Origin of the sequence: Azoarcus sp. L1K30 (assembly GCF_018122735.1) — a bacterium.
In the GTDB taxonomy this organism is placed as follows: Bacteria; Pseudomonadota; Gammaproteobacteria; order Burkholderiales; family Rhodocyclaceae; genus Parazoarcus.
On record NZ_JAGRRD010000001.1, the window covers coordinates 4,264,615 to 4,320,697 of the forward strand.

The 56,083-nt window shown below is 61.3% G+C and carries 61 protein-coding genes (1 of these 61 cut by a window edge); 25 read left to right on the top strand and 36 right to left on the bottom strand.

Annotation, left to right across the window (positions count from 1 at the left end; translation table 11 throughout):
- The coding region (locus tag J5J83_RS19630; RefSeq protein ID WP_212351615.1) for a hypothetical protein at positions 1–988 on the bottom strand (988 nt) is incomplete at its 3' end.
- Positions 989–1,188: 200 nt separating this feature from the next.
- Here J5J83_RS19630 and J5J83_RS19635 point away from each other — a divergent pair.
- The 11 genes from J5J83_RS19635 to J5J83_RS19685 all read left to right on the top strand — a co-directional run bounded on the left by J5J83_RS19635 (position 1,189) and on the right by J5J83_RS19685 (position 13,650).
- Complete coding sequence (locus J5J83_RS19635) at positions 1,189–1,743, top strand: DUF2889 domain-containing protein (protein WP_212353463.1); 555 nt, start codon at positions 1,189–1,191, stop codon at positions 1,741–1,743.
- A gap of 235 nt (positions 1,744–1,978) precedes the next feature.
- Positions 1,979–3,139, top strand: a complete 1,161-nt coding sequence (gene sucC, locus J5J83_RS19640) for an ADP-forming succinate--CoA ligase subunit beta (protein ID WP_212351616.1) — start codon at positions 1,979–1,981, stop codon at positions 3,137–3,139.
- Between the two features lie 11 nt (positions 3,140–3,150).
- Complete coding sequence (gene sucD / locus J5J83_RS19645; protein WP_212351617.1) at positions 3,151–4,044, top strand: succinate--CoA ligase subunit alpha; 894 nt, start codon at positions 3,151–3,153, stop codon at positions 4,042–4,044.
- Between the two features lie 169 nt (positions 4,045–4,213).
- Positions 4,214–4,990, top strand: coding sequence for a protein phosphatase 2C domain-containing protein (locus tag J5J83_RS19650; protein WP_249115794.1), 777 nt, complete (start codon positions 4,214–4,216; stop codon positions 4,988–4,990).
- A 60-nt stretch (positions 4,991–5,050) separates the two neighbouring features.
- Positions 5,051–5,788: an FHA domain-containing protein gene (locus tag J5J83_RS19655; protein WP_212351618.1), complete on the top strand. Its 738-nt coding sequence runs from the start codon at positions 5,051–5,053 to the stop codon at positions 5,786–5,788.
- 124 nt (positions 5,789–5,912) lie between these two features.
- The gene (locus J5J83_RS19660) at positions 5,913–6,680 is read left to right on the top strand and encodes a 3',5'-cyclic-nucleotide phosphodiesterase (protein ID WP_212351619.1); all 768 of its coding nucleotides are present in this window, start codon (positions 5,913–5,915) and stop codon (positions 6,678–6,680) included.
- A 66-nt stretch (positions 6,681–6,746) separates the two neighbouring features.
- A complete protein-coding gene (locus tag J5J83_RS19665; protein WP_212351620.1) occupies positions 6,747–9,098 on the top strand; it encodes an ATPase, T2SS/T4P/T4SS family in 2,352 nt (783 codons plus the stop codon).
- Between the two features lie 79 nt (positions 9,099–9,177).
- Positions 9,178–9,873: a ribulose-phosphate 3-epimerase gene (gene rpe, locus J5J83_RS19670; RefSeq protein WP_212351621.1), complete on the top strand. Its 696-nt coding sequence runs from the start codon at positions 9,178–9,180 to the stop codon at positions 9,871–9,873.
- Positions 9,870–10,547: a phosphoglycolate phosphatase gene (locus J5J83_RS19675; protein ID WP_212351622.1), complete on the top strand. Its 678-nt coding sequence runs from the start codon at positions 9,870–9,872 to the stop codon at positions 10,545–10,547. Before rpe ends, J5J83_RS19675 begins: the two co-directional genes overlap by 4 nt.
- A 245-nt stretch (positions 10,548–10,792) precedes the next feature.
- On the top strand, positions 10,793–12,265 hold the full coding sequence (trpE, locus tag J5J83_RS19680; RefSeq protein WP_212351623.1) for an anthranilate synthase component I: 1,473 nt from the start codon (positions 10,793–10,795) through the stop codon (positions 12,263–12,265).
- A gap of 194 nt (positions 12,266–12,459) precedes the next feature.
- On the top strand, positions 12,460–13,650 hold the full coding sequence (locus J5J83_RS19685; protein WP_212351624.1) for an integrase arm-type DNA-binding domain-containing protein: 1,191 nt from the start codon (positions 12,460–12,462) through the stop codon (positions 13,648–13,650).
- On the opposite strand, the gene J5J83_RS19690 is transcribed toward J5J83_RS19685, so the two are convergent.
- The 35 genes from J5J83_RS19690 to J5J83_RS19855 all read right to left on the bottom strand — a co-directional run bounded on the left by J5J83_RS19690 (position 13,634) and on the right by J5J83_RS19855 (position 44,853).
- Positions 13,634–14,047 (bottom strand): holin family protein, encoded by a 414-nt coding sequence (locus J5J83_RS19690; protein ID WP_212351625.1) that lies wholly within the window; start codon positions 14,045–14,047, stop codon positions 13,634–13,636. The genes J5J83_RS19685 and J5J83_RS19690 overlap by 17 nt on opposite strands.
- Before the next feature lies 1 nt (position 14,048).
- The gene (locus J5J83_RS19695) at positions 14,049–14,246 is read right to left on the bottom strand and encodes a hypothetical protein (protein WP_212351626.1); all 198 of its coding nucleotides are present in this window, start codon (positions 14,244–14,246) and stop codon (positions 14,049–14,051) included.
- Between the two features lie 2 nt (positions 14,247–14,248).
- Complete coding sequence (locus J5J83_RS19700) at positions 14,249–14,728, bottom strand: glycoside hydrolase family 108 protein (RefSeq protein ID WP_212351627.1); 480 nt, start codon at positions 14,726–14,728, stop codon at positions 14,249–14,251.
- Positions 14,725–15,009, bottom strand: a complete 285-nt coding sequence (locus J5J83_RS19705) for a hypothetical protein (protein WP_212351628.1) — start codon at positions 15,007–15,009, stop codon at positions 14,725–14,727. The genes J5J83_RS19700 and J5J83_RS19705 overlap by 4 nt, the downstream gene beginning before the upstream one ends.
- A 26-nt stretch (positions 15,010–15,035) precedes the next feature.
- The gene (locus J5J83_RS19710) at positions 15,036–15,362 is read right to left on the bottom strand and encodes a phage holin, lambda family (protein WP_212351629.1); all 327 of its coding nucleotides are present in this window, start codon (positions 15,360–15,362) and stop codon (positions 15,036–15,038) included.
- Positions 15,363–15,365: 3 nt separating this feature from the next.
- Complete coding sequence (locus J5J83_RS19715; RefSeq protein WP_212351630.1) at positions 15,366–16,070, bottom strand: hypothetical protein; 705 nt, start codon at positions 16,068–16,070, stop codon at positions 15,366–15,368.
- A gap of 10 nt (positions 16,071–16,080) precedes the next feature.
- The gene (locus J5J83_RS19720; protein ID WP_212351631.1) at positions 16,081–16,491 is read right to left on the bottom strand and encodes a hypothetical protein; all 411 of its coding nucleotides are present in this window, start codon (positions 16,489–16,491) and stop codon (positions 16,081–16,083) included.
- Positions 16,491–16,841, bottom strand: coding sequence for a hypothetical protein (locus tag J5J83_RS19725; protein WP_212351632.1), 351 nt, complete (start codon positions 16,839–16,841; stop codon positions 16,491–16,493). The genes J5J83_RS19720 and J5J83_RS19725 overlap by 1 nt, the downstream gene beginning before the upstream one ends.
- Before the next feature lies 1 nt (position 16,842).
- Positions 16,843–17,862 carry a hypothetical protein gene (locus J5J83_RS19730; protein WP_212351633.1) on the bottom strand — a complete coding sequence of 340 codons (1,020 nt, stop codon included), beginning with the start codon at positions 17,860–17,862 and terminating at the stop codon, positions 16,843–16,845.
- A 69-nt stretch (positions 17,863–17,931) separates the two neighbouring features.
- On the bottom strand, positions 17,932–18,693 hold the full coding sequence (locus J5J83_RS19735) for a hypothetical protein (protein ID WP_212351634.1): 762 nt from the start codon (positions 18,691–18,693) through the stop codon (positions 17,932–17,934).
- 104 nt (positions 18,694–18,797) lie between these two features.
- Complete coding sequence (locus tag J5J83_RS19740) at positions 18,798–25,325, bottom strand: hypothetical protein (protein ID WP_212351635.1); 6,528 nt, start codon at positions 25,323–25,325, stop codon at positions 18,798–18,800.
- A 12-nt stretch (positions 25,326–25,337) separates the two neighbouring features.
- Positions 25,338–27,458, bottom strand: coding sequence for a transglycosylase SLT domain-containing protein (locus J5J83_RS23270; RefSeq protein WP_212351636.1), 2,121 nt, complete (start codon positions 27,456–27,458; stop codon positions 25,338–25,340).
- 173 nt (positions 27,459–27,631) lie between these two features.
- A complete protein-coding gene (locus J5J83_RS19750) occupies positions 27,632–28,582 on the bottom strand; it encodes a hypothetical protein (RefSeq protein WP_212351637.1) in 951 nt (316 codons plus the stop codon).
- Between the two features lie 154 nt (positions 28,583–28,736).
- Positions 28,737–30,782, bottom strand: a complete 2,046-nt coding sequence (locus J5J83_RS19755) for a hypothetical protein (protein ID WP_212351638.1) — start codon at positions 30,780–30,782, stop codon at positions 28,737–28,739.
- Between the two features lies 1 nt (position 30,783).
- Positions 30,784–31,392: a hypothetical protein gene (locus tag J5J83_RS19760; protein WP_212351639.1), complete on the bottom strand. Its 609-nt coding sequence runs from the start codon at positions 31,390–31,392 to the stop codon at positions 30,784–30,786.
- 76 nt (positions 31,393–31,468) lie between these two features.
- Entirely contained in the window at positions 31,469–31,669 is a 201-nt protein-coding gene (locus tag J5J83_RS19765; RefSeq protein WP_212351640.1) for a hypothetical protein, read from the bottom strand.
- A 12-nt stretch (positions 31,670–31,681) separates the two neighbouring features.
- Positions 31,682–32,095: a Bbp16 family capsid cement protein gene (locus tag J5J83_RS19770; RefSeq protein ID WP_212351641.1), complete on the bottom strand. Its 414-nt coding sequence runs from the start codon at positions 32,093–32,095 to the stop codon at positions 31,682–31,684.
- A gap of 51 nt (positions 32,096–32,146) precedes the next feature.
- Positions 32,147–33,259, bottom strand: a complete 1,113-nt coding sequence (locus J5J83_RS19775; RefSeq protein ID WP_212351642.1) for a major capsid protein — start codon at positions 33,257–33,259, stop codon at positions 32,147–32,149.
- A gap of 12 nt (positions 33,260–33,271) precedes the next feature.
- Complete coding sequence (locus J5J83_RS19780; protein ID WP_212351643.1) at positions 33,272–33,898, bottom strand: hypothetical protein; 627 nt, start codon at positions 33,896–33,898, stop codon at positions 33,272–33,274.
- Positions 33,852–34,199: a hypothetical protein gene (locus tag J5J83_RS19785; protein ID WP_212351644.1), complete on the bottom strand. Its 348-nt coding sequence runs from the start codon at positions 34,197–34,199 to the stop codon at positions 33,852–33,854. Before J5J83_RS19785 ends, J5J83_RS19780 begins: the two co-directional genes overlap by 47 nt.
- 96 nt (positions 34,200–34,295) lie before the next feature.
- Complete coding sequence (locus tag J5J83_RS19790; protein WP_212351645.1) at positions 34,296–35,681, bottom strand: SGNH/GDSL hydrolase family protein; 1,386 nt, start codon at positions 35,679–35,681, stop codon at positions 34,296–34,298.
- An 11-nt stretch (positions 35,682–35,692) separates the two neighbouring features.
- Entirely contained in the window at positions 35,693–37,360 is a 1,668-nt protein-coding gene (locus J5J83_RS19795; protein ID WP_212351646.1) for a portal protein, read from the bottom strand.
- A 3-nt stretch (positions 37,361–37,363) separates the two neighbouring features.
- Positions 37,364–37,870: a hypothetical protein gene (locus J5J83_RS19800; RefSeq protein WP_212351647.1), complete on the bottom strand. Its 507-nt coding sequence runs from the start codon at positions 37,868–37,870 to the stop codon at positions 37,364–37,366.
- A complete protein-coding gene (locus J5J83_RS19805) occupies positions 37,863–38,312 on the bottom strand; it encodes a hypothetical protein (RefSeq protein WP_212351648.1) in 450 nt (149 codons plus the stop codon). Before J5J83_RS19805 ends, J5J83_RS19800 begins: the two co-directional genes overlap by 8 nt.
- Positions 38,313–38,349: 37 nt before the next feature.
- Complete coding sequence (locus J5J83_RS19810; RefSeq protein ID WP_249115795.1) at positions 38,350–39,669, bottom strand: terminase; 1,320 nt, start codon at positions 39,667–39,669, stop codon at positions 38,350–38,352.
- A 134-nt stretch (positions 39,670–39,803) separates the two neighbouring features.
- Complete coding sequence (locus tag J5J83_RS19815; protein WP_212351649.1) at positions 39,804–40,334, bottom strand: terminase small subunit; 531 nt, start codon at positions 40,332–40,334, stop codon at positions 39,804–39,806.
- Positions 40,331–40,669, bottom strand: coding sequence for a hypothetical protein (locus tag J5J83_RS19820; protein ID WP_212351650.1), 339 nt, complete (start codon positions 40,667–40,669; stop codon positions 40,331–40,333). The genes J5J83_RS19815 and J5J83_RS19820 overlap by 4 nt, the downstream gene beginning before the upstream one ends.
- Positions 40,666–40,875 (bottom strand): hypothetical protein, encoded by a 210-nt coding sequence (locus tag J5J83_RS19825; protein ID WP_212351651.1) that lies wholly within the window; start codon positions 40,873–40,875, stop codon positions 40,666–40,668. The genes J5J83_RS19820 and J5J83_RS19825 overlap by 4 nt, the downstream gene beginning before the upstream one ends.
- 4 nt (positions 40,876–40,879) lie before the next feature.
- Positions 40,880–41,461: a RusA family crossover junction endodeoxyribonuclease gene (locus J5J83_RS19830; RefSeq protein WP_212351652.1), complete on the bottom strand. Its 582-nt coding sequence runs from the start codon at positions 41,459–41,461 to the stop codon at positions 40,880–40,882.
- A gap of 175 nt (positions 41,462–41,636) precedes the next feature.
- On the bottom strand, positions 41,637–42,236 hold the full coding sequence (locus tag J5J83_RS19835) for a hypothetical protein (RefSeq protein WP_212351653.1): 600 nt from the start codon (positions 42,234–42,236) through the stop codon (positions 41,637–41,639).
- Positions 42,160–43,152: a hypothetical protein gene (locus J5J83_RS19840; RefSeq protein WP_212351654.1), complete on the bottom strand. Its 993-nt coding sequence runs from the start codon at positions 43,150–43,152 to the stop codon at positions 42,160–42,162. The genes J5J83_RS19835 and J5J83_RS19840 overlap by 77 nt, the downstream gene beginning before the upstream one ends.
- A complete protein-coding gene (locus J5J83_RS19845; RefSeq protein ID WP_212351655.1) occupies positions 43,152–43,985 on the bottom strand; it encodes a DNA adenine methylase in 834 nt (277 codons plus the stop codon). Before J5J83_RS19845 ends, J5J83_RS19840 begins: the two co-directional genes overlap by 1 nt.
- Before the next feature lie 20 nt (positions 43,986–44,005).
- Positions 44,006–44,137 (bottom strand): hypothetical protein, encoded by a 132-nt coding sequence (locus J5J83_RS23195; RefSeq protein ID WP_282959137.1) that lies wholly within the window; start codon positions 44,135–44,137, stop codon positions 44,006–44,008.
- Positions 44,134–44,547, bottom strand: a complete 414-nt coding sequence (locus tag J5J83_RS19850; RefSeq protein ID WP_212351656.1) for a hypothetical protein — start codon at positions 44,545–44,547, stop codon at positions 44,134–44,136. The genes J5J83_RS23195 and J5J83_RS19850 overlap by 4 nt, the downstream gene beginning before the upstream one ends.
- Before the next feature lie 60 nt (positions 44,548–44,607).
- Entirely contained in the window at positions 44,608–44,853 is a 246-nt protein-coding gene (locus J5J83_RS19855) for a helix-turn-helix domain-containing protein (protein WP_212351657.1), read from the bottom strand.
- On the opposite strand from J5J83_RS19855, the gene J5J83_RS19860 reads away from it, so the two are divergent.
- The 14 genes from J5J83_RS19860 to trpD all read left to right on the top strand — a co-directional run.
- Positions 44,767–45,630, top strand: coding sequence for a LexA family transcriptional regulator (locus J5J83_RS19860; protein ID WP_249115797.1), 864 nt, complete (start codon positions 44,767–44,769; stop codon positions 45,628–45,630). The genes J5J83_RS19855 and J5J83_RS19860 overlap by 87 nt on opposite strands.
- 116 nt (positions 45,631–45,746) lie before the next feature.
- Entirely contained in the window at positions 45,747–46,340 is a 594-nt protein-coding gene (locus tag J5J83_RS19865) for a hypothetical protein (protein ID WP_212351659.1), read from the top strand.
- Between the two features lie 165 nt (positions 46,341–46,505).
- Positions 46,506–46,844, top strand: coding sequence for a hypothetical protein (locus J5J83_RS19870; protein WP_212351660.1), 339 nt, complete (start codon positions 46,506–46,508; stop codon positions 46,842–46,844).
- 12 nt (positions 46,845–46,856) lie between these two features.
- Entirely contained in the window at positions 46,857–47,048 is a 192-nt protein-coding gene (locus J5J83_RS19875; protein WP_212351661.1) for a hypothetical protein, read from the top strand.
- Positions 47,045–48,076: a YqaJ viral recombinase family protein gene (locus tag J5J83_RS19880; protein ID WP_212351662.1), complete on the top strand. Its 1,032-nt coding sequence runs from the start codon at positions 47,045–47,047 to the stop codon at positions 48,074–48,076. The genes J5J83_RS19875 and J5J83_RS19880 overlap by 4 nt, the downstream gene beginning before the upstream one ends.
- A gap of 11 nt (positions 48,077–48,087) precedes the next feature.
- Positions 48,088–49,284 (top strand): RecT family recombinase, encoded by a 1,197-nt coding sequence (locus J5J83_RS23200; RefSeq protein ID WP_212351663.1) that lies wholly within the window; start codon positions 48,088–48,090, stop codon positions 49,282–49,284.
- Positions 49,285–49,434: 150 nt separating this feature from the next.
- A complete protein-coding gene (locus tag J5J83_RS19890; RefSeq protein ID WP_212351664.1) occupies positions 49,435–49,971 on the top strand; it encodes a hypothetical protein in 537 nt (178 codons plus the stop codon).
- Positions 49,968–50,174 (top strand): AlpA family transcriptional regulator, encoded by a 207-nt coding sequence (locus J5J83_RS19895; RefSeq protein ID WP_212351665.1) that lies wholly within the window; start codon positions 49,968–49,970, stop codon positions 50,172–50,174. Before J5J83_RS19890 ends, J5J83_RS19895 begins: the two co-directional genes overlap by 4 nt.
- Positions 50,171–51,292, top strand: a complete 1,122-nt coding sequence (locus J5J83_RS19900; RefSeq protein ID WP_212351666.1) for a hypothetical protein — start codon at positions 50,171–50,173, stop codon at positions 51,290–51,292. The genes J5J83_RS19895 and J5J83_RS19900 overlap by 4 nt, the downstream gene beginning before the upstream one ends.
- Positions 51,292–51,717, top strand: a complete 426-nt coding sequence (locus tag J5J83_RS19905; protein WP_212351667.1) for a hypothetical protein — start codon at positions 51,292–51,294, stop codon at positions 51,715–51,717. The genes J5J83_RS19900 and J5J83_RS19905 overlap by 1 nt, the downstream gene beginning before the upstream one ends.
- On the top strand, positions 51,714–53,576 hold the full coding sequence (locus J5J83_RS19910) for a DNA cytosine methyltransferase (protein ID WP_212351668.1): 1,863 nt from the start codon (positions 51,714–51,716) through the stop codon (positions 53,574–53,576). The genes J5J83_RS19905 and J5J83_RS19910 overlap by 4 nt, the downstream gene beginning before the upstream one ends.
- A gap of 375 nt (positions 53,577–53,951) precedes the next feature.
- On the top strand, positions 53,952–54,281 hold the full coding sequence (locus J5J83_RS19915) for a hypothetical protein (RefSeq protein ID WP_212351669.1): 330 nt from the start codon (positions 53,952–53,954) through the stop codon (positions 54,279–54,281).
- A 434-nt stretch (positions 54,282–54,715) separates the two neighbouring features.
- On the top strand, positions 54,716–55,303 hold the full coding sequence (locus J5J83_RS19920; protein WP_212351670.1) for an aminodeoxychorismate/anthranilate synthase component II: 588 nt from the start codon (positions 54,716–54,718) through the stop codon (positions 55,301–55,303).
- 20 nt (positions 55,304–55,323) lie between these two features.
- Positions 55,324–56,083, top strand: the 5' portion of a protein-coding gene (trpD, locus tag J5J83_RS19925; RefSeq protein ID WP_212351671.1) for an anthranilate phosphoribosyltransferase. Its footprint extends 275 nt past the window's final position; only the first 760 of its 1,035 coding nucleotides appear in the window; its start codon is at positions 55,324–55,326; its stop codon lies beyond the right edge, outside the window.

The following is a 56,083-nucleotide window of genomic DNA, read 5'->3' on the forward strand; positions in this document are numbered from 1 at the left end:
GTGCGACGCCGATCTGGGCGGCCCGTTCCATGAGTCGGGACTGGATCTGCTCCAGCTCCTTGATGCGGGCCAGCAGCTCCATCTGGGTGACAATGCTGCGATCGATCGCAGCGGAGATTTCCTCTTCCCTTGAGCTTGCCCCGGTCAGTTGGCGGTCAATGCCGGCGCTGATGTCGCCAGATCTGGCGTCGGTTCCGGAAGATCGCACATCCGGGGCGACAACCAGTCGGTCTCCTGTTTGTACCGAAGGCATGGGCATTCGACGTTGTGTCGAGCTTGCGGCGGCACCGCTTGGCGCCGAGGTGGATCTTCTCGTTGATGCAGGCGCGCTCGAACGCGAAATGTCGGCCAGATTCGGGATGGAAAGGCGTGTGCCAGGTGGCAGCAGGGCTGTTCTCGAGCGGGTGTTCGGGAACCGGCCCGGATTGGCCTGCACCGTCTTGCGGATGAACGTCCGGCGCGCCCCCGGATTGTCTGGATAGAGCGCACGTGCGATCCCGCTCAGCGACTCGCCGGGCGCCGTTGTCCACTGCCGTCCGTCCGCAGGTTTGGCAGCGGGCCCGCGCGGTGCGTCTGCCTTGCTTGCGGCACTTGCCTGTGTCGGCGCCGAAGGGTAAGGGAAGAGCAGTGTGTAAGTGCGCCGCAAGCGCGATTCGCAGGTGTTCTCGATGGTCAGCTGTGCGATGGGGTGCTGCATTGCGTCGGGCGACGAAACGACGATGGTCGCATTGACACCGGAACCGACCGCGCTGATTCGCCCGCGCCTGATCGTGGGCAGATCGTTGTTGCCGTTCGGCGGGGTGACGACCCTGAGGCAGGCGCCGACCTCGCTGGCGCGTCCGCCCTGCGTGCTGATCTCGATGCGCAGGGGTGCGCCGATGGGTGACAGCGAACTGATCTCGCCCAGCACCGCCGCTTCGGCGAGAATCGGGGAGGCCAGCAATATTGTGGCGATGAGTGAGGCGATCAGGGTCCGTCTTATTGTCATATTCCGCTGGCCCGGCGGTAGATAAATTCGTGTTCCTGTTTTTATCAGACTATCGGACGCTATTCCAGCGAAGTTATGGGAATGTACGGAATAATTTCCCTGGGAGGCGCTTTTTTCCTGGAATGTGCGGTGTTCGCGCTGCTGCGGGGCGTGCCCGATTCGGTATACACTCTGTCATCCATACCTTGCCGTACGTGAAAATGCCGCTTTCTTCCCCACTTGTGGCGCGCGAACGCGTTCATACCCGCCGCCTTGAGATCGAGGGCTTTCGTCGTGACGACGGTTTGCTCGAACTCGATGCAAGCCTGGTCGATGTGAAGGATTGCGATTATCCGATTGCCTCGGGTGTACGGCCAGCCGGCGTGCCCGTGCACTTGATGAGGGTCAGGATAACGCTTGATGCGCAGTTCAATATCATTGCAGCGGAGGCGTGCTCCGACTTTGTGCCCTACCCGGGGGACTGCGACACCATCGGCCCTGCATACGGTCGCTTGGTCGGGCTCAATCTCGTGCGCGGTTTTCGAAAGACGATAAGCGAAATGTACGCCGACGTGCGTGGCTGCACGCACATCACGGAGTTGCTCAATGCGCTGCCCACGGCAGCAATACAGACCTTTGCGACCTTTCGCCGTGACAACGAGGACGACGGTGAGAAGCCGTTTCAGCTCGATCGATGCCATGCGCTCGAAACCTCGTCTGCTGCGGTGCAGCGCTACTACCCCAAGTGGTTCCGAAAGGATGATACGGTCCCATGAGGCACAGGCCGATGCACGGCTGTGCATTGCGCAAAAACGGTTATAATTTGTTGTTCTTGTGGTTACCCTGCACTGTTGCGGGCGTGCCGCAGGATGAGTCAGGCCCGGTCTGGCTGGCTGGTAGCGGTGAGCGTCGGTCGAGGGAGACGGCGTTCGTCGCGGAGCGAAGCTCCGAAGCGTCCCATCAACCTGCTCGCGGCGACCCATACGCCACGACTTCGATCGAAGGGCAATCATGAAGATTCATGAGTATCAGGCAAAAGAAGTTCTAAGAAAGTTCGGCGTTGTGACGCCGCGCGGCATCCACTGCACCAGCGTCGACGACGCAGTGAAGGCAGCGGAGACGCTCGGTGGCAAGATCTGGGTGGTAAAGGCCCAGATTCATGCCGGAGGTCGTGGCAAGGGCGGCGGCGTGAAGCTGGCCAAGTCGCTCGACGAGGTTCGTCAGTATGCGTCCGAGATCCTCGGCATGCAGCTGATCACCCACCAGACCGGTCCGGAAGGTCAGAAGGTGCGTAACCTGCTGATCGAGGAAGGCGCCGACATTCAGCACGAGTACTATGTTGCCGCGCTGACCGATCGCGCTTCGCAGCGAGTCGCCATCATGGCGTCGTCCGAAGGTGGCATGGATATCGAGGAAGTGGCTCACAGCACGCCCGAGAAGATCCTCAAGGTGTTCGTTGATCCCGCCACCGGTCTGACCGATGCGCAAGCCACCGAGCTGGCCAAGGGTATCGGCATGCCCGAGAGCGCAATCGCCAACGCCGTTGATGCGCTGAAGAAACTCTATACCTGCTACATGGAAACCGATGCTTCGCTGGCGGAAATCAACCCGCTGATCCACGAAAGCAACGGCACCGTGAAGGCGCTTGACGCCAAGTTCAACTTTGATTCCAACGCGCTCTACCGTCATCCGGAAATCGTGGCCTACCGCGACCTGGACGAAGAAGATGCCGACGAGATCGAAGCGTCCAAGTTCGACCTGGCGTATATCTCGCTCGATGGCAACATCGGCTGCCTGGTGAACGGTGCCGGTCTGGCGATGGCGACCATGGACACGATCAAGCTGTTCGGTGCCGAGCCGGCCAACTTCCTCGACGTCGGTGGTGGTGCCACGGCCGAGAAAGTGACCGAAGCGTTCAAGATCATGCTCAAGAACCCCAAGGTCAAGGGCATTCTGGTCAATATCTTCGGCGGCATCATGAAGTGCGACACCATTGCCAACGGCGTGGTGACGGCTGCCCGCGAAGTGAACCTCTCCGTCCCGCTCGTGGTGCGCATGAAGGGCACCAACGAAGATCTCGGCAAGAAGATTCTTGCCGAGTCGGGCCTGCCGATCATCACCGCCGACACGATGGCGGATGCTGCCACCAAGATCGTGGCTGCGGTCAAGTAAGGAGAGTCTGAATGTCCATCCTGATCAACAAAGACACCAAGGTCATCACCCAGGGCATCACCGGGAAGACGGGCCAGTTCCATACCGAGAAGTGCCAGGAGTACGCCAACGGCAAGAACTGTTTCGTCGCCGGCGTCAACCCGAAGAAAGCGGGCGAGAAGATTTTCGACATTCCCATTTTCGGCTCGGTGAAGGACGCAGCGGCTGAAACCGGCGCCACCGTGTCGGTGATCTATGTGCCGCCCGCAGGCGCTGCTGCCGCGATCTGGGAAGCGGTCGAAGCCGATCTCGATCTGGCCATCTGCATTACCGAAGGCATTCCTGTGCGCGACATGCTGGAAGTGCGCAACAAGATGAAGGCCAAAGTGGCTGCCGGCGGCAAGGAAACCCTGCTGCTGGGTCCGAACTGTCCGGGTCTGATCACGCCTGACGAAATCAAGATCGGCATCATGCCGGGCCACATCCACCGCAAGGGGCGTATCGGCGTGGTGTCCCGCTCCGGCACGCTGACCTATGAAGCTGTTGCCCAGCTCACCGAAATCGGTCTGGGTCAGTCTTCTGCCGTCGGTATCGGTGGTGATCCGATCAACGGCCTGAAGCACATCGACGTGATGCGCATGTTCAACGACGATCCCGATACCGATGCGGTCATCATGATCGGCGAGATTGGCGGTCCGGACGAAGCTGAAGCGGCGCAGTGGTGCAAGGCCAACATGAAGAAGCCGATCGTCGGCTTCATCGCGGGCGTTACCGCGCCTGCCGGCAAGCGCATGGGCCACGCCGGCGCGCTGATTTCGGGCGGCGCCGACACCGCTGATGCCAAGCTCGCGATCATGGAAGAATGCGGCTTCAAGGTCACGCGCGATCCGTCCGAAATGGCCAAGCTGCTCAAGGCCATGCTGTGATCGACTGATTCTGCTCGACTGCTGTCGATGGAATACGAGGCGCCGGACATGTCCGGCGCCTTTTTTTGTGCTGTCGGATCGTCTTGATGCGGGGCTACAATGCAGCTCTGGCCTCGGCAATCATCAAGCTCCGGTGCGGTGCTTGGGAGGGGAGGAGGGTGTCGCAGCAATGAGGGATTCCAACCAGGCAATTTCGGCGATGCATCCTTCTGGTTTTGATTTTGCCGGTCGCTCCGATATCGGCCTCGTGCGGTCGCGCAACGAGGACTCGATCTGGATCGATGCTGACAACGGCTGGTTGTTGCTTGCCGACGGCATGGGGGGCTATCAGGGCGGTGATGTCGCTGCCACGCTTGCCATTGCCACCGTGCTCGAGCGACTGCAGCGTCATGAGCTCGGGCATGATGGGTCGGCTGAGGATCGCATGCGGGTCCTCGGTGAGGGCATGACACTGGCGAACGATGCCATCCGCCTTGCGGGCGCGTCCAACGCCACGCTGGCCGGCATGGGGGCCACGATGGTGGGTGCCTGGGTCGATGGGCAGCAAGTGGCTTTTGCGCATGTCGGGGATTCCCGCCTTTACCGCTATCGGGCTGGTGTGCTGGAACGTCTCACCAACGACCATACGGTTCTGCAGGCGCAGGTCGATGCCGGCCTGATCGGGGCGCTTGAGGCCCAGCAGCTGCCGTATCGCGGTTTGCTGACACGAGGCCTCGGCGTCGCACCGCAGGTGGAGGTGGACGTCGGCCTCGACAGCATCTGCCCGGATGACCGTTACCTCCTGTGCTCCGACGGATTGACCGACATGCTCGGCGATGACGAGATCGGCCAGCTGCTGGGGCTTCCGCAGTCTTCGGCCCGGATTGCCGGCGATCTGGTTGATCGTGCGATTGCCCGAGGTGGCCGGGATAATGTTTCGGTCATCGTTGCGCGCCGTGCCGGGTGAGGTCATCATTGCGATGTATTCACGCGCCGCGATGCGCCAACCGATAGATGGGTGCTGGCAATGCCGAAGTTGATTCTTAGCATGGATGGTCTGGTCCTCAAGGAGATTCCGCTGAACAAGGAGCGGATTTCCATCGGACGCAAGCAAAACAATGACGTCCAGATTGACAACCTGGCAATCAGTGGTCAGCACGCGGTGATCACCTGCATCCTCGACGATGCGTTTCTGGAAGACCAGAACAGCACGAACGGGACCTATGTGAACGGGCAGCCGATCAAGAAACATGTGCTGCAGAACAACGATGTCATCGAGCTGGGCAAGTACCGGCTGAAGTTCCTGACCGATACGTCGCAACCCGGTTTGTCGGCGTCGGAACTGGTGGATACCGCGGCGTTGAAGCCGTTCGACATGTCTTCAGCGGCGGTCGAGACAAGCACGTCTACTGCGGGCACAGGCGAACGCAGCCCCGTCAGTACCCAGGTGCTGCCGCAGGCGGCACTGGAACAGCCCGCGCAGGCAGAGCCGCTTCTCGACCGCCTGGGTGTGATCCAGGTGCTGACGGGGGCAAATGCAGGGCGCGAGCTTGAACTCAACAAGACGCTGACGACGCTTGGCAAGCCCGGGCGCCAGGTAGCCGTTATCACGCGCCGTCCTCACGGCTATTTCATCACCCATGTCGAGGGGGCGAGCTTTCCGACGGTCAATGGCCGCACGCTGGATGCGCAGGCGCATCGTCTGGGTGATCATGACATCATCGAAATCGCCGGTGTGAAGATGGAGTTCTTCCTGCGTGCCTGATAGCGCAGACGGGGCGTGATTTTTGCCATAGGTGCGCGTTTTGACCGCTGTTAAGCTCCGACGGTATCGATAGAGAGGCAAGGGCGGTCGGTGCGATGCTTGGTAGCCCGGACAAGAACTATTCATGAAGCTCACGGTGCTTGGTTGCAGTGGCGGAATCGGCGGTGAGACTGCGCGTACAACCGCCTTTCTCCTGGACGACGACGTCCTCATCGATTGTGGTACCGGCGTGGGCGATCTTGAACTGGACGCATTGTGTCGTATCGATCACATCTTCATCACGCATTCTCATCTCGATCACATCGCGTCGATTCCGCTGCTTGTTGATTCGGTGGGCGACGAGCGCGGATATCCGGTCACCGTCTATGCGACGCCCGAAACCTTGCGCATCCTGCGTTCGCATATCTTCAATTGGCTGGTGTGGCCCGACTTCACCTCGATTCCGGATCGACACCATCCCTTTTTGCGTTTTCAGCCGCTCAAGGTCGGGGAGTCCGTGCAGCTCGGCGGGCGCACGGTGTCGGCACTGCCTGCCCATCACACGGTACCTGCGGTGGCGTACAGCATCGACAGTGGACAGGGGCAGCTGATTTACTCGGGCGATACGGCTTACTGCCCGGAACTGATTGCGGCGATAAACCAGTCCCCGAGATTGAAGCACCTGATTGTCGAAACGGCCTTTTCCGATGAGCAGCGTGGTCTGGCGATGGCTTCCCGGCACTTGTGCCCGAGCATGCTGGTCGCAATGCTCGAAGAGTTGTCGGTATCTCCCGAAGTTCATATCAGCCACCTGAAGCCGGGCCAGGGCGAGCGCATCATGGGGCAGATCGCCGCCGGTGCCAGCCGTCTCAAACCCGAGGCGCTTGTGGGTGGGCAGGTCATCGAGTTTTGATGCAACACTTTAGCCATAGCTCGGTAGAATGACACTGCATCCACACTTAGGCGCAGATGTCTGACTATGAGTACAAAGCCCTCGGCTCCCGGAGAGGTTGCGCGACGCCTGGCCTTTTTCAAGGGTCTGCAGGCGATCACGACGCGCATCCATGCAACCAACGATATCGACGAGATCATTTTCGAGTTGTCGGGTGAGTTATGCGTACTGTTCGACGCCGCGCGCCTGTCCATTTACGTCGTGGACGAATCCGGTGATTCGATCTCGACCAAAGTCAAGACCGGTCTGCACGGGGTACGCAATATCCGCCTGCCGATTTCCGAAAGCAGCGTTGCCGGCTTCGTCGCCTTGACCGGGCAGGCGCTGAACATCGTCGATGTCTATGACGCCGAGGAGCTCAAGGCCATTTCCCCGGATCTGCAGTTCCGTCACGAGGTGGATGACAGCACCGGTTTTCGCGCGCGCGAAATGCTTGCCGCGCCCATAAACGACCCCGAGAGCGGCGTCAGGCGTGGCGTTATACAGTTGATCAACCACAAATCCGGCGGCGCATTTTCCTCGGTTGCCGAAGAGGGGCTGCTCGGTCTGGCGCAAACACTTGGCGTTGCATTTTCGCGTCGCGCCAAGGTCGCCCCGGCGCAACTTCGTTCGCGTTTTGACGCACTGGTTGCGGATGGGCTCATCACAGCGGAAGAGTTGTCCGAGGTTACACGTGAGGCGCGTGACAGTGGTGCTGCGGTCGAACCGTTGCTGATTGGCTTGTTGGGGCTTTCACCGGCCGATATTGGTGGTGCTGCCTCGCGTTTCTATGGTGTCCCTTACGAGCCCTTCAATCCGGACCGGGTCAAGCCGATCGATCTGCTGCGTTACCTGAAACGCGAGTATGTGCAGCAGAACCATTGGTTGCCGCTGGAGGAGACGACCGAAGGGTTGGTGATCATGGCGATCGACCCAGAGCAGATTCGGGCGTCGCGCGTCGCTCACAACGTGTTTCCGAAAAAGCGGCTGGTTTTCCGGGTGACCACGCGAGACGAGTTCGAGCGTACGGTGAATCAGTTCTTTGAGGCCTCGCTTGATTCCAGCTCGGTGGATGATCTGCTGTCCGACCTTGATGAAGATGCCGACGAGGTCCTGTTGGGCGACGATGCCAACGCGGCGGCGGATAATGAGCTGGTCAAGCTCGTCAATAAGATCATCATCGATGCCTACAAGCAGGGGGCGTCGGATATTCACGTCGAGCCGAGACCGGGCAAGGAAAAGACGCTGATCCGCTTCCGCAAGGACGGAACGCTGGTGCCTTATATCGAAGTACCGGCCAGCTACCGCAATCCGCTCGTCACCCGTATCAAGATCATGTGCGACCTCGATATTTCGGAGCGTCGCAAGCCGCAGGACGGCAAGATCAAGTTCCGCAAGTACGCGCCGCTCGATATCGAGCTGCGGGTCGCCACCGTTCCCACCGCGGGCGGGCTCGAGGACGTGGTGATGCGGGTGCTGGCCAACAGCGAGCCGATCCCGCTCGAGGAGCTCGGGCTGACGGAGGCGAATCTCGAGATGCTCAAGGGGGCGGTAGCCAAGCCCTATGGTATTTTCTTCGTGTGTGGCCCGACCGGTTCGGGCAAGACCACTACGCTCCACTCCATCCTTGGCTATATCAATACCCCGGATACCAAGATCTGGACAGCAGAAGACCCGGTTGAGATTACTCAGAAAGGCTTGCGCCAGGTGCAGGTCAATCGTAAGGCCGGGCTCGATTTCGCCACCATGATGCGGGCCTTTCTGCGTGCGGATCCGGACGTGATCATGGTGGGTGAAATGCGCGACGGGGAGACGGTATCGGTCGGTATCGAGGCCTCGTTGACCGGGCATCTGGTGTTTTCCACGCTGCATACGAACAGCGCGCCCGAATCGGTCGTGCGACTGTTGGACATGGGCATGGATCCGTTCAACTTCTCCGATGCGCTGCTCGGGGTGTTGGCGCAGCGCCTGACAAAGCGCCTGTGCAAGCATTGCAAGGCGGCCTACGAGCCGGACGAGGCTGAAATCGATCATCTTCTCGACGAGTACTGCCTCGACATGCACTCCACCCCCGCTTTCAAGGCGGATCCGCTTGCGGCGAGAAAGCAGGTTCTGGCGCACTGGCGTTCGGCCTATGGCAGTGCCCAGGGCAAGTTCACCCTTTACCGTGCGACGGGCTGCGTGGAGTGCACCCAGGGTTACAAGGGCCGCGTCGGTCTGCACGAACTGATGCTCGGGTCGGATCAGGTCAAGCAGATGATTCAGGAGCGTGCGCGGGTTGCCGAGCTGCTCGGTGTCGCCTTGACCGAAGGCATGCGCACCTTGCGCCAGGACGGCATCGAGAAGGTGCTGGCCGGCATCACCGACCTCAAGCAGGTGCGCAAGGTCTGCGTGCGCTGATTTTTCTGGGGGGCGGTACGGTCACGATCGTGCCGCGGCCGGTTAGAATTCCGGCTTCGATCCCCTCCGGAGTCCGCCCATGTTCCGTATTGCCCCCAGTCTGCTGTCCGCCAACTTCGCCAAACTGGGCGAGGAGGTAAGCAATGTGGTGGCCGCCGGCGCCGACTGGATTCATTTCGACGTCATGGACAATCACTATGTGCCCAATCTCACCATCGGGCCGCTGGTGTGCGAGGCGATCCGTCCGGTGACGACGGCGCCGATCGACGTGCACCTGATGGTGAAACCGGTCGACAGGATCATTCCGGACTTCGCCAAGGCCGGGGCCAACATCATCACCTTTCACCCCGAGGCCTCGGAACATATCGACCGCAGCCTGGGGCTGATTCGCGATGCAGGGTGCCAGGCCGGGCTGGTGTTCAATCCCGCCACGCCATTGCACTATCTCGATCACGTGATGGACAAGATCGACGTTGTCTTGCTGATGAGCGTCAATCCGGGCTTTGGTGGGCAGAAGTTCATTCCGGAAACGCTCAACAAGTTGCGGGCGGCGCGTGCTCGACTCGATGCCTACGAGGCCGAGACGGGGCGTCACATCCTGCTCGAGATCGACGGTGGCGTGAAGGCCGACAACATTGCGGAGATCGCGCGGGCGGGTGCAGACACCTTCGTCGCCGGTTCGGCGGTGTTCGGTGCGGCAAAGGAGAGCGATCCCCATCGCTATGACTCCGTCATTGGCGGTCTGCGCGCCGAATTGGCCACGGTGGCGGCATGAGTGGCCGCCGGTTTGCGCCGCGCGCAGTCCTGTTCGATCTCGATGGCACCTTGCTCGATACGGTGGGGGATCTGGCTGAGGCATCCAACCGCATGCTGGCCGAGCTGTCGCGGCCCTTGCGCAGCCTGGACGAAATCCACAGCTTCGTCGGCAAGGGCTTGCCCAATCTCGTCAGGCGCTGCCTGACCGAAGGTGGTGATGCGACCGAGGCCGAGATCGAGCGCGCCATTACCGTGTTCAGGCGGCACTATGCCGAAGTGAATGGGCAGACGACGCGGATCTATCCGGGCGTGACCGAGGTTCTGGAGGACTTGCGGCAGCGCCGTATCAAGCTTGCCGTCGTCACCAACAAGGCCGGCGACTTTACCCTTCCGCTACTTGCGCGCATGGGGCTCTCCTCCTTTTTCGACGCGGTCGTCAGTGGCGACACGCTGGCGGTAAAGAAGCCCGATCCCGCGGTGCTGCATCACGCCTGCGAATTGTTGCAGGTCGAGGCAGGTGACGCGCTAATGATCGGCGATTCGCAGAACGACGCCCTTGCCGCGCGCGGTGCGGGGATACCGGTGCTTCTGGTGACCTATGGATATAGTGAAGGCATGCCGGTGGACAGCATCGAATGCGATGGGCTACTATCGAACGCAATTCATGTGCTGGACCATATCGACCGCCCATGAACTTCATTGCCCCGTCAGTCATCTCCACTACAGATCGAATCGTGACGCACGCAAACAGGGTTTCGCCCTTCGCTCCGGCCTTTGCTCTCAGCCTCCAGCCTTCGTGGCGGACCGGCTGGCGTTGGCCTGTGGGCCACAGATAAAGCGATCCCCCTGCGGGTCGCCGGTTGCTCCGGATACCGGAAAGACCCGCCACCCGCCTGCAGTGCCCAGTCCGAATCAAACCCGTTCCAAGTGGAGCTCCCATGCTCGAACAAGAATTCAATGCCCTGGCCGCCGAGGGCTATAACCGCATTCCGGTCACGCTCGAGACCTTTGCCGATCTCGATACGCCGCTGTCGATCTACTTGAAGCTCGCCAATGAGTCCTACACTTACCTGCTGGAGTCGGTGCAGGGCGGTGAGCGTTTCGGACGCTACTCGTTCATCGGGCTGTCGTCGCCCACCCGTATCGAGGTCTACGGCCGATCGGCGCTGCTGCTGACCGGAAACCGCCTGGTCGAGCGTCGCGACTACGGTGATCCGCTCAATTTCGTCGCCGAGTTCATGAACCGCATCAAGGTGCCGCCGCGCGAACATCTGCCGCGCTTCGCCGGCGGCCTCGTGGGCTGCTTCGGTTACGATACCGTGCGCTACATCGAGCCGAAGCTGGCGAAGACCGAGAAAAAGGATACCCTCGGCACGCCCGACATCCTGCTCCTGCTCTCGGAAGAGATCGCGATCGTCGATAACCTCACCGGCAAGCTGACGCTGGTCGTGTATGCTGAACCCGAGGTGCCGGGCGCTTACAAGCGCGCGCAGAAGCGTCTGCAGGATCTGCTTGGCCGACTGCGGGCGCCGGTGCAGATTCCGACCGAAACCCGTGCCGCCTCGGCGCCTGCACAGTCGAGTTTTGGCGAGGACGCGTTCAAGGACGCGGTGCGCCGTGCCAAGCAGTACATCGTCGACGGCGACATCATGCAGGTCGTGCTGTCGCAGCGCATGAGCAAGCCGTTTGCCGCGCACCCGATGGCGCTGTACCGGGCGATCCGTTCGCTCAATCCATCGCCCTACATGTTCTACTTCAATCTCGAGGATTTCCATGTCGTCGGGTCTTCGCCCGAGATCCTGGTCCGACTCGAGGACGAAAACGTCACCGTTCGTCCGATCGCAGGCACACGCAAGCGGGGGGGCACTGTGGCCGAAGACCTCGCGCTCGAGAAGGATTTGCTGTCCGACGAAAAGGAGTGCGCGGAGCACTTGCAACTGTTGGATCTGGGGCGCAACGATGCTGGCCGCGTGTCGGAAACCGGCTCGGTGCGGGTGACGGAGCAGTTCACCGTTGAGCGTTATTCACATGTGATGCACATCGTGTCCAACGTCGAGAGCAAACTCAAGGAAGGGCTCAACGCACTGGCCGTGCTGCGCGCGACCTTTCCCGCCGGGACCGTGTCCGGCGCGCCGAAGGTAAGAGCGATGGAGATCATCGACGAGCTCGAACCGGTCAAGCGGGGTATCTACGCGGGTGCGGTGGGCTATGTCGGCTTCCATGGTGACATGGATCTGGCGATCGCGATCCGCACCGCGGTGATCAAGGATGGTCAGATCCATGTGCAGGCAGGTGCGGGCATCGTTGCCGATTCCGACCCCGAAGCCGAATGGCAGGAAACCCACAGCAAGGCCCGTGCGATGCTGCGGGCGGCAGAGATGGCCGAAGGCGGCCTGGATACCCAAGGCTGACAAGGACGACCGACATGCTGCTGATGATCGAGAAGCAGCATGCAATTCCGGCAGTGTTCGCAGGGTAACGCGGTGACATCAGAAGACCGTGAAAACACGGTCTATGTGTTACGCTACTTTCCGCAAAGTAACGCTTACATCCGACAAAAAAGCGGGTACATTCTCGGGTACTGATCTCCTGTACCCGCTTTTTTATGCCGCTAACCGACGTTAAGATCCGACAGGCAAAGGCCGTCGATAAGCCAATCAAGCTCACTGACGGCGCCGGCCTCTATCTGGAGGTCAGACCGAACGGGTCAAAGCTCTGGCGGTACCGGTACAAGATCGCCGGAAAAGAGAACCTCTTTGCGCTTGGCGACTATCCAACCGTTTCGCTCCAGGATGCACGCAGGGCGCGCGAGGATGCGCGTGAGCTGGTGAAGCATGGCCTTCACCCATCTCATGCACGACAAGCAGAGAAAGCACGCCAGGTGAGCGAAAACGAGCAGACTTTCCGTGCGGTTTCTGAGGAGTGGATCGAAAAGAAGCGAGCCGGATGGTCTGGCTACTACCTAAAGCAAGTCATGCGCGGGATGGAATCCGACGTGTGGCCATACATCGGTCGTCTTCCGCTGCGCTCGATCAGCGCAAGCCACGTTCTCGAGGTGCTGAATCGCGTCACTGGGCGTGGGGCAGAAACTGTGGCGATCAACCTGAGGCAGTGGTGCTCATCGGTGTTCCGCTATGGTGTGTCCACGCTGCGAGCAGACGTCGATCCGGTGGCCGCACTCAAGGGCGCGATCATTCGTCCAGTGGTGAAGAATGCGCAGCCGATGAGCCGCGACCAGCTGAAAACCTTCATGACGAAGCTTGACCAGTATGGTGGGCTAAGAACCACCGCTCTGGCGATCCGCCTGCTTCTGTACACGTTTGTTCGAACGGTAGAGATGCGCCGCGGAGAGTGGTCTGAGATCCATGATGGAACCCACCTGTGGGTCATTCACGGCGACAAGATGAAGATGGGGCGCACGCACATCGTCCCACTCTCTCGCCAGGCGCTGGAGGTACTCACAGAGTTGCGCCGCATTACTGGTGGAGGGGTAAACATGTTCCCGAACTCTCGCCGGCCGAACGACATCATGAGTGCAACGACGATCAATCGTGCAATGGAATACCTTGGTGTTCCGTTCAGCGGTCATGACTTCCGGGCAACAGCATCAACGCACCTCTATGAGATGGGGTGGAGTAGCCATGTCGTTGAAATGCAGCTGGCCCACGCAGAGCGGAACAAGGCGAAGGCAGCATACAACCACGCCCAATATCTGGCAGAGAGGCGTGACATGATGCAGGCGTGGGCGGACTGGCTGGACGCGATCAGGGAAGATCCCGTCACGCCTTCCCTTTGACCCGCTCGACCGTGCGCAGGCCACCAAGGCCGAGCATGCCTGTGAGCAGCACGAACAAGGTGTCGTTGTCGATCGGCGGCAGAGGCGGGACGCTTCCGCCGGCGATGCTCACCACCCACGGAAGGATGGGCTGAAGGAAGAACTGATAGACGAGCCCGCCGACGCAGGCCCAGCCAGTTGCCGGGCGCCATCCGCCGCGAAACATGTCGGTCTGTGCAGCCTCGACCTTGTTGGTCTCGATCTGTCCAAGCGCGATCTGCATCTCGGCGTCCAGCGCTGCAAGCTCCCCCTTCTGCGCAAGCTCGAGCATCTTCAGCTTTGCGTCTGCTGCCTGCGCAGGGTCAGGGATGAGCTTGTCCAGGATGTTTCCGATCATCGGCGCGAGAATTTGCCACATTTCAGTGCCCCCAAATGGTTCGGATCATGCTGCGCTGTAGTGCGAAATTCACGGCGAGCAGCGCGCGGATGTTGGCGTCGACGATCAAGGCGTTCGACAGCAGGATTGACTCGGTAGTTCTGTGCCAGTCCATCGACTTCGTGACGGCTGGACGTGTGGCCATTCGGTAGGCGGTGAGGTTGGTGACGGTTGCAAGCACGGTCAGACCTCCATCAGGTTGGCAGCCATCCGACGAGCCCAGCCCTTTCCGAACGCATCCCAGGTTGGGAGATCGGTCATGAACTGCAGGCGCAGGCCGCAATACACGCCGGCCAGCCTCGCCGGGTCAGCTGCGCGAACCGCCGCCAGCGTGCGCGGCCCGATGATGCCGTCTGCGGTAGCCCCTGCTGCCCGCTGCAGCCACAGTGTTGCCTGCTTCACCCCGCTATTCACGGCCGCGTCAAACACGTGAAAGCGCAGCGTGTCAGGAAGGTCGTCTGCGCGCACTGAATCCCAATACTGTCGGCGGTAGATCAGCTTAGCGGTGTCTCGAGGAAGATCTCGCATTGCCCCGCTGTACCCGAATGCGCGGGCCACCGCAGCTGTAACGCCCCACATCGTTTCCCGGCCAGGGTCGCGCGGGTGGTTCGAATACCCGCCTTCGTGTCCGATCAGCCGGTCGAACGCCATATCGAAATTCATCTGTTGCTCCTTTCGCGCATCCAGTCTTGTGCTGCACCCGCCGTGCGGAAGCGCTTTACCCGCACCGCCCTGAACTCCCAGACGCGGTATGCCCCGGAAAAGAAGAGCAGCATGTTCCGCGGCGTCCACAAGTCCCTTTTCGGCGGGATGTACTCGAGCGCGAACAGCTGCCGAAGGCCGCCCTGGTGGGCGGTGCCGAAGTGGGGAACCATCCCAGCGAAATGCAGCGACCTTCTCGTCCATGCGTAGCCCTTGAACCAGCCGATCGCCCAGAACCACATGGCCACGATCCAGCAGTTCAAGAGCTTCACAGGCGGTCAGCTTTCCGCTGCGCGATCGAGTACCCGAGGTCGCGAACCTTGTCGGCACCGAACAGGCCGATGACGGCGCCGACGAACGTTCCGAGCCCACTCGGCAGGCCAATGGCCTCCGCCCCGGACGAGATCGCCAGCGCGATGGCCCCGCAGAAAAGGCCCTCAAGGAACCGGCGCATACCGCGCGGCTCCCTGTCGTCGTACAGGATGCGCAGCCAAGCAATGAGCGTTCCGAATATCGCGGCTTTCATGGGTTCGGGGAGTGCTTCCCAAAATGAGTTCCAGATGGCGGTGAGCAGGCCGATGTCTTTTTCTGGCATCTACTATTTCCAGGCATGAACCGGAACGGCGAAATCGTGGCCGTCGATCCGGATCTTCAGCTTTCCGATGTAGCGTCCGGGCTTACTGCTCGAAAAGACCGGGTTTGCGCTGCTTAGCTCGAGCACTGCGCCAATTGGGCCGGCTTCCGCGATGTCGAGAATGGCAGGGGTCTGCGCTCCGTTGGCCATCTTGACGAGCGCATCGTCGCAATCGATGTTGCAGTTCATCCCGACACCCAGCGCTGCGGCGCCGCGGTCGCCCATGCTGGGGGACATGTCGATCCCGAAATCAATCGTTGGGCGAGCTCCACCGGTCGCGTTGCCGAAGTTGAAGCCGATCCCGAAGCGGTTCCGCGTTCCAGGCCCATTCGCCCACACGTCGATTTCCACTCCGTAGAGCGCGCCGATGTTCCCGCCGGTCAAGTCCTTCGCCTCGAAGCACGCCGCCCAGGTCGGCCCCCGACCGTACTTGAACCCTTTCCCGTAGCACGCAACGTTCTCGCCCTGGTTGGCGAAGTTGTTCATCGCGAATAGGGAGGCCCACTCGAATGCCTGTCCTGTTGCCTGTGTCGTGATATCCACGACGAAGCCGCATTTCAGTTCTCGCACGCCGCCCGGCGGGGCGGTGTAGGTGACCGCCAGGCTGCGCGGCTCGCGAGCGAACTTTCCAGATGGCGGAAGACCGCCGGTGAACTTCGGATCAGACATGGCTCGCCCCTTATGCGGTGATTACCGACGCAGCGATGAACAGGGCATCGACGTCTGCATCGGTCAGGCCGAGCACCTGCTGCATGCCGGCGATGGTGGGACTGGCGCGGACGAACTCGCTGGCGTCCTGCCAGGCGAGTCGGGCAATGTCCGTCGTTGGAAGGCCAGACATGTAGGCCTCGACACCACCAAGCAGGCCCGCCTGAGCAAGCGCAGCGCGGGCCTGAAACCGCGTGACCGCTCGAGGAACAAGGCTGATCGGATCGACGGGAATGGATTCCCAAGCGCCGCTGACATACCGCTTTCCGAGCACGTCGCTGTCGGCAGCTACTTCGACCATGTTCGGTGCGGAAACCGCTGAGTGCAGATGCGACACAGCGACTGCGACGTTGTTTTCATCAATCTGGGCATAGGTTTTCATCAGTAGAACTCCTCCACCTTCCATTGGCCGTGAACATAGGTCCCATAGGAGGCGTCGAGGTGAATCCTCAAGTTGGTGGAAGACGTCAGCCTGCAAAAAGCCTCGTAGGCAGAAAATCCGCTGCCCGCCTTGTACATGGCATTTTGAGCAGCGTCCCCGATCCCACCGACAAACCGGACGATGCATTTCGCCGGATCGACCGCAGAAATCGTGACGTCGAGGTATTTTGTGTCCTGCCCAGCGCCGGACGACATCGCCGCACTGACGATGCCTGTTTGCACAGACTTGATCGAACCAACAGGAAGCGCAGAGACCTTGTTCAGAATCACCGGGCTCAATGGATCAGACATATCAGCTCTCCACGGTTGACGTGCTCGTCAGCACGCCGGAGGTGTAGGTGTAGGTAGTGGTGCGAGTCACGCCGGCATAGATGACTACCATGGTCGTGAGCACGCCGCTCGAGTAGGTCAGGGTGGTCGTTCTGGTTCCGCCGGGTAGCGTCTCGCTGATGCCTGTCAGCACACCGGAGGTGTAGGTGTAGGTGGTCGCGCTGCTCCGCCCGATTTCTGCCGCTACCTTCTGGCTTGACCAAGCCTTCACGGCCGATGGCGCACCATCGTCGATAACGCCGGCGGCAACATAGGCGGCGGCCTGCTGAGCCCAATGCTTGGCGCTGTACTCGCCGCCGGATACCGGGCTCCCGAGTTGCGTCGCCCACGACATCGAAAGCGTTGCGGATCCGGATGCAGAGGACGCTGACGATGCTGAAGCAGAGGCGGATGATGCCGAGTTACCGGCCTGAACTGTTGCGAGTGAAACCTGCGCGGCGGCAAGTGCTACCTGATCTTCCGCCAGCCCTACCTGAACGGCGGCCTCTGCGGCAGACGCAGCGGCATTGCCGGCTTGCGTCGCGGCATCTGCAGCGGCCTGCAGGAGTTCGTCGCGGTATTCGTCTGCGGTCTTGGTGTCGGTGATCTTCGTCTTGAACGACCGGCTCACCTGGTCTGCGACCTGCTGGATCTGGATGGCTTGGCGGTCGAGCGCATCCTCGATCACCTGCGGGTAGAAGCCCCCGGCATTTGTGATGTCGGTCGGCTGGGTGTTGAGCAGCGCGCTCGTTGCGGCCAGTGTTTCACCCGTTGCCGGCGCAACCAGCATCGTGATGGTGCCGCCCGGGTTTGCATTCTGGTCCGCGTTGAGTGCGACGGTGTAGTCTGCGAGTAGGGTTTTCGTCGCCTCGAATCCGTCCGAGTCGGCAACGACAACCCTGACGTCAGATGCCGAGAAGACTTTGAACTCGAACGGAAAATCGACTGTTGCGCCGTTTCCGTCAAACGGCCCGGCTTTGCGCGTTTCGGAACTGACGGTCATGGATCCTCTCCGGAGAATGCCGCAAGGCTATCCCCGGATCAGCGAACCACGCGCACCGATGCAGAGGCTCTACTTCACTCCACCGAGTCGGCCTGTCGTTTTGCAGGTTTCACCTACCGTCATCCGCGCCGAGTAATCGACCGTGACAAAGCCGTCGACCGTTCTGAGCTTGTTGATCGTGATCGACCCGGCCACGCCGTTCGAACAGGAATATGTGCCGGATCCGGAGAACACCGATCCGGCCTGCGGCATCGTGACCGCATAGGAGCAGCTTCCCCCGTTGTCTCCATACATGGTCATCCGATACCCGTTGCTTCCAGTTGAGGTGATCTGCGCAACGCCGCTTTCGCTGCCGGATTCGTTGTTCTGTCCGATCGTGCATCCGGTCCTGGAGTAGGTCCCAGCGTACTGCCACCGACCAGCGATAGACGGTGTTGCATAGGAAAACCGCTGCAGCGGGATGGTCCCAGTCTTTCCGTCATAGCTGTAGGTGAATGTCGCGCTGTTCTCCGACGAGAAGGAAATCCGTGCGGTTCCAGGGTATTCGCGCTGCACCACGCCATTCACGAGGGTTGCGCGCTCGAGCTTCCCGTCGAGGGCGCCGTTGACCAGCTTGCCCGCCAGGAGCATGTAGGTCGATTTCCCGGTGTCGTCAAAGTAGTACCAGGCAACGGCGAGCGTGTCGCCCTGGTGTCCAATGTTGAACCCAGACCCGATCTGTCCCGGATTGGACCACCAGTCCTGATAGTTTGACGTCGCAAGAGCGGATGAACTGCAGATCGCCGCGGCAACAGACAGCACCGCAGCAAGCGAGCGCTTTGACTTCATCATGATTTCCCCCTGTGTTATGGATTCGCGATGTTCAATAGAACATGAGCGTAACCAAATGTCACTCTGGTGGATGTGGAAAAGACCATGATGAAGCAACAATCGCCTTACTTCGGCGGCCCCACCACCAGTGACATCGGGTTCGAGGTATCACCCTCGATCATCGAAACAGCGCCCTCTACGGTGCGATTCACCTGCCCGGCGGGATAGTGGAACAGCACGCCCGCCGTGTTGTTCGCAGCCTTGAACAGCGCCATATCGAGATTTCCCTGATCGATCTGCTGCGCGAGCTTCTGCACCTCGCTGAAGAATCGCACCCCGGCCGGCCCTTGGTAGCCGAAGGGCATGCCCACGCCCGCCACCGCTTGCGCCGCGCTGGTGAGCTCCCGCACCCCAACGAACATGCCCATCAAGAAACTGATCTGCCCGGCGATCAGCGCGCGGACGATCTCGTCTTCGTCGTCCTCGCCCTTCATGAATGCCCTGAGCAGTTCGCCGGCAATGGCCGGCACAACCATCAGCAGCGCGTAGTCGCTTGCCAGTCGCATGACTTCTCTCGGGCGCCTGAAGTTCGTCGCTCGCGTGCGCTCGACTGCAAGGTTCAGCGTGGTCGAGAAGTAGCTGTAGAAGTTGGTGAAGAGCTTCCAGGCTGCGCTGCCGCGCTGGATCTGCGCCAAGTCCTTGATCTGCCCGCCGCCTTGCGCATCAATCACAGCCTGGTCGGCCATCGCCACCGCTCGCACTTCGTCAATGGTTCCGTCCTCGCGCATGCTCGCCGGGTCAGCAATCGCCTTCTCGTATGCCCCGAACCACGTCGGGTAATCGACGGTGGCCTGCAGCTTCTGGATCATGATGAAGAAGCTGGCATCGACTGCTTGCCGCCATTCGCTCTTGTCGCTTTCCAGACGGTTCTGGACGTCGTTGATCTCGCGGTTCATCGTGCGCATGCGATTGCGCAGGAATTCAGACTTGGCCTGTGCCTCTTCGACCTTAGCGGCCATGTGACTGGGCGATCCATAGAATTCGCGCAGGCCTCGAGCGATCCAGGCAGGGCCGACGCGCACGATCGAGTTGGAGAGGCCCAGCGGTTGGAGCAGGGCTGTCGTCAGGTTCCATCCGAGGCCCGTCACGGTGGCACCGGTGCGCAGGTGGTTCAGGATGCGCTCGCCCTGGTGCTGTGCCGGCATGTCACCGCGGGCGATGTCCTCGATGGCCTTCTTGATCGCGGTGACCTTTTCCGCGCCGAATCCGGTCCGCATGGCCGGGTCGAGACGCTTGAGAAGGCGGTTTGCGTCGATCAGGAACTCGTGCCACGCGAGGTCATGGATCACCTCGTTCGCACCCTGATAGATGCCGTCGAACGACAGCAGAATGGGGCGATTTACGACCTTCTCGGCGCGGCCCTTCGTGAAGCTGCGACGCGTGGTCGCTGCGGTGTAGGCTGCGCGCATCATCTGCTTTGCGCTCTCGGCATCCGCGTGTGCCTCTGCTTCTCCGGATTGCGCCGGGTCGTACTTGACCGGATAGTATCCGCCTCGCACGGTCATCGGCTGGCCGTCTGGCATTCGGACGGTGAAGGGTGCAGGTTCGATCCAGTCTGGCTCCTTCCCGGCGACACGGCGCTCCTTCGCCGCGATCTGCGGGCGGTATGACTCGAAGAAGTCCCACACGCCTTGCACGAACTGCCACTCTGCTGGCGTGAGCGTGTTGAGTACGGTCTGCACCTGGTCGGCTCTCCAGTTGCGGCCATCAAGCAGTCGCTGCCGGTTTCCTTCGTTGCCCCAGTTCAGCGCGATGGAGATCCGCTCACCACGGTTCAGGCTGCGCCCGAGCGCTGGGAATGCCCGTCCCTTTCCGCCCATCTTCTCGCCGTCATTCAGTAGCGGCTTGGCCAGTTCGTGCAGCCGCTGTGCCGCGTCGGCCCGCATTGTCGCCTCGCGCTCGCCGGCTTCGTTCATCGGCCTGACCAGGTATTCCCACAGCGGCCCACCATCGCGCATGCCGTCCACTTCGCGCACGATACTGGCCAGCTTGCGATGCGCGGCCATGAACCCCCGCGCGACCCATTCTGCCCGGCTGGCAAGGGTGTTGCGCTTCTCGTTGTCGACCACACGGCCGCCTGCAGCCTCGGTGATCGAGTCGCGCAGTTCGGCCACGATGGCGTCAAGTTCACGCTTGTCTCTTGCGGTGAGCAGGGTCTTCTTCAGTCTGCCGAGGTGCTCGATCTGGCGCACCGAGTCGACCACACCGCGAAACTGCTCGACGGTCAGGTTCTTGTAGTGTTCCCGCGCAGCCTCGGCCTTGATCCACTCCGGAATATCCGGCTCGGTTCCCTCGTTGGATCTGGCCTCAATCCACGAGGCCAGCGCGGTGCGCTTGTCAATCGCCTTGTTCGACTGCCCCTTTCGCAAGTCGAAACGGTCGAGCAGGGCGTCGATCTGGTCGAGGTAATCCACGTCGATGTTTCTGCGGCCACCTTCCGAATCGAACTTCTTCAGGTACGCGACGGCCTTTTCGATCTCGTCGAGCGCTTCGCGCGCGGATCGCGCAAGTTGAACATTCACGAGCTGGTTTCGCTTCTCGGCCGCAGCCTTCTCGAGATCTGCCTCCTTGAGCGCGCTTTCCGCTGCGCGCCCGGCGCGAGCCTCTGCCGCGGCGTACTGGCTCGGACGGATGTTGCGAACCTTGAGGCGTGCCACGGACTGCCGCGCGAACTGCTTCGCCGCCTCAGTCATCACACGTGCGTCGCCATTCGCTTTTGACAGTGCGTTCAGCTCGGTGGCGATCATGCGGGCGCGCACCGTGTTATGGATAGCGGCATCGGCTGCACGCTCTACGGCCTGCGGTGTGGCCAGGTCGCCATGCCGCTCGAGCATGCGCAGGTCGGTCAGCGACTCGATCTCAGTCGCAGGATCTTGAGCGGCGGCCAGGGCCCGCACCAGCGCATCACCCGAGTCGAATCCGAAGAGCTCGGCTACGATGTCCGGGTGCAGCCCGTCGGCCGCCGTCATGCGCCGGCTCACGAGCGCGTCGCGCTGCTCCTTGGTGAGGCTCGTTTCGCGCAGCGCCGCCCGGTCCAGGCGGCCCGCCATGAGCGCGTCGGGATTCACGATCTGGTCGCCAGGGCGCTGGTTGATCTGCGCGAGGTAGTCGAAGTCGGCCGCGCTGGAATAGACCGGCGTGCCGCCAAGCTCGTCGAAGAACAGATCTTCGAACGCCTTCTCGTCAGACGCGCCGGTAAGGTACCCATACCGCTCAAGTTCGGCGCGCATGTCGCCGATCGTGAGCCCTCCGTTGCGCCTCAGGACGTGCTTCCCGAAAACAGGCGGGGCGATCTTTTCCTTCTCGGACAGGCGCCATTCACTTTCGAGTTGCGCGCGCTCAAGTCCGCCCAGCTTGGCAATCGCCACGAACAGCGAATCGATCGACGGATCCACGACGTCCGGATCGCTCTTGCGCTTCGGGACGGCCGGCAGCTTGTCATCCTGAGCGATCTTCGAAGTCAGGAACTGCCAGGCACGATAAACCGGCTGGCTCATCACCTCGCGCCGCGCCTCGATCTCGACTTCCTTGCGCAGCGCGTCGGCCTCCTTCTGCAGCTTGCGCAGGGCCCTGCTTCGCGCACCGGTGAGCCACTGCATGTCGCGCACGCCGCGGGCACTGAGTTCGTCCTGCGCGGTGGCGGTGGCCTCCTGCCCAAGCGCTTGGTAAGCGGCGAACTCGTCCTCGGTCATGCCTGCCTGCTGCGCGCTGGTGAAAAGCGGAATCAGGCTGCGTGCCTGCTCTGCGGTCTTGATAGCCTCGTCCGATGCGAGCATACGATCGAATACCTTGCGCACATCGTCCGAGAGCCTCCCGGCTGACGGGTTGCGCGTGAGGAAGTCCTTGATCGACTTGTAGACGTTGACCAGCCATGCGCGAAAGCGCTGGAATGCCGGCTGAAGTTCGATGCTTGGCGCATCGCCTTCCATCAGGTAGCGCTCGAACGATTCGGCGAACTGCTCGTGGTAGGCCCGCTTTTCTTCGAAGTCGAGGTTCTGCCAGGTAAGCAGATCCTGCACCCCGAACCACTGCATCAGCGCGTTCACATCGCTGATCACGCCGCGCTCGCCTTCGGTCAGTTGCGCCGAGTCGTAGGTCTGCGCTGTGGCCGCCACATCGATCATCACCTCAAGGAAGAAGTGACCGGACTCGTGCAGGAAGGAGGACAGGTCTGCAGCATTCAGCAGGGCGATGGTGTTGGTGGCAGGGCTGAAGCTCGCGCGCGGTGCGCGCTGATTCTGAAACAGTTCGCCCGCATTGCGAGGCGCGGGGTGTTCCACTACACTTAAGCCATCCCCGGGAAGCGTTTCGGACGTAGGACGAAGGGTCTCCTCGATGGAGGCAGCAGAAGTCGTCCCGGGGTACTTCCGCATACTTTGAGCCGTGAGCGTCTTCCGGCCTGTGCGAACCTCCTCCAGATACACCGTTGTTCCGTCCGGCATCGTCTTCAGATAGACGATCATGTCGCGTCCGATATCGTTCTTCAGCCCGTAGATCGTTCTGTCTGGTGCCGCAATGATGTCGGGTATCGCCTCGATGTCAGCATCGGTGATCGCAACCTGCCCGCGAGCGGACTCCTTTTTTTGGTTTCCGTGGCTCTTGAACGTGTGCCGTATGGCGCTGCCGTCGATCGCATGTTTGAAGCCTGCGATGTCGATTCCGAACTGCGCGGCCTCGGCAACCTCCTCAGCAAACACCGGCATCAACTCGTAGCTTGCGGTGTGGCGCTTGTCCTGCTTCGATATACCCAGGGCCGTGCGGATCGCCGACTTTGCCCTCGATATCATCCCGCTGAGCGCGGACTGATCGAACTGCTGCCCGCCGGCAACGTTCTCGGCCACCGTGCGCAGCCGGTACTTTTCGAACAACTGGTCGGGTGTGATCCCGATCCGCTGCGCCAGCGTGCCGAAGAATTCACCCTGCAGCGTGGCGTATGCTTCGTTCACGTCTGGACGGAAGCGATTGACTGCGTTCAGTTCGTCTCGGATCGTGTTGCGAACCGTATCGACAGATGCGCGATGCGCCAGCGCCTCGCCGGTCTGATCGATCGTGTCGGACACTTCCTGCTGAAGCGTCTCGATCATCCCCTGCAGATAGGTTCCCGCTTCCGCCCGGCTCATCCCGTCCGGGTCGGTCTTCAGGTGGTCGAGCAGGCCGTCAGCCAGTTCAGTCGGGGCGATGCGTGCCGCGAACTCTGCAACCGGGATGCGCACGCTGCCGCCCGTGCCGGCGGCTTCATGTAGCTGCTCGGCCACCGACGGCGACACCTCGGCGAGCTTGTCTGCAATTCCAGACTGCATCAGCACGTTGGCGTCGATGAAAACGTCCTGCACCGGCCCGTCTTCGAGCGCAGCGTCGACAAACTGCTGAAAGGTCTCGGGCGATGCCTCGGTCAGGCTGATGGCGCGCGAGAACTTCGTCAGCTCGGCCAGTTGCTGCGCGGTGTCGGCCGCCTGCATTGCCTGGTGAGATTTTCCAGATATGCGGTTCGCCACACCTTGCACGCCGGACATGATCGTCGTTTGCCCAGCCGTTCCGACCACGGTCGCAATCAGTGTCTGCACCGCAGCGCTGGGCCGCTCTGCCAGGTAGTCGCCGAAGGTCTTGTCGGTGTTGATGACCGCCCACTCGTTCAGGTCCTGCAGTACGGTCGCGATCTGCTCGCCCGGGATCTCCGCCGCCATCTGGTGGGCCAGTATCTTCGGCAGCGACGCGCCCGCGCCGATGTCTCCGATCAGGCGTGAAACCGGGATCTTCTCTGTCGCGTATTCGATTGCCGCCTGTGACGCGCCATACGACAACGACGGAAGAGGTCTCATGCCATTGTCTCGGGCCTTCCCGTATTCCTCGCCGAACACCGGCGCAGTCATTGCCGTGAGCGCAGCTGACTGCCCGCCCGGGAGCAGTGCCAGCGGCAGCGCTGCGACGTTGCGCGACAGAGACTGAAGACCGGAGAACCATCCGGACTCGAGGATTCCAGAGGCCTGCGGCATCCAGCTCTTCGCCTCGGCGTCGATCCCCTGCCGGTATGCCGCGAGGTCACGAGCAATCATGCCGCCGAAGTCCTGCGGCAGCACTGTGCCCGCAAGCGGCTTGGTGACGAACTGAGAGAGCAAGTCTGCGCCAGCCTGTGTGATGCCGACCGCTCCAGCGCTTGCACTGTACAGCCCGCCGACCATGGCCCGGCCGGAGTCCTTGAAGAACGCCGCGACCGACTCTACACCGGTCAGCGGCTCAACGTCGTTTTGCGCCAGCTTGGCGAACTCCGGATCCATCATCTGGCGGGCGAGGATGGGGGACTTCGACAGCAGCGCCTGCATCGACTTCACCTGTTCGCGCCGCTGCACTTCCTCGAAATTGCGCTCGACGATCTGAGGCGCAAGACCGGACGACTTCGCCAGGTCATGAACAGTCAGCGCCTTTTCTGGAGAGATGCGGACAGCCTGGTCGAGTACGCCCTGCAATGCTCGCTTACCCAGCGCTTGCTGATCGTCGAGGATCTTGTCGTAGATGTCGAATGACGGCGCTGCGAGTTGCGGCACAGCCGGTGCCACCGGCTGCTGGTCAAGAAGCTGGTCGTAAATGTCGGACATGGTGTGTTCCGGTTATTGCGGGCGGCCGGCGGCGACCCACAGTTCAGCGATTTGCTGCTCGGTAACGGGAATCCCGCGCGCCTGCATCTTGGAAGCGATCAGCGCGCGCTGGTTGGGGGGAATGGACGACAGGCGGACTTCTCGGCCACCAACATTCACATAGGCCTTGTCCATCTGTTCGGGGGCGATCAGGGCGACGGGCTTTTGCGGATCGCGGCCCCACTCGGCGACATACACCTTGTCGAGCATGGTTCGATCCACGATCTGCTGCAGTTCCTGACTGTTGGCTTTCCGCTTGCCGCCGAGATCTACCTGCTCGAACTGGCGCACGCGCTCATCGACAACGCGCTCGAACTGAGCGAAGGAGAGAACCTCCTTGTCGTTGGCCTTTCCGGTCGCCGGCAGGATTCCGCCCTCGATCGCCGCCTGCTTGATCCTGCTCGCAGTCGTGATGATGTCGAGGTGCTTGTCGGTGGCGTTCCCCTGAGCGTCGGCAATCAGCGCATAGCCTTTTTCGAGGTGGGCATCGTCGAGCACCGGTCGGAACTGCTCGTAAAACTTGGCAGGCGTCATCGCGGCCAGATCGCTGCGAGGAAGGCTCACAATCTGGGCCCATGCCTTGGGGTCGTGCGTTGCGCCGCCATTCTTCGCGATGCTTTGGGCGAAGTTCATGACTGCGTTCAGCTTGTCGCCCGGGATCTTCGCGCGGACGTCCACGGGCAGCTGCTCCATGCGCCCACCATTCTGGTAAAGCGCCTTGTATGCGGCATCGGTGGCGTCGTCTTCCATCTGCTTCGCCGCGGCCTCGATGTCCTTGAATTGCGACTCAAGCGCGGACTCTGCAGCGCGAAGGCGAGCGGGGTTACCGGCGATCTGTGGATGCGCGCGAAGCTCCGCCTTCATGTCAGCCAGCGTGGGGCGTTGATGGGCACCGCCGCCGGCTCCGTATTCCTTCATGTTCTTGGTGACGTAATCGCGCGTCTCCGCCGGCATGTAGTCGAGCCACGCGGCAGAGTCGCCTTCCTCCCGCGCCTTCTTCATGCCCTCCTGCAGCCGGCCCTGCCCGGCGTTGTATGCGGCATATGCCTTGGCCAGGTCTCCGGAGTTTTCGCGCAACTTCTCTGCGAAGTAGGCCTTGCCGATTGCGTAGTTGTAGTCGGCATCGGTGCGGTACCGCTTTTCATCCCACGCTAGACCGGCGAGCTTGGCTGCTTCCGGAGCGGTATCGGGCATTACCTGGGCGATGCCGATAGCGCCGGCACTGCTGGTAAGCGGCTGGCCGTTCGCGTCGAACTGCTTTCCATTCGACTCCGTTCCGACCGCGACATTGAAGGCGCGATCGATTTCACTGGTGCGCAACTTCGGGGCGAATTTTCCCATCGTTTCGGTGGCCACGGACACGGCCACCCGGGTGTCGATCTCCTTCGTGATCAGCCCGCGCGCCTGCAGCAGATCATCAGCCTGCATCTGGTCACCGTACTTGCGCAGGTATCCGTCCGCATAAAGGATGTCGTTGTTCTGTATCGCTGCAGCGAGCGCCAGCTTGTGCGCTTTGCTGGTTGCTTCCTGGACGCGAGACTCGGCCCACGTTGCTGACTTCCCCAGCAGTCGCGCCTGGTCGTAGGTCGCTGCCTTGATCGATGCGACGGCCTCATCGACGACTTCGGGGTTGTTGTACCGCTTTCCGATCTCGTCCATGCGCGTTGCGATCGTTCCTTCACGCACCGACATGGCGTATTCCTGGAACTGCCTTGCCTCATGCGTCATCACTGACGCCCTGAACTGTTGCGACAACTTGCCGGTGGCTTGGCTGAAGGCCATCTTCTGCGCGTCGTTTCCAAGGCCTTCACCGATCTTGCGCATCTCGTCAGCGAAGGCTTCGCTGTACTCGTCAGCAAGCGGCTTCCCGCTCTGGCGCTCAAGCGCTGCGATGCCCTTGGCGCTGGTGAATCCCGCCTGAGGATCGAGCGTCAGCCGAAGCTCGACCTCCTTTGCCTTGTTCAGTGCATCGTCGACGCGAAGCTGGTTCGCCTGTTGCATCGCATCCAGTTCGATGCGGCTGATCGTCCCGCCGAGCTGCTGCATGGCTGTGCCCAGCGCGCGCGCCTGCGCCCCTGCGTCGATCTGCTGCACACCCGGCAACGATGTCCGTTGCGGGGTCGGAAGTGGCGTGGCGGCACCTGGGCCCATTGGCCTGCGCGATGTTTGCGTGACGAGCGGATCGGCTTGTATCTGCTGACCTGTGAATCCGCCAGAAAGCTGGTTGGGAGCAACCTGAAAGTCGTCGTATGTTGGAACGCGCGGCATCAGCTATTCCTTTGGAACTGGTACCACTGGCCGGCGATGGAGGATGCCGATCCGAGCAGTGACGTAAAGGCCGACCCGATCGGGCTGATTGCGCTGCCACCCGGCATGTATGGAATGGTCGGCGCCTTGTAGAGCGCATACATGCTCGAGTAGTCGGCCGCGATCACGTTCGGGTCGATAGGAGCAGGGCCCGCCAGCCGGGCGGCGTCGGCCGGGTTGATCGTGGAGGCACTGGCACGCGCGAATGCAGCCTGATTTGTGTCGTTCACGGCCTCGGTTCGGTATCCCCACGCAGCGCGCGCGGCATTCGACTGCACCATGATCGCGTCGATCTCGCCCATCACGTCCGTTGTGGTGAGCAGATTGACGGCCGAGTCGCCGCCGAGGTCGACGCCGCTGGCCGCCATGGAGACGCGCTGCCGGCTCTTGATGCGCGACGTATTGAGCCGAACGGACTGCTCCTGACGCTCCCCCTGGAGCATCGCAGACTGCGCCTGCAGTTCGCGCAATCTGGCGTTGCTCTCGGCAACCGACGCCTGGTAGTCGAGGGAAAGCTTGTTCGTCTCCATCTGGTACTGCAGCGCCAGGGTGTTCTGCTCGCCAGCAAGCTTTCCCTGATCGAGCGCGAGCGCAGACTTGGCATTGCTGTTGGCGTACATGGTCTGCATGTGCGCGGCGTTGAGCTCGCCAAGCTGGCCCTGAAACTGCATCGCGCTTTTCGCCGATGCGGCCTGGAAGTTCGCCGCGCTCTGGGCTGACTTCGCCGAGTAGTAGCTGCCGATCATCGAAGTGACCGCGCCGGAAATCGAAAGGGCGCCGCCGAGGCTTGTCGCAAACCCACCGAGGTTAGAGGACGACGATCCGGAGGCTCCGGTCAGCAGCGTGCCGCCCCCGCCACCCCAGTTATAGGTGGGTCCGAACCCTCCCGAGTAGGTCATTCCGAGCGCCATGATGCAAACCTGATTGCTGCGATTGGCTGATTCTCGGGCGCTGCGTTGAAACCACGCGCACTATGCATTGGATCCGGCTGCGGGATAGATCGCCTCACGGCGCTGCAGGCGCGCGGCCTGCGACTGGATCACCTCCTTTCGGGTGAAGCAATCATTACCCGCCGATGGCAACTTCCAGCGACATCGAGGCGATCGTCAGCGGCAGCGGATCGGTCTGGCGCACGACGATTTGGCCGCCATCGCCCCAGCTCGGGGTGATCACGACCGGAACCTCTTCCGACTTCAAGCTCGGCGGGGTGCCGTATGGCTCGGTGGTGCGCTGCTTGGCTTCCGTCAATGCCGTCTCGGAGGGGCCTACGAAGATTCCGGACGACCGATACACGCGCAGCCACACCTTGTTCACGTTCTTTTGCCGGCCTTGCCCAAATCCCCCTTCACGAAGCTCGATGGCAAGGGGCAGCGTCTTCGCATCCGCCGTGATCGGCAGCCCGACATGCACCTTGCTCGCCTCGACTTCCAGTGTGATCGAGCCACCGGTAACGACTCGCTTCGGATGCACCGCGCCGTCTGCGAGGATGGATACCGTCTCGCCCTCGAGGTGATCGAGCCCGCTGATCTCGTCTGCCGGCGCGCCCTCATAGGTCAGGCCTGAATCGACATAGAAGCAGTCTTCCAGCGCATCGAACGCCCGGGGCCGCATACGCTCGACGTAACGCACGCTCGAGCCGTCGATGTCCCTGCGGACGACTACATAGAGCGCGTCCTCGTGCCCTTCTGGGATGCAGCACACCGACTCGATATCGCCCGCGGTGTCGTGCTGGTGCCAGGCGCCGATCTGCTGCTCAGGGACGTATGTCAGGCCCAGCAGCTTGCCGCTGCTCGATGCAAACCAGGCCACCGGCTGCGGGCTCTTGGCATAGGTGATGTCGGCGATGGTCAGGCCGTCGAACAGGTGCGGCGCACGCAACGAAAGGTCGCCAGTGACGTAGCCGGATGCCTGCCAGTTGTAGGCCAGTTCCCTGACATGTCCGCCCCGCGCCGCGGCATAGATGAGGTTGTTGTTCACGATGACCGGCTGTGCGTTGCTCGCGCCGATGTAGGACTGCGGTCGCACGCTGACCGTGCTCGGGGTGATCGCATCCGAGTTGATGGTCGAGACGCGCCACTCCACCGCGCTGGTCAATAGCACAAGGCTGGTGAGTGGGACCATGTGCCGAATCGCGCTCGCCTCTCGTGCGGCCACCCTGAACCCAATCGCGTCGTCGTCCTGCGATGGGATCGAATAGGACAGGTTCGATTCTGTCCCGCTTCTCGTCATCCAGATGTTCTGCGGCTTGTTGAGCGTGCCGGCAAAGCATCTCCGCTGCTCGAAGTAGGTCACCGCGCCTGGGTAGTTGTTCGCGCTATCAAACGGGTTGCTCGGCTCCGGGGGCGTGATGCCGATGTTCGCTGCGATGTTGTCGTCCTTGAACGTGACGCCATCGGTTTGCCCGATGTACCCGTACAGGCCATTGCTCTGCTTATAGACGCGGTACCGCTGCGCGCCGGTCACGGCCGACCAGGTGATCGTGTTGTAGGCGTCCGTCGCGAACAGATCCCCGGAGCACGATGCCGATGCAGAAACAGGCGACTCGTCGAGACTTTGCTCGCCGACGGCGGTGATCACGTATCGGTAGGTGGTGCCTGTCCCGCCGGATGCGGAAGCACTGACGCCGGTCGGCGCGGCCAATGACGACGCAAACGAGATCGTCGTCAGCGCCCAACTCAGTGCGCCCAGCCGGCGAAGCTCGCGCGGCGCGTGGTTCGGGTGCACCAGGGTGAGCACATCTGCCGACTGGACATAGTGGATGTCGAACAGATCCGATTCCGCGTAGGGGTTCGTGATTTCGTATGGAACCCCGCCGTCGAGCAGCGTCGCACCCAGTGCGTGGAAACGGAAATACCCGGCACCAAGCTCAATTACGAAGGTCTGGTCGACGTCGAACGTGAAAGGGATCAGGCGCGTTTTTTTCGTGGAGTCCTTCACCTCACGCACGAATTCAAGGCCGGGCCGGTTCGTGATCGGGCCGTGCGGGAGCACGATGAAGTTTCGACATGTGGCCAGGCCGGTTTGATACTTCACATCGTCGATGCGGCCGAAGAACTCCGGCGTGACCTCTCCACCGCCGAATGATCGCTGAAGGGTGCGAACGTTTGCCATGTCAGCGCCCCGCGATCCAGCCGACCGTATGCGTCGGCTCGCCGTGCCGCTGGTTCGCATCAGATGCGGTCGCACGGCCGAGAATGGACATGGCCACGCCGAAACACTGCTGAGCCATCTTCATGCCTGCATCGCCCTTGATGATGGGGCCGGCCAGATAGGACGCGAGCAGCCATGCCAGCACATCAACGAACAGCGGAGAAAACTTCGTCGTGTCCGTCACCCTGGCCAAGTATTTGATCGTTGCAACGGGTTGGTTCGTGCAGACGGCAACCTGCCCGCTCGGAAGCAACTCGCGCACGAAGTCATGCGCCTCGGCCGCCTCGTCAGTGGCACCCACCGGCAGCACCGTGAAAACCTTGATGCAATCTCCCGGGATCGCGTAGGCGTAAGCCCACGCGCCGGAATACCCAGACACCGCGGCGAGCGTCGCGCGCTTGGTTGCAAACCCCCAGCCGTGCATTTCGAGCAGCGTGTCCCGGGCGACCGGGTAGAAGCGAGCGCAGTGCTCGGCCTGCGCTGACCCTTCCGGCGGGTACAGGCTTGCGACGGTCGCATCGTCACCGAGCCGTCCGAGAGCGAGGTTTGAAATATCGATTTCGCTGGCCATATTCAACCCCAAAAAAGAGGGGGTCGACGTTTCCGACGACCCCCGAAAGACTCCCTAAGAGGAGTGGAGGAGATACCTAAACGAGATCGCCGGCCGCATTGCCGCCAGACTCGTCGCCCGCTTCCTGTGCAGATTTCGCCGCGCGCTTTGCCGGCTGCTTTCCGCCAGTCTCGGCGGGGGAGAACCACGTTGCTTTCGATCCGGGCGGCACATCGAACCTGTCGCCCACGGCGCGCAGCTTTCCGTGGTATCCGGGTTTGGTGGCGATCACTTCCATGGCGTCACCCGATTACAGCGCGTCGGGGTAGGCGGTGTTCGCCTGGATGCCGGCGACGACCTGGGCGGAGAACTTGCCGGCGGTCAGTGGCCCGGTGCCGACGGTGTAATAGACGCGCACATAGCGGCGATGCTTGATCGGCATGGGGATGACGATCTGCGCTCCGGCAGTGAGCGACGCCTTGCCGATCGCTGCGGTCACGGCTACGTCTGCGAACGATGAGTTATCGGCCGAGTCCTGAACGGAGAAAGTGACGGTTGCTGCGCCTGATGCGGTAGCTGCCTCGTCGGTCGTGATGACGGCGGACAGGTGACCGGACATGCCGCTGTTGGGGTTGGCCTGGCCGAAGTCGATGACGTCGGTCGAGGCGGCCGAGCTGGTGACAGCCTGCTCGCTGGATACCTGGAGTGCCTTGTCGATAAGCATGGTCGAATCCTTTTCGATGATGGGGCGAGCGCTCGGCCCGCCCCTGGTCAATTACACAACGCGGGCTTCGGTGAGCAGGAGGGCGTCGGAGCGGCGGCATGGGACGCCATCGAACGACACAACCTTCTTGCCGCCGACTTCATCCATCGTCAGTGTCGAAGCGGCGACCTTGTTGGTGATCTGCCGGCGCAGGAAGCTGCGGATCTTGCGCGGCATGTAGAAGGCCGGGCGGCCCATACCGAGATTGGGAATGAGTTCAATGGCCTGGGTCATCAGGTCAATCAAGTCAGCACCGGCAGACGCGTTCTTCGTCAGGTCGGACACGTCGATGTTGGCGATCCGAACCACGTAACGCCAATCGCGCAGCGTGAGCCCGTTGTCCCACTTGTAGTGGGAGCGGTAGCCCTGGTACTTCCCGCCGTTGGCGTCGGTCAGGGTTTCTTCGCCGAGGTCGCGGGATTGAAGACCGGCCTGCGAGCCCTTCGGATAGAGACCGTGGCAGGTATTCGGGCCCCACACGACAAGCCAGATCGAGGCGTTATCGCTGCCAGTGCCGCCGGCGTCGATGATGTTGCCGCCGTTCTCGGCCGACAAGCTGTTGTAGCGCGGTGCCAGACCCATGAACTTCTCGGGATCGAGCGAGCTGTCACCGTAGAAGAGGGTGGCTGCCATTGTCTGGTTCAGGCCCTCGATGAACGCGCGGTCCTCGGACATGCGCCATGCGGCGGAGTTGCCGTTCAGATCGGCCAGCGCCTTGTCGGTTTCGGCGTAGGTCTCGAGCATTCCGAGCGAGTCCTTGACTTGCACGGTGCGGGACTTCTCGGGCTGCACACCATAGTTCAGCTTGCGCCAGGTGCCGGCCGGCAGACCGCTGCGGATCGTGGTCTTGTGCTCCGCGTACCCGTTGGCCTCGATGAACGTCATGTCGTCGAGCACTTCGTTCGTCTGGGTCAGGATCTCGACGATCATCGGATCGATCTTTCCGTCCGGTGTCATCCGGTTCGCGAGATCGGCCAAGGTCGGGTTTGTGGTTGCCAGGGTGGAGCCGATGAACATCAGACCGAGTGCAGTCGATGGATCGGCGTGGCCGGTGACCGACATCGCCAACGCGATGAGGCCGAAGGCCACCATTTGAAACACGCGGGACTTCAATACTTGCTTCATGGATGATGCTCCTTAGTTCATGTTGCTGTTGGGGTAGAGCCTGCGGGCATCGGGTGCCCGTTGTCCGCCTGCGCCGCCCGTGACGATGCGGTCTTCACTGATTGCCTTGCCTGCCCGGTAGAACGCCCGAATGATCTCCGGGTGATTTCCGAGCCCAGACTCGTTGAGCAGGGCCTTGAGCTCAGGCGACCCGAACGTGTCGAGCGCCTTCTTTGCGGTGGCCAGGTTCGATTCGAGCGCCTCGCCGCCGAACTCGGAGTCAGCGCGCGCCTGGTCGGCCCATTCGGTCCGAGCTTTGGCGATCATCTCCTGCTGCTGAGTATTGGCCGCCGCTGTGCGCTTGGCTGCCAGATCGGCCAGCTTCTGCGCTTGCGCTTGGGTGAGTCCGAGGTCCTTTGCCGTTGCCTTGATATCGCCGGCCAGTTCCTGATCAATGGCGCCGCCGTCCTCGAACGTGAAATCGGCATACTGATCGGGCACCGGGTCGACGACAGGCGCGGCCTCCACCGCCTGCTGTGCAACCTGCTGCTGTTCAACCACCGGCGCCGCAACTGCTGCGGTTTGAGTGGCTTCGGTCGATGCGGCTGCGCCTTCAGTGGGCGTTGCGGTCGCGTCCGTCATCATCGTTTCCTGCGTCATTCGCTTGCTCCTTGAGCATCACTGCGTACTGTTCTGGCGCGTGGCTGTGGATCTTTGCGAGCAGCACCAGCCCGACATTGCGCTGACCCTCTCGGAAGAACGTCTCGCTGTTGCCTGTGAAGCTGCTGCGAAACACTCCGGCCAGATCCAGCTGCCGCGCCACGATCCTGCGGCCCCGCTTGTCACCCATCAGCCACTTGATGTCGTCAGCCTCTTGCTCTGCGCAGATGCGCGCGCGCTCGTCCTGCTTGAGCTTTGCGCGCTCTTGTCCTTTGAGGTCGAGGGGGTCGAATTGGGGCATGGGCGAAAGTTATCGCGGCTCTGAAAAACCACGCGCACCCAAGCAAAAAGGCCCGCTCATCGGCGGGCCTTCGTTCAAGGTACGTGCACGAGGGGATTAGATTAGCCGCGCCAGAGCAGCCGCTACCGGAGCAGCCATGATCGTAGTCATGTCGTCGGACGGGTGAATACCGTCGATCGTGCCCGCCGCGCTCCAAAGCGACGGATCGGATGCGCTTTCGGCAACTGACGCAACGTCGATCGGTAGCCAGTACGGTCCAACTCGCCCCATCATCTCGGCATTGAACGCGCGGCGGAACTCGGTTGCTGTCGCGTCATAGGTGCTCGTGGTGTTCGCAGAGGTGTTCGTGCGAGGAGTGACAGACACAGGGCAAAAAACGATCCCACGGGCTGCGCAGATGCGCGCAATTTCATACGCCATTACCCTCGCGGAACCGACGACAGATGCACTCGGGGCCGAGTCATTCGGGCTGCCGATGTTGTATGCAAGCGCGGTCGGGTTGTTGATGTACAGCCCGTCCGCGTCCTTCGCGAGCAGATAATCTCGCGCACGCTGATAAACCTCGGCTGTCGTCGCACCACCCCATCCGTAATTTCGTATCTCAATCGGCCGCAATTGCGTGCTCATACCGAAAGCCGCGCGGTGGAAATGCGTCAAGTATTTTCGAGTTGTGAGGGCAGCGCCTTCGGCGATTGAATCTCCGAAGACGGCGACGCTCAGACACGGAACGGAATATAGAAACTCGATATCGATAATTGGCGTGACGGTAAGAAATGATGTTCCGGTCATTCCAGGCCCGTTCGTCAAGTAGTTCTGACCGGGGTATCTCCGCGAGATCTCCTTTCGTCCGCCGAGCAGCGCATCTGCACTATCCCAGTACGCATCCGCGCTGCGACCTCCATGCGGGAGCGCATTCTGAAAGTGTCGAACCTGAACGACTGGAAGTCCGCCCGGCACATCGACGCGAGGTACAGACTCAAGCGGCAGCCAGTCGCTGACAGCATAAGACGGGCGGGCAGCAGACGCGGCGACCGGCACCGTCACGCCCGCAGATCCGCCAAACGACATCGCAGTGAGCGTTCCGCTCGGAGCATTGTTTGCCCCATCGACAAGCGTGTTGTGTGCGGCCGCGGTCATCCCGATCGTTACCGATGGAGACGCTACGTCAATACAGGCAACGCGAGCACGCACGGCATGAAACGGTGCCTCGGCTGTGCGAGTGATCAAATACGTGCAATTCGCCGTTGGCATTGCGACGATCTTCCCCCCAGCAGAGGAAGCGCCGGCCGCGCTACGCGGCTTCGTCGTGACGATCCTCGGATCTTCGGAGCCTGCCGAAAATTCAATCCCCCCGGTGCCCTGATTGAATTTCGTCGTCAGCACGCCGCGTTCCGTGCCGTCCTTCATCTTGTGCCCGACCACCTCGCCAGTATCTTCATCAACGATCCAGGCGACGGTGCCGTCGATAACCTTGTTTCCCATGTCGATTCCCTTTACGAGTTGTATCCGCTGAACATCTGCATCACGTTCGTGAGCGCGTTGTCGCCGCTGGTGTCGGCCGCTGCGAGGTTCTTGGCCGTCTGCGCGCCCTGAGCCATCTGCTCCGCATGTGCTGCCTGCTGTTGGGCTTGGGCTCGTTGCTGCCGGATCATGGCCACCTGGTCATCGGCGACGATCAGGCGCGGATCAACGCCGAGCATGTCCGCATAAATCTCGGCCCACTCGTCGGAGTCGAATCGATCGAGCACGTCGGGCTTCATTTGGGCGATCGCGCCGAGGTTGCCGACATACCGATCAACGGAGTTGGTGCCGACTGCACGCTGCGCTTGGGCGAGCATCGATACGAACTCCACATTGAGGTTCATACCCTGCAGTTCCTGCGGAGGATGGGGGAGCACGCCAGCCTTGATCATCCGCGCGAACGTGGATTCGATGAACGGATCGAGCAGTTCGTTGTGCAGCCGCTCGAGCACAGGTCCGAGCATGAGCAGCTTTTCTTCGTGACGCTCAGCGACCTCTGTCGCAGTCATGCGGCCGTTGTCACCGTTGGCGAGCATCAGGAACAAATCTGCGTAGAACGCGGATCGCACTCGCTGGCGGACGTCCTGGATATCTACAAGCAGGTGATTCAGATCGAGCCGCACCTCGAACGTAGAACGTATCCCGCCAGTGGGGGAGGCGAGATCGACGAAGGTCACGCCACCGGGGAGCGTGTCGATCATGCTGTTCTTCAGTTGCGTCGGCATCTGAAGCGGCGGCTTCGTCATGTAGTCGATGGCCTGAGCCTTGCGCAGCTGCTCGTGCTGCAATTGGCGAATGTCACCCAGCGCTTCCATGCCCGGGCTGTTCCCGTAGATGTCGCCGCCGGATGCCGACCAGCGCGGGCACAGCGCGGGAAAACTCTCGAAGCCTGATTCCCGCAGGTAGCGTCCAGCGTCGCAGTCTTCCTCGAAATAGACTGACTTCCACGGCATGTTGAGTGCATCACGCTTTTTCGGGTCCAGGTCGCGCCGCGGCTCGATCGCATGGATCACACGCACCCACGCGTCGAGATTCCCGTGGTCGTACAGCTGTCGCACCCTGTGGCTGACCTTCTCGCGGCCGAACTGTCCAATCAGCTGCGCGACGGACATGTCGAGCTCGCGATACAGAGTCACAACCTGGCCGAGATGGTCTGTCGAAATCGCGAACTCACCGGCTGTCAGGCTGTGGTGATGCAGGACGGTCTTGTAGTTGTCTTCAAGGATCGTGCTCGCCGTGCCATACGCGCCAAGCTCCTCGTAGATCGAGTGCAGGGCGCGGTAGGTGTTCGAGCGAGAGAACACGTTCAGCATGAGCCGGGTGACGTCGTGCAGCCATACCTTGACCGGCTCGTATCGCATCATCTCTTGGTCTGCAGTGGCCAGCCTGAACCAGGGTCTCGCCGGGCTGGTCATGCCCGCCATCATGCCGGCGGCCAGCACCCGTAAGGACTGGGTGCCTGTCGAGTCATAGATCGCGTTGTGTCGGCGCTCCCCGCGGTTGCGGTCGGACGCGAGAAAGCGCCCGGTGCGAGGCAGGATGTTGTCGCTGATGTCCCGCCAGTGCGTGATCCACGACGAACGCTCGTTCTTCAGCGCGCCCCATCTGGCGAGGATCTTGTCGTGCGGGATCGGTGCCATTGATTACGCCCCGAGCAAGGTGTTCTTGCCGAGAGAAAGCTGATCCATGGAGATGCCAGACGGACCGGTGAGCATCGTGCCGGATCCGCCGCCTTCGGCCTGCCGTCGGTTTCCGGTGAGCATGTCGCCGACGTTCGGCTGCTTCTGGTTCAGCTTGTTGAACGACCGCTCCGCAGCGAGCTGCTGTGCCTGCTGCGCCTGCTGTGCCTGCAGGGTGGCGGCCTGCTGGGCGGCAAGCTGCTGCTCGGCGAGGGTGCGCTGCGCGTCGAACTGCTGCTGCTGAGCCGCGTATTGCTGCTGTTGCAGCGCGAGCTGCTTCTGCGCCTGTTCTTCCTGCGCGGCCATGGCGGCCTGTTGCTGGGCGAGCTCTTGTGCCTGGGCTTCCTTCTGCGCCGCAAGCTGTGACTTCTGAGCCTTCTCCTGAGCCTTTGCTTGCTTGTTGGCCGCTGCGATGGATGCCGCGCCGGTCAAGGCCCCGACAGCAACAGTAGCGCTTACCGGATCACACATTTTCTTTCCCCATCCAGAAGTTCAGAAACTCGTCATCTGTTCGCTCCACCTCAAATCCGAGCCACTCGAGCCATCGGATGGCGATTGCATTCTCGCGATGGACTCGGTTGTAGAGCGTGCGGAAGTCGTTGCGCATGCGATCGACGACGATGGTGCAGCGCTTGACGAACGGGCGCTTGATCCTTGATATGCCGTCCGTACTGACCATCCACGGGATTCCGACTCCCTTGACTGCCGAGTCGCATACCCCGAACAGCAGTGATGGAACCTCGTCGATCCTGGCCGAGCAGCACCACCGCGACATCAGCACGGATTCCATGACCGTCTGTACAGGAGATACGTCGGGACGGGAAAGAGAAAGCTCGAGGCGATCAGCTTCACGCAAGTGCGTGGAGACGAACTCGATATCGTGTTCAGTGGCGGTGTATATCTCGGCGATCATGGCGCTGTTTTACCGCTCGACTCCAAAACCACGCGCACTATGCGTAGGGGTCGTGCTCCTGACGTCGGCCATGCTTTGCGCGAAGCGCGTCGATCGGATCCTTTTTCCTGACTGGGTATGCAAAGGACAGCACGAGCGCGTCAGCCCGGTTCGGCGACGGTAGGCCGCGGGCCTTCATGTCCTTCTTGCTCTCGATCTGGATGGCGCCGTCGATCCGCGGCACAAGTTCCGGAGCCTGCAGTTCATCTCTCAGCTGTGGGTCTTCCGGAATGGCTCCACCGGCCTTTAGCCAGTCACGCGCGGCTTTCCACATCTCGGCGCGCTTGTTCAGGCACCCAATGTCACCTGATGCTGAGGAGAACCACACCAGGACCCAATCTCTCCCCAGGCCCTGGCCGGCAGAGACGATTCCGGTACCGAATCCGGCGTCAACGAATACCGCATCGGCCTGCTCCTCATCCTCGAACTGTGCAAGCTTCTGAGCAACGATCAGGTCGTTGTCGTTCTTCGGCATGGTGTGCAGGATGCGGAACGACAGCCCCTGCCTGAGTCCGATCACGAGTTCGTCATTTCCTTCCCATGCAGGATCGCAGGTAAGAATCTTCGGTGCGAAGTTGTACTGCTCGGGGCGAAGGTGTTTTCCGTATGCTGCGGTGACGTCTGCTTCGCCGATGTACTGACGCGCAGACATCGACGGGAACATCCCTCTCACGCGGACCTTGAAGAAATCGGATTCCTCTCCGTAGTCGGCCGCCCACTTGGCGATCTGTTCCTTGTTCGTGCCTTCAACGGTGCGGCTGTCGATCTGGCGCGCAATCCACCGATGCTTGAAGCGTCTGAAGCACTCGCGGAACCTTCCGGTGTTGCGCGTCGGGTTACCGAATGCAATCCAAATGATCTCTGTTCCCTCGTCGGTCAGCGCGCCTTCTGCGACCTCCCACACCTTGTCGCTGATGGACGATGCCTCGTCGAAGATCAGCACGATGCGCTTACCTTCGTTGTGCAGGCCTGCGAACGCTTCGGTGTTGTGCTCGGACCACGGGACCAGGTCAGCGCGCCACGTCTTCGTGTGTGCCTTGTCCCTGGACGAGATTGACGTCGATTGCACGTCGAACCAATGCGACGTGATCGACAGTCGCTGCCACTTGCCGACCTCTGGAGCGGTCTTCGTCCGAAGCTGTGTATCGGTGTTGGCGGTGATCACGACCTTCGTGTCTTCACAGGTCGAAAGCGCCCAGTTCACCACCATGCCGATGCCGGCTGACTTTCCGATGCCGTGTCCGGATGCGCGGGCGATCATCAGCGGCTGATGGCGCGTCTCTGGGTTCTGCAGGTGATCACGGATCTCGGCGAGCATTTCGCGCTGCCAAGCGCGGGGGCCAAGGTGCTTCTCCAGCTCACCGACGCCCCAGTCATAGGCCATGCGTGCCCACGACAGTGGATCATGCGAGCACTCTGCCGCCATGTCGATCAGTTCGTCCTCGACATCGATCACTCTGCACGCTTCCTGGCACGTGCGAGGCGCTCAGCAAGACGACCGGTAACGTTCAGGTCAAGCTTGTCGTTGAACAATCCGAGGTGGCGCATTGCATTGGTCAGAGCTTGTCCCTTGTCGGCGATCTTGTATTTCTTCAGATATCCGACGAACTTCCTGTCGTCTCCTAACCCCTCGTACTGCTCGAGCACTTCAAGTCCTGCTACCGCAGCGGCAGTGTCATCGTCAAGCTCAGTGATGTCTTTCGGAGAGCCGTCATCTCGGTACAGTTTCCGAGGGTCGAAAAATGCAACTCTGGCGAGTTCGCGTAAAACCCTATCCTGAGTTATCTCGGTTCTTCTCTCGCGGTCCTTCATGCGCTCTGCGATTGCCGCCGCTACCTTGGGGTTCTTTAACATTTTCGAGGCCTGCACCATCGCGGACTTTTCGCTGTATCCGGCACGAATTGCAGCCTGCGTTCCGTTCAAATCCTTCAGGTACTCATCAACAAACCGAGACAGTTTCTTTGTCCAACCAGTCCCGCTCATGCCTCTTTCTCCATTTCACCCGATGATGCCCTGAATGCCTCTGCAACGACCTGCTCAAGCCACTTGCTCCCGCCCCGTCTAAGGATCTTCGCCCGGGTCGGAAGCGACACCTCGATTTCCAGTTTCACGTACCGTTTCTCACCGCACACCCGTCCCCGGCGGTTCCCGTTGAGGATGTCTCGAACACACGACTTGCTCACTCGATACCGCGCGGCGAGCATCGAATAGCTCATTCTCGGAGCATTATCCGGGCCTCTGTCCTCGACCATCTGATCGATCTCGGCTTCGGTGAGCAATGCACGCGGATGCGCCTCTCCGACGCGGTACCCCTTCATCGACTACCCTCGAGCGTGAGAAGCACGCCGCGAGCGCGCGAACCGCGATCGTCTGCCGCCGGGGAGTTCGACCAGGTTCGCGCAGCCGTGACACGCTTCCAGTTTCCACGTTCTGCGTACCACGACAGCGCATCGCGCAGCTCGGCAATCTGAGCGTCGCGCCGATTGATCTCGTCGGCTACAGCAGCAAGTGCTGGGTGCTGCATTCGATCATTCCCCGTCGAACAAGCCGTGCTGCGCCGTAGCGCGAACATAAGGCCTGATCTTCACTTCCACGCGCCCGTTCCCATCCGGCTCCATGCGCTCGCTGGTGATCCGGTGAACCCAGTCGTCGTTCTCGAACGCCACCCCCTTGAGGGCATCGAAAATCACCTTGTTCGCATTGTCGAGGTCAATGCATTGAACGGTGTCATCCCACCCCATAGGGTCACGCCTGGCGCGCTTTTCCCAGTCCTTCGGACGTTTCGGGAACAGCATGATCTCGACGTCCACGCGCCCTTCGAATGGCTTTCGCACGCCGGCCGCCTTCGCGAGCCAGGCGACCTCCTGCTTGTAGGCCTTTGCCTCGGTGCTCACCACCGTCACCGGCGCCTTGAAGCCCTTCGGCATGTAGGTGCGCCAGTACCTGTTCGCGCTGATCGGATAGGGAAGGACAAGCGAAATCGATTTAAACGCTTTCTGAGCCGTTTTTTCTTCAAACCCTTCCTCAGGTATTCCGATGCGTTCGATATCGGCGTGAATGTTGGTCCTGTCTCCTGCAAACGCATTTCTCAACGCTTCCGATCGTTCCATTTCGCCTTTACCTCCCGTTTTGTTTCCTCGACCGCCGCGGGTCCGTATTGCGTCGTCCAGCGCGCGACCCACGCGTTTCGAACTTCTTTCCTCGGCTCGACGAGCAGATACCTCACCCGACAGCAGCTCGAGGAAAAGTCGTATCGGTGCCCACGTTCTGCGCAAGGTCTGCATGTCATGCTGCCGATCGATGCCGCCTGACGGCTTCAGCTGCCCGCGGAGAACTGATCGTTCCGTCCGCGATGTGTCCGGCCAGGATCTCGACGAATGCGCAGTTTCCTTCCTCGGCAAGTTCAACGATGTTTCGCTCCCAGGCAGAGCCGGCGACCGCCATCCGAGTCGGCTGCTTCCTGGCCCACGCAAGCCCGTCGGTTGGCTGAGCCGCGATCCTCTTCGCTGTCCGAGCGAGCTGCTCGGCACGCGCTTTGGCGACCTCTCTCGGGACTCGCGGCGGGGGCAAAGCCGTGCGTTGCTCTGCCTGCTGCTGCCGGCACAGGGCGACGAACTCGGGCAGCGTCGGCGGGTGCAGCGGTAGCGCGTCGAGCACGCGCCGAATGCGCTCAGGCTGGTCTTCGAACCCCGAAAGCTTCTCTCCCCACTGCCGCATCGCGTTCTCGATTCCGGCATCAGTCCCGTCTGGCAGCGCCTGCCCGCTGCGCCACATGTCGAGGAACCGAGAGCCATAGCTGCCCTGCAGCTCAGCGAAGATTTTTTGCACCCAGCGCCTGTGAAGCGGCTGGCGTAACGTCGATGATGGTGCTTCCGTTGCTTCCATGGTTCGCCTCGATTTCTGATCCGAAAATTGACCGCGCCGCAGCCAGTCGGCCGGCGTCTCGTGCGCTCATTCGGGGGGATCCTCTGGCGCCTGGCGGGCCGCTGATCGGCTGCGGGTCTTCGAGGAGGCCTGGGGCGAGATACTTCAGCCCGGTACGCTGTCCGGAACGGCTCTCGAGCTTGGATCGAGCGAACTCGACGATCTCCTCGTCGGATCGCTTTTCGAGGATCTGCGACCAGTTCGCGTCGGTCAGATGGTGCGGGGCTGCGTCCGACACACCGGCTTGTCGGAGCAATCGGCAGACAAGGCCCTTTCGCGTGGCATCGGGTGCCGGCAGCGCAGCAGGCGGTGCTTCCTCGCGCAACCCCTCTCCATGGTTAGCTACTACGCTACTGGTGGGTGGTTTACTCCTCTCCTGTCGACTCGACTCGACTCGACTCGACTCCGGGGGTGAACACTCGTCGAACGTTCGGCTAGTGTTCGTCGAGTGTTCGTCGAACGTTCGACGAGTGTTCGTCGAATTTTTACGAGCCGTCATTGATTCTTTTGACTTTTCCGAACGACGCTTTGCTGCACCGGCAGGGATGGTCCCGTCTGGAGTCGGGTACTTGAACGTGGGTTGGTCTATCTTCTGGTGGTGCCATCCGGTCACTTGCCAGTAGCGCTCACCGTCGATTTCGTACTCAAGAACAAGCCCCTGTGAGATGCATTCGTCGATCAATCGTCGAATGTCTGCAGCGATCAAGTCGTCCGAAGGAAACACCTCTGCCTTGAGCGTTTTCTCCTTGGCGGGGTGAATCCCGGCGTCGTCGCAGAAGTTCCACAGGCCGACAAACAGCAGCCTGGCATCCCTGGATAGTTCCATCACCTGCTCGGCCGTCCAAAACTCCGGTTTTATGCTTCTGATCCTGGCCATTACGCTGCCTCCAACCCGGACAGCAAATCGTCCTTTCCGCCAGCCTTCGCAGCCGGCGAGATCCACAGAACCTCTGTTCGGATCGATGTCCCACGTCCGGCCGAGATACGTGCCACCGTACTAACCCGATGCCAACCATCGAGCGCCTGGTCATACATTTCGTTCGGGTAGCCAGAGATCACCACCATCCCCCGCAGGGAAACCACTGCCTTGAGCAGCTCGAGGTGATCTGCATCGGTCATTTCGTGGCGGTAGTAGCCGTTTTTACCGTGCTCGAGCACTCGTGTCTCAAACAGGTATGGCGGGTCGATGTAGTGCAGCGTTTCAGGGGCGTCGTGCGCTCGCAGCACCTCGATTGCAGTCCTGTTTTCGATCAGCACGCCGGTAAGGCGCTCTCCAACGGCGCGCAGGTTGTCAGGGAAGCGCGCCCACAGGTGCTGTGCGGTGCCGTACTCGCGAAAGCAGTCGATCCTGAAACCAGTCGTGCCCTTCGTCGCGCCGGCAGACCCGAAGCCCATCTGCGCGCGGACGCAGAGCCGGCGAGCACGTTCAACCGGTTCGGTGCTCGGATCCCATGCCTGCTCGAACTCATCCCGGCTGTATGGCGTCAGCACGCACTGTTCGATCAACGCCTGCCTCGAGGCAGGGTCACGCAGCACGCGAAAGAAGTTCGTCATGTCGCCGTCCAGGTCGTTGTAGACCTCGGCATAGGATCGGGGCTTCTGCAGCAACACTCCGGCCGCGCCTCCGAATGCCTCTGTGTAGAACCGGTGCTCGGGGAAATGCGAGATCACCCATGGCGCGAGGCGGTATTTTCCGCCGTGGTAGCGCACTGCGGGGCCCAATATTGTCATTACGCCCCCACCAGCAAATAGATCAGCGCCGCGCCAACGGCCACAGGAACCCCGAACACGACCACGCCAAGCGCAAGAAACTCCACCAGGTGCGGCGGCTCTCCATCTGGAAGACGATTTTCTGTGCTCATGCCTTTACCCCCTTGATTACGTCGAGCGCCCAGGCAAGCTTTTTCTCTGCCTCTGCTGCTCTGATCTCTGCCGCCTCGGCCCGCCGCTCCGCTTCAGTCTTGAGCACCACCAGCCCGCATCCGACTTGATAGGCAATCCACTGCGGATAAACCGTATTTCCGACGACCCGGCAGAAGTCGCCGATGGAGTCACCGGAAAGCGTGTTCTTGCCGCTCTTGATGCGCGAGAACGTGGCCGGATCTAGACCGAGCGGGATGTAGATCTCCTTGTCATCCAGTCCGGATGCGTCGCAAGCCAGTGAAAATGCGGCGCCGGCGCTCTTCTTCGCCTGGATCATCTCCGCCGGAACAGCAACGCGTGATGCGGTGCGTGATAGGGCCAGTTCGCCCTGTAGTTCATGAGCCGTCATTTCATTTGATCCGCGTTGACGAACGGTCCGAGGTACAAAAAAAAGGAGCGCAAAGCAGCATCACGCAGTTGCCCCGGCTGGTGATGACCTGGATGTCCCGCGCAGGTATGCCCAATCAACGTCGGGCCGGAGATCTTCACAGCGGACTTCCCCGCCGGTCTCCTTCTCGATGGCTGGGCACCGTTCAGCTGGTACGGGCCGCTTACCGTGAGCCCACTGATGAACAAGAACTGGTGGCACACCTATGGCCTTGGCGAGTTTTGCCTGAGGTGTTCCAGACTTGGAGAGATAGTCATGAAGTTTCATGAGAGAGATGTTAGCGCATCGCTAACTAACGTTGCAAGCGCTGCGCTTGGCGACATGTTTAGCGCGACGCTATTTAATAGAGGAATGACAAACGACGAAGTACGCCGGGAAAATCTCGGAATCCTTATCGACCTTGCTGGCGGGGTGGGGAAATTTGCATCCCTGCTTGGCGTCAGCGGCTCCCAGGTGAGTCAGTGGAAGAATGCATCTCCTGACTCAAAGACTGGAAAGCCGAGATCAATGCAGGACGCTACCGCTAGACGGATAGAGACTATTTTCCACAAGCCTCGTGGGTGGATGGATCAACAGCATGGGACTTTGCTCGCCGAAGCGCATGAGACGCTGAACTCTCCATCCGACGACGAGTACGCTTTGATTGCACAGTACACAGCAAAGGGTGCATGCGGCGCAGCTCACCACAATGGTCACGTTGAAGTCAGAGGGGGGCTGGCGTTCAAGCGCGACTGGTTGGCTAGGATGGGGTTACGGCCTCAGGATCTGTCAGTTATCGCAGCGTGCGGGGAGAGCATGTCCCCTACAATTCAGAGCGATGAAGTGCTTCTTGTCGATCATTCTCAGGTGCTCCCCGTCGACGGGAAGGTGTTTGCGCTGGAGCGTGACGACGAGCTCGTCGTAAAGCGTCTGGTGCGGGACTTTTCAGGCAGCTGGATCGTGCGCAGCGACAACCCGGACAAGGCCCGCTATGGAGATTTCCCAGTATCTGATTCCGATCTGCGCATCGTCGGTCGCGTGGTGTGGAGAGGGGGTGGTTTGTGAAAAATCGGACTTACGGTTTATCAAGCATAGCCTTTTCTTTCAGCGTCATTTTAACGGCGACTTTTTCGCCTCCGAGCTTCTCGCAAAGTGCGCAGTCGACACAGTCTGACGAGGCTATGGTCAGGTACGAAAACTGCCTCTTGAAGCGCGTTAGATATGTCGACGACGGTATATCAGACGCGGCAGTTACTGCAAGACTTCTTTTAAGTTCATACGGTTGCGATCTTGAACGCGAGATTGCGGCAAGCAGGTACGCTAATGCGATACCCTCAGAGCAGAGGATCGGTGAGTTTCATAAAATCTACGAGAGAATCGGAGAAGAGGCGTCGATGCGTGTGGTCGATCGATACAGGGAAAACGCCTCTGACGATGATCAGGTTCAGCAGCAACGTGTAGCCAAGGAGCGAGCTGAACGCGATGCAGAATGGGCAATCATTCAGGCACGTTCAAAGATGGAGTTTGATCGAAAGCGAAAAATTGCAAGTGGAGCGGCTATAGCTTACGTAGACTGCGCTCGTAGCACTGCGAAAACTATCGATGACGGATTTTCTGACGCAGCGACGGTAGCTCTTGCAGTGTCTGGTAAGTGTCGTAGTGTCTTCGAAGACTTCGACATGTCGGATTCCATGTCGGAATCGCTGAAAGACAAGCTTAACCCCGCGGTAATTGATGCGGTTCTAGCTTCCAGACGAAAATCAAGAACGCCCTGAACGCCTGTTTTTTATACCTCATCCTAAGCCCGCCCCGAGCGGGCTTTTTTACGTCTATCGCTATCAGCATCGTCCTTTCTGAAAAAATTTAGCGCAGCGCTATTGACGCATCTGTTAGCGCAGCGCTAACATTCATCCATCCCAACCGACAAAGGACGGAATGCGATGAGACTCGGCGACATAAACATGGCAGGCCCCGGAGACCCCGAAACGTGGGGTCCTGTTTTCCACCCGATGGACCCGCGCCAGCCCGACCCCACGTTTGCAGAAGACGCCATCCAGGCGGCGGCCGATGCGCTTTTCGACAAGTACCTCGCGTCATCCGACTGGGTGAGTGAGGCGCAGTCCTGTCTCGAGACCAAGGACTACGCCGCCATCACGCTGGCCTACGTCGAGCGCGACGCCATGAAGCTCTTCCAGGTCACTGACGCTGCAATTCAGCGCGTCCTGAAGCGCTGGGCTCTCGACACTGCTCGAGAAGACTTCGAGCGCATTGGGGAATAGGAGATCGATGCAATGAACAAGCAGGTATGGATCGGGGTAACGGTGTGGATCGCCGGTTTTGTGCTGCTCCAGTGGCACGACAACTATACGGAGCGGCTGATCGCCGAGGCTGACGCTGAGGCAGCCATGGCCATTGCAGACAGCATCGTGGCTCACGGCGTCGAGTGTGGTCCGGTTTCTGTTGCGTCGGAGACGCGCAGATGAACGCCCCTACCAAGCGCGAGCAATTCCTCGCAGATCGGCAGAGTGGTCTGGGCGCATCAGACATCAGCGCCATCCTCGGATACAACTCTTTCCGCTCTCCGGTCGAGGTGTACCTTGAGAAAATCGGTGACCTTCCGGCGGATGAGTCCTCCATGCGCCTGCGATTCGGACAGCACAACGAAGAGTTCGTCGCCAAGGAATACGAACAGGCCACCGGTATGCGTGTTCAGCGCTACAACCCGATGTTGCGCCACCCGGACTATCCGTGCGTTCTCGGCCACGTCGACCGCCTGGTGATCCCGCCCGGTCAAAAGGTTGCCGCACACAAGGGGCTGATAAGAACCGACCGCGGCCTCGAGGCGAAGACCGTTGATCCGTTCGTGTTTCGAACCTCGGGTGAATGGGGAGAGGCCGGTACCGACGAGGTACCAACCTCCTACATGATCCAGTGCGCAACCTACATGTCGCTGACCAACTGCAGCCGGTGGGATCTGGCCGCGCTGATCGGCTCCGGCGCTGCGCCGCTGGCCATCTACCACCTGTCGCGCGATCGCGAGCTCGAGGAAGAGCTCCTGCGCCGAGCTTCCGAGTGGTGGCAGGCGCACGTCGTTGCGCGCGTGGCACCAGATCCGCAGAGCGAGGAGGACGTCGCACTGCTGTTCCCGCAGGCCACCAAGCGCGATCCCGTCGTCGCCACGCCTGAGATCGTCGATCTCGTCGATCTGCTCAAGGGCCTGAAGCAGGAAGAGAAGGAGATCGAGGACAAGATCGCCGAAGCCTCCCGCGACATCAAGGCCTTCATGGGCGCCGCCGGCGAACTGATCCTGCCCGGCACCGAGTTCGACAAGAAGCCCACCAAGCTCGCGACGTGGAACAACCGCAAGGGCCGCACCGGATTCGATCTGGACGCCTTCGTCGGTCACCTGTGCCCGGGCGGCCTTCCCGGAGAACACGCGCTGTTCATCGAAGACGCCAAGCGCACTTTCACCACCCGCGGCGAACCCGGACGCACCTTTTTACTGAAGTGAGGATTCACACCATGAGCAATGTCGCAACCCTTCCAGCTTCCGGATCAGCGATGACCGCGCAGGATGAACACATGATGTCACCGGTTTCCATGCTGAACGATAGCGCGGCGATGGAGCGAATGATCCGCTTCGCCGAGATCATGGCCACCGGCAAGGCCACAATTCCGGCGGAGCTGCGCAACGTGGGTGACTGCCTGGCCATCACCATGCAGGCGATGAACTGGAAAATGAACCCGTTCAGCGTGGCCCAGAAAACCCACTTCATCAGCGGCAAGATCGGCTATGAGGCTCAGCTTGTTGCCGCCGCCGTCAACAACTCCGGCGCGGTGAAGGACAACTTCCACTTCGAGTGGTTTGGTCCGTGGGAAAAGGTCATCGGCAAGTTCGAGATCAAGCGCAGCGACAAGGGCGAATACCGCGTTCCGGGCTGGAAACTGGCCGACGAAGAAGGTATCGGCATCAAGGTATGGGCCACGCTGCGCGGCGAGGACGAGCCTCGCGAATTGATCCTGCTGCTTGCCCAGGCCCGCACCAGGAATAGCACGCTGTGGGCTGATGACCCGCGCCAGCAGCTGGCCTACCTCGCGCAGAAGCGCTGGGCAAGGCTCTACGCACCGGGCGTGATCCTGGGCGTCTATACGCCCGACGAGCTGATGGAGCCCGCAGAGCTCGACATGGGCGCCGCCGAGGTTTTGGACACCCGGCCGGCCAGCAACTCGAAGACCTCGGCCCTGAAGGACAAGCTCGGCGCCGGAAAGAACAATGCGACCGGCCCGGTCCTGGCCGACGTGCTGAGCGCGATCGAGGCCGCCCACGACGGCGCCACGATGGCCGCAGCGAAGGCCATGGGCGCCCAGATGCCGGATGGACCGGACAAGGACAAGGCCGTCGCTGCATACGGCCGCCGCGTCGCAGCGCTCAAGGCTCAGGCCGAGCAGCAGACACACGCAGACCCGCAGACCGGCGAGATTCTGGATTCCACCGCCGGCGAACTCCCGTTTGACGAGCAGGACGACGACCTCCGCAGCGTGGAGCAGGGCGAGACTGGCGTCACGCTCAAGGAAGTGACCGCGGCACTGAACAACGCCACCAGTCTCGATGCGCTTTACCTGGCGGCCGACCTCATCAAGGAAGTGTCCGACGAGAAGCAGCGCGAGCAGCTCGGCGCCATCTACGCGAAGCGCAAGAAGCAGCTCGGCGCCGACTGACAGATCAATGGGGCGAATGCGCAGGCTGATGCGCTCATAACCGCGAAGTAGGCGCGAAACGAAAGCAGCAAATGACCTAGATGCCGAGATCAGCGCCGGCCGCCCCGCCAAACACCAACTACCAACTACCAACTACCAAGGAATCCTTACATGTTCAGCCTCCAGAACCAACGCGCAAAACTGATCAACCTCAACCCGCGCGCCGAACTGCACGGGGAAGACAAGCACCTCGCGTGCGACCTCAAGTTCGAGATCAAGGTCAGCAACGACGTCCTGAGCGAGTTTCACCCGTCTCTGAAGTCCGCCCTGTACAAGAAGGAATCCGACGCTGCCCAGGGTGAACTGATCGATGACCCGTCGCACCTGTCCGGCCTGCGATTCCCCGAACTCGGCCCGATCAAATGGGGCTGGGAGGGAGCTGGATACGAAGTGACGATGCACATCGGAGTGAGCGGAAAGGGGAACGCATTCCTCCTCGACTGCGAGGTCGACAGCTTCCGATTCGCATGCCAGGAAGGCGGAACCGTCGTCGTCTCGTTCCGAGTCATCGCCCACCCGGACGCCGCAGATCTGGGCCGGATGTGCGAACTGATACAGCAAGAGGTGGAGATCACACTCACCCCGCCGAGCGCGGATGATCTCCTGCGCAAGCAGATGAAGGAAATGGAAGAGGAGGAAGCGGCGTGACCACCAGACTGCTCCGCCTACCCGCGGTGATCGATCGGGTAGGCCTCAAGAAAACAGCGATCTACGACCTCATCCGATCCGATGAATTTCCAAAGCCAGTCAAGCTCGGAAGTGCAAACGCATGGCCTGAAGTCGAGATTGATGAATGGATCAACAAGCGAATTTCGGCACGCGACAACGATATCGCCATGGAGGCAGCATGAACGCCCGCGAAAACACCATCACCCCGCTCCGCACCAAGATCGCCGCCCACCTCGATGCAGCTGGAGATGCAGACGCAGACCAAATCGCCAAGGCCGTTGGCCTGTCCGACCGCCCGTCCGCTGTCATCAAGGAACTCAATTCCATGCGCACCGACGCACTTGTCGAGTGCGAGAACCGAAAGAAGCGGATGGTGTACTGGCTCGCCGTTCCGGTCGCGCAGATCGACGCCACCGCCGCGAGCGAATCGTCTTCGCAACCATCCAGGCCTGACGGAATCCGGGCAGGAACGCGCGCCGCTCAGATATGGGACGTGCTTCGTGATGATGCGAAGCTCACGGCACGCGAGATTGCATCGATACTCCAGTGCGCCAGCGGTGCGCTGGACCCGGTCATCAGCACGCTCTACAAGAACTTAACGATCAGCCGCACAAAGGGTCCGGATGGCGTGTATCGGTATCACCGTCCGGCTGCTGAGTCGAATCAAGGGAAGCCGCAAGCTGCACCTACAATTTCGGATGATGCAGAACCCTGGCATGCCCCAGAGCTGCAATACCTAGCCGCAGAGGACTACGTCATGCCTCCTGCTGACCCGGTGCTGCTTGCAAAGGCAAACCGCATGCTTGCAGAGCGCCTGGCACGCGTCGCGCATGTGCTGCGCGGCTGCGGACTGCCTGCGCTCGCTGAGATCGGATGCGGGGAAGATCTGCAGATGGCCACTGCTGCACTGGCAGGGGCATATCAGGCCAAGCTGTCAGAGCTGGACGAAAGATGCCGTGCGCTCGACGCCATCCGCGAGCACCTTGCTCCGCTTGAATCGATCATTGATCCGTCCGATCTTTCAGAGATTGAATTGGCTAGGCGCGCTGCTGAGACGATCATCACGCTCCGCGACACCGTGCACAAGATCACCGAGGGCGACGACGCCGTTGATGTGCTTCAAGCCGCGACAGGCTTCGTCGTGCTCGCCAGCAAGCGCAAGCCTCGCCGGATTAAGCGGCCCGAGGCTGCGCGCGAAGCTGCCATGTCCGCAATCCGTAGCGGTGCGCAGCGGGCCGGCGTGTTCGCGCTCGTTCCGGTTGGCGAGGCCCGCCGTGGGGCGGTTTGGATGGATTCGTGATGACCCGCCCCAAGAGAAAGCCACGCCCCTGTACTGCGCCGATGCTTGTCATCCAGGCTACGAACGACATCGAGACGCACGAGCGCATGAGCGTTCAGGCGTTCAAAGAAGGATTGGCAAACACGGACCACTTCGACAACCTCGCCGACTGCCACGACCTGCTCAACCTGGCCGCAGCCGACAAGAACGATCCGCAGGTGATAGCTGTGTGCGACCTGACCGGAATTGCGCTGCTGAACATCAAGGACAACTACGACGCGTTCGGAAACTTCGTCGCGGACGCAGACGAACTCAGGGCGCTCGAGCTGCTCGCAGATACCAGCAAGGACTTCTGGTCGAGGCAGAGTGGCGCGTTCTTCCGTGACTGCTTTACGGAACTGAAGAAGGTGCGGGCGGTGCAGAAGGAACGGAGGGTTGCTGCATGAAGCGCGACGCCTTCACCGCATTCCCCGACGACGTCCGAGAGATCCGCCACTTCCACCTGTTCTGCGGCCTCGGTGGTGGCGCGAAGGGTTTCAACAAGGCTTCACCGCGGGTCGGAAGCATGGTAGGAAAGTTCCGCTGCATTGGCGGGATCGACGTCGACGCACCTGCAATCCGTGACTTCGAGCGCCTGACTGGGACGCCAGGCACGGTGCTCGACATGTTCGATCGCTCGCAGTTCAAGGACTTCCATGGCATGGAGCCGCCCGCAGGCTGGCGCGAATGCACGCCGATGGACATCCGTGCCGCGGCCGGCGGTGAGTACCCGCACATCGTGTTCCTCTCCGCCCCGTGCAAGGGCTTTTCCGGACTGCTGGCAGAAGGCAAGAGCAAAACGGCAAAATACCAGGCGCTGAACCGCCTCACGGTGCGCGGCGTGTGGCTGATGCTGGAAGCCTTCGCCGACGAGCCGCCAGAGCTGATCGTCTTCGAGAACGTGCCGCGCATCGCCAACCGCGGCCGGCATCTGCTCGACCAGATCGGCGAACTGCTGCGCACCTACGGTTACGCGGTGGCCGAGACCACGCACGACTGCGGCGAGATCGGCGCGCTGGCGCAGAGCCGCAAGCGATTTCTGCTGGTGGCACGCCACATGGCCAAGGTGGCACCCTTCCTCTACGAGCCGGACAAGAAGCGCCTGCAGGCCGTGGGCACCGTCCTCGATCGCATGCCGCTGCCGGGCGATCCCGCCGGCGGGCCGATGCACCGCGTGCCGCGGCTGCAGTGGAAGACCTGGGTGCGGCTGGCGTTCGTGGAGGCTGGCAGCGACTGGCGCAGCCTGAACAAGCTGGCGGTGGAGAACGGGCACCTGCGGGATTATCTGATCGTGCCAGAGTACCACCAGGGCTACTTGGGCGTGCATTGCTGGGAAGATTCCATGGGCACCGTCGCCGGCCGCTCGACGCCAAGCAATGGAGCGTTCTCGATCGCTGACCCGCGTTTCGACCAGTCCGCCAGCTGGAACGATGGGCAGGCTTACGGCGTGCGCAGGTGGGACGAGGCGAGTGCTACGGTAACCAGCAAGCTGGCCCCGGGGAGCGGGTATGGGTCGGTTGCGGATCCGCGCCACCTTGGCCCCGCCAAGCACTGCAACGAGTTCCGCATCGTGCCATGGAGCGGCACGGCCGGCGCCGTCACCGGTGCGCATGGGTCCGGCCAGTGCGTTGCCGATCCACGAGGCGCTGATGATCCAGCACTACTGCACGGAAAGTACAAGGTCGAGGCATGGAACGAGCCGGCGCGCACGGTCATCGCTGGAAATGCGAACGGTGCATTTGCCGTTGCTGATCCGCGGCCGAACGGCATCCCGGAGCAGGGCGACCACTACCTGACAGGCGGGCATTACGGCGTCGTCGGCTGGGGCGAGACATCCGGTGCCGTGTCGGCGGCGGCCTGCCACGACAACGGTCGGTGGTCGGTCGCTGATCCACGCAACTTGACGGAATGCTCAACTTGCACCGAATCGCAAACTGCCATGCCGGCGCCGGCGGACAAGCTGGTCGCGGTGATTCGCTCAATCGACGGCACCTGGCACAGGCCATTCACCACGCTCGAGCTCGCGGCGCTGCAGAGCTTGGTCGATCCGGAAGAGCAGCTTGAACTGGATGGCCTCTCAGACAGCGCGTGGCGTGAGCGCATCGGCAATGCGGTACCTCCGGATGCTGCCGAGGCGATCGCGGGGGTAATGGGCACCACGCTGCTGCTGGCGTGGTCTGGCGAGACCTTCACGCTGTCTTCCGCACCTGTCTGGGTGCGGCCGGTGGCGGTGGCGCTGAGCGTGGCGCAGGCTGGGTCAGCATGAACCGCGCCACCCTGATTCACTGCGCCCGCGCATACCTGGCCCAGTCAAAGCACTTCACCGGCCGGGCCCGTCGCTTCTCGTTCGTGCTGCTCGAGTGGGCTGCGCAGTGCCGGCGAAGAGCGTCCTGTGCTGTGCGTGAACCGATGCAGAGGGGGCTGTTTTGATGGCGCTACGCGAGCTTGTGCAGATCGAGTGGTGCGACCCGGATAGCGACTGGCCATGGTTCTGGCTGCTCGGCATGCGCGGAGACTGGCTGAAGCTGCAAGGCGCTGACTACCCGGACGGCTCGGCGACGCACGCCGGCTGCGTGATATGGGTGCACCGGTCGGACATCAAGCAAATGCGATCTAACGCAGAGCTAACCGGAGACGAGCGATGAGCGAAGCGAAGAGTGAGGCGTCCGCGTTGAGCGCCGAGTTAGAGCGCATGACGTTCGATGACCACAAGGAGGCCACTGCTGCGGACTGTGAAGCGGTTGCTGCGCTGCTGACCGATCTGGCCGGCGAAGTGCGGAAAGGCAACCTGCGCGCCTTCGAGGATTTCTGGATCGAAGGCGGAACAGAAGAAGGAGACGCCAAAGTGGCCTTCATCCGCGAAACGATAGCGCTGCGCTTCTACCACCGCGAAGAGGCGGTGCGCTCTAACGTGGAGTTGAGCGGAGCAAGCCCGCTTGCGGGCGCAGCGTCCGCTCGAACGCAAAGTTAGAGCGCAGGAGCGAACCATGACTGACAAGGCTTGCGAGGTATGTAAGGGTACTGGCTGGATTTGCGAGAACCACATGGACACTCCGTGGGGTAACGGACCAGGGCAGTGCGATTGCGGGGCGGGGAAGAACTGCCTTTGCAACCCGAACGGAGAAGTTGAATGGCAGGCTGTATATGCGACGACGGAACCGGAAGAGGTGAAAGAGTGGGCGCATTGATGATGCGCTCTAACGTGTTGTAGACGTCAACTGACGTCTATTCCGTCCACCACACAGACCGCGGCCACGAGCCGCGGTTTTTGTTTCCGCCCCATGTGTGATAATCCACAATCAAGGCGCGGCCGGGAGCCAGCACGTGAAGAAGCGGGTACAAAAGCGGGTACCGTTTTGACGGCTGCATCGGCTGACTCAGCAAACACAGGAGGTCTAGCCAAAAATGCTGCTGATGATCGACAATTACGACAGTTTCACCTACAACTTGGTGCAATACTTCGGCGAACTGGGCGCTAAAGTGAAAGTATTTCGCAACGACGAGATCACGCTTGAACAGATCGCGTCCATGCAACCTGCGCAACTGGTGATTTCCCCCGGGCCATGCTCGCCCGCCGAGGCCGGCATCTCGGTGGCGGCAATCCGCGAGTTTGCCGGCAAGCTGCCCATTCTCGGGGTCTGCCTCGGGCACCAGAGCATCGGCGCCGCCTTTGGCGGCCGCATCGTGCACGCCCAGCGCCTGATGCACGGCAAGACCTCGCCCGTGCATCATCTCGACAAGGGCGTGTTCAGGGGGCTGCCCAATCCGCTGATTTGCACCCGTTATCATTCACTGGCCATTGAACGCGAGACCCTACCCGACTGTCTTGAAGTGACGGCCTGGACCGAAGACGGCGAGATCATGGGCGTGCGGCACAAGACGCTGGATATCGAAGGCGTTCAGTTCCACCCCGAATCCATCCTGACCGAGCGCGGGCATGACCTGCTGCGGAATTTCCTCGACCGCGGCGACACCTTGCCCGCTGCGGCCTGACCGACATGAGGACGAATCCAATGATTACCGCCCAACAGGCACTGCAGCGCACGATCGAGCACCGCGAGATCTTCTTCGACGAGATGCTGTCGCTGATGCGCCAGATCATGGCAGGCGAGATTTCGCCGGTGATGACTGCCGCCATCCTCACCGGGCTGCGGGTCAAGAAGGAAACCATCGGCGAAATCACCGCTGCGGCCACGGTGATGCGCGAACTGGCAACCAAGGTCGTGGTCAAGCCGCCCCACGAGCACTTTCTCGACGTGGTGGGCACGGGCGGCGACGGTACCCATACCTTCAATATTTCGACTGCGACCATGTTCGTTGCGGCAGCTGCCGGCGCCCGCGTGGCCAAGCACGGCAATCGCGGCGTGTCATCGAAGTCGGGGAGTGCCGATGTGCTCGAAGCGCTCGGGGTGAATCTGGCGCTGAATGCCGAACAGGTTGCCGAGTGCATCGAAGCCACCGGCATCGGCTTCATGTTTGCGCCCAATCACCACAGCGCAATGAAGAACGTTGCGCCGGTGCGGCGTGAGATGGGGGTCCGGACCATCTTCAACATTCTCGGTCCGCTGACCAATCCGGCAGGGGCGCCCAATACGCTGATGGGCGTCTTTCATCCCGATCTCGTCGGCATCCAGGCGCGCGTCATGCAGCGCCTGGGTGCCAATCACGTGCTGGTGGTGCATGGCCTTGACGGCATGGATGAGGTCAGCCTGGGGTCCGGCACGCTGGTGGCCGAGCTCAAGGACGACAAGGTCACCGAGTACGAAATCCATC

Coding starts and splice junctions, on each gene's coding strand:
- J5J83_RS19635 (WP_212353463.1), top strand. CDS start 1,189: ATGCCGCTTTCTTCCCCACTTGTGGCGCGCGAACGCGTTCATACCCGC.
- sucC (WP_212351616.1), top strand. CDS start 1,979: ATGAAGATTCATGAGTATCAGGCAAAAGAAGTTCTAAGAAAGTTCGGC.
- sucD (WP_212351617.1), top strand. CDS start 3,151: ATGTCCATCCTGATCAACAAAGACACCAAGGTCATCACCCAGGGCATC.
- J5J83_RS19650 (WP_249115794.1), top strand. CDS start 4,214: ATGAGGGATTCCAACCAGGCAATTTCGGCGATGCATCCTTCTGGTTTT.
- J5J83_RS19655 (WP_212351618.1), top strand. CDS start 5,051: ATGCCGAAGTTGATTCTTAGCATGGATGGTCTGGTCCTCAAGGAGATT.
- J5J83_RS19660 (WP_212351619.1), top strand. CDS start 5,913: ATGAAGCTCACGGTGCTTGGTTGCAGTGGCGGAATCGGCGGTGAGACT.
- J5J83_RS19665 (WP_212351620.1), top strand. CDS start 6,747: ATGAGTACAAAGCCCTCGGCTCCCGGAGAGGTTGCGCGACGCCTGGCC.
- rpe (WP_212351621.1), top strand. CDS start 9,178: ATGTTCCGTATTGCCCCCAGTCTGCTGTCCGCCAACTTCGCCAAACTG.
- J5J83_RS19675 (WP_212351622.1), top strand. CDS start 9,870: ATGAGTGGCCGCCGGTTTGCGCCGCGCGCAGTCCTGTTCGATCTCGAT.
- trpE (WP_212351623.1), top strand. CDS start 10,793: ATGCTCGAACAAGAATTCAATGCCCTGGCCGCCGAGGGCTATAACCGC.
- J5J83_RS19685 (WP_212351624.1), top strand. CDS start 12,460: ATGCCGCTAACCGACGTTAAGATCCGACAGGCAAAGGCCGTCGATAAG.
- J5J83_RS19690 (WP_212351625.1), bottom strand. CDS start 14,047: ATGTGGCAAATTCTCGCGCCGATGATCGGAAACATCCTGGACAAGCTC.
- J5J83_RS19700 (WP_212351627.1), bottom strand. CDS start 14,728: ATGAATTTCGATATGGCGTTCGACCGGCTGATCGGACACGAAGGCGGG.
- J5J83_RS19705 (WP_212351628.1), bottom strand. CDS start 15,009: ATGTGGTTCTGGGCGATCGGCTGGTTCAAGGGCTACGCATGGACGAGA.
- J5J83_RS19710 (WP_212351629.1), bottom strand. CDS start 15,362: ATGCCAGAAAAAGACATCGGCCTGCTCACCGCCATCTGGAACTCATTT.
- J5J83_RS19715 (WP_212351630.1), bottom strand. CDS start 16,070: ATGTCTGATCCGAAGTTCACCGGCGGTCTTCCGCCATCTGGAAAGTTC.
- J5J83_RS19720 (WP_212351631.1), bottom strand. CDS start 16,491: ATGAAAACCTATGCCCAGATTGATGAAAACAACGTCGCAGTCGCTGTG.
- J5J83_RS19725 (WP_212351632.1), bottom strand. CDS start 16,841: ATGTCTGATCCATTGAGCCCGGTGATTCTGAACAAGGTCTCTGCGCTT.
- J5J83_RS19730 (WP_212351633.1), bottom strand. CDS start 17,862: ATGACCGTCAGTTCCGAAACGCGCAAAGCCGGGCCGTTTGACGGAAAC.
- J5J83_RS19735 (WP_212351634.1), bottom strand. CDS start 18,693: ATGATGAAGTCAAAGCGCTCGCTTGCTGCGGTGCTGTCTGTTGCCGCG.
- J5J83_RS19740 (WP_212351635.1), bottom strand. CDS start 25,325: ATGTCCGACATTTACGACCAGCTTCTTGACCAGCAGCCGGTGGCACCG.
- J5J83_RS19750 (WP_212351637.1), bottom strand. CDS start 28,582: ATGGCGCTCGGAATGACCTACTCGGGAGGGTTCGGACCCACCTATAAC.
- J5J83_RS19755 (WP_212351638.1), bottom strand. CDS start 30,782: ATGGCAAACGTTCGCACCCTTCAGCGATCATTCGGCGGTGGAGAGGTC.
- J5J83_RS19760 (WP_212351639.1), bottom strand. CDS start 31,392: ATGGCCAGCGAAATCGATATTTCAAACCTCGCTCTCGGACGGCTCGGT.
- J5J83_RS19765 (WP_212351640.1), bottom strand. CDS start 31,669: ATGGAAGTGATCGCCACCAAACCCGGATACCACGGAAAGCTGCGCGCC.
- J5J83_RS19770 (WP_212351641.1), bottom strand. CDS start 32,095: ATGCTTATCGACAAGGCACTCCAGGTATCCAGCGAGCAGGCTGTCACC.
- J5J83_RS19775 (WP_212351642.1), bottom strand. CDS start 33,259: ATGAAGCAAGTATTGAAGTCCCGCGTGTTTCAAATGGTGGCCTTCGGC.
- J5J83_RS19780 (WP_212351643.1), bottom strand. CDS start 33,898: ATGACGCAGGAAACGATGATGACGGACGCGACCGCAACGCCCACTGAA.
- J5J83_RS19785 (WP_212351644.1), bottom strand. CDS start 34,199: ATGCCCCAATTCGACCCCCTCGACCTCAAAGGACAAGAGCGCGCAAAG.
- J5J83_RS19790 (WP_212351645.1), bottom strand. CDS start 35,681: ATGGGAAACAAGGTTATCGACGGCACCGTCGCCTGGATCGTTGATGAA.
- J5J83_RS19795 (WP_212351646.1), bottom strand. CDS start 37,360: ATGGCACCGATCCCGCACGACAAGATCCTCGCCAGATGGGGCGCGCTG.
- J5J83_RS19800 (WP_212351647.1), bottom strand. CDS start 37,870: ATGTGTGATCCGGTAAGCGCTACTGTTGCTGTCGGGGCCTTGACCGGC.
- J5J83_RS19805 (WP_212351648.1), bottom strand. CDS start 38,312: ATGATCGCCGAGATATACACCGCCACTGAACACGATATCGAGTTCGTC.
- J5J83_RS19810 (WP_249115795.1), bottom strand. CDS start 39,669: ATGCTCGCCGAGATCCGTGATCACCTGCAGAACCCAGAGACGCGCCAT.
- J5J83_RS19815 (WP_212351649.1), bottom strand. CDS start 40,334: ATGAGCGGGACTGGTTGGACAAAGAAACTGTCTCGGTTTGTTGATGAG.
- J5J83_RS19820 (WP_212351650.1), bottom strand. CDS start 40,669: ATGAAGGGGTACCGCGTCGGAGAGGCGCATCCGCGTGCATTGCTCACC.
- J5J83_RS19825 (WP_212351651.1), bottom strand. CDS start 40,875: ATGCAGCACCCAGCACTTGCTGCTGTAGCCGACGAGATCAATCGGCGC.
- J5J83_RS19830 (WP_212351652.1), bottom strand. CDS start 41,461: ATGGAACGATCGGAAGCGTTGAGAAATGCGTTTGCAGGAGACAGGACC.
- J5J83_RS19835 (WP_212351653.1), bottom strand. CDS start 42,236: ATGGAAGCAACGGAAGCACCATCATCGACGTTACGCCAGCCGCTTCAC.
- J5J83_RS19840 (WP_212351654.1), bottom strand. CDS start 43,152: ATGGCCAGGATCAGAAGCATAAAACCGGAGTTTTGGACGGCCGAGCAG.
- J5J83_RS23195 (WP_282959137.1), bottom strand. CDS start 44,137: ATGAGCACAGAAAATCGTCTTCCAGATGGAGAGCCGCCGCACCTGGTG.
- J5J83_RS19850 (WP_212351656.1), bottom strand. CDS start 44,547: ATGACGGCTCATGAACTACAGGGCGAACTGGCCCTATCACGCACCGCA.
- J5J83_RS19860 (WP_249115797.1), top strand. CDS start 44,767: ATGAACAAGAACTGGTGGCACACCTATGGCCTTGGCGAGTTTTGCCTG.
- J5J83_RS19855 (WP_212351657.1), bottom strand. CDS start 44,853: ATGAAACTTCATGACTATCTCTCCAAGTCTGGAACACCTCAGGCAAAA.
- J5J83_RS19865 (WP_212351659.1), top strand. CDS start 45,747: ATGGTCAGGTACGAAAACTGCCTCTTGAAGCGCGTTAGATATGTCGAC.
- J5J83_RS19870 (WP_212351660.1), top strand. CDS start 46,506: ATGAGACTCGGCGACATAAACATGGCAGGCCCCGGAGACCCCGAAACG.
- J5J83_RS19875 (WP_212351661.1), top strand. CDS start 46,857: ATGAACAAGCAGGTATGGATCGGGGTAACGGTGTGGATCGCCGGTTTT.
- J5J83_RS19880 (WP_212351662.1), top strand. CDS start 47,045: ATGAACGCCCCTACCAAGCGCGAGCAATTCCTCGCAGATCGGCAGAGT.
- J5J83_RS23200 (WP_212351663.1), top strand. CDS start 48,088: ATGAGCAATGTCGCAACCCTTCCAGCTTCCGGATCAGCGATGACCGCG.
- J5J83_RS19890 (WP_212351664.1), top strand. CDS start 49,435: ATGTTCAGCCTCCAGAACCAACGCGCAAAACTGATCAACCTCAACCCG.
- J5J83_RS19900 (WP_212351666.1), top strand. CDS start 50,171: ATGAACGCCCGCGAAAACACCATCACCCCGCTCCGCACCAAGATCGCC.
- J5J83_RS19905 (WP_212351667.1), top strand. CDS start 51,292: ATGACCCGCCCCAAGAGAAAGCCACGCCCCTGTACTGCGCCGATGCTT.
- J5J83_RS19910 (WP_212351668.1), top strand. CDS start 51,714: ATGAAGCGCGACGCCTTCACCGCATTCCCCGACGACGTCCGAGAGATC.
- J5J83_RS19915 (WP_212351669.1), top strand. CDS start 53,952: ATGAGCGAAGCGAAGAGTGAGGCGTCCGCGTTGAGCGCCGAGTTAGAG.
- J5J83_RS19920 (WP_212351670.1), top strand. CDS start 54,716: ATGCTGCTGATGATCGACAATTACGACAGTTTCACCTACAACTTGGTG.